This is a genomic window from Streptococcus australis (assembly GCF_015553625.1).
Taxonomy (GTDB): domain Bacteria; phylum Bacillota; class Bacilli; order Lactobacillales; family Streptococcaceae; genus Streptococcus; species Streptococcus australis_B.
Window position 1 is genome coordinate 1 of sequence record NZ_JADNGY010000004.1, and the last position, 57671, is coordinate 57671.

A 57671-nucleotide genomic window follows, 5' to 3' on the forward strand; every position below is an offset into this window, starting at 1 on the left:
GAGCCCACTCAACCACTGCGTCTTGCTCGACAATCCAAAGACAATTGAGAGGCTAGGACTTTTGTCCCAGCCTCTTTGTTTTTTATAAAGTTTATAAGGTCTTTTCTGTCTCACGAACCACTAACAAATCGACTTTGGCATGGCGGAGGATGTATTCAGATGAAGATCCGACTAGTAAACGTTCAAAAGCATTGAGACCAGTTGCCCCAACCATGATGAGATCAACTCCTTCTTCTTCTGGTATATCAGTCGCTAAGAGGACTTTTGGATTCCCCATTTCAATCACCGAAGCAATGTTTTGGACTCCGGCTTCTTTTGCACGTTTGATATACCCTTCTAATAGTTCATTAGCTTCTGTTTGGAATCCTTCATACACCTCGGCATCAAAACTAGAGACACTTTGTAAGGCGCGTGTATCAACGACATGAGCGAGAGTAAGCTTTGATCCGTTTCGCAACGCAACATTGACCCCTTTCTCAAAAGCGAGTTCAGCTTCGCGAGATCCATCAACTGCAACCATGATGTTTTCGTATTTTTGAGACATGTTCCGTCCTCCTTTAATGCTTGAAAACGTGAAAAAAATGGAAGAACCCATTTATGTTACCTATAATTATATTTTAAACCTTTTACCATAGAAAGTAAAGGTCAAATCAGATATCTATAGGATTTCATTGAGAATGAAAGAGGTTGCTCAGTTGTACTCCAGATTAACTAGTGGTATAATGGAAGCAGTTTGATAAAGTGAGGAAAAAATCATGAAAGAATACAATAAGTCCGTCAAGCTAGAACACGTTGCTTACGATATTCGTGGTCCAGTCTTAGAAGAAGCGATGCGCATGCGGGCCAACGGGGAGAAAATCCTTCGCTTAAATACAGGAAATCCGGCTGAATTTGGGTTCACGGCTCCCGACGAAGTCATTCATGATTTGATTATGAATGCTCGGGATAGTGAAGGGTATTCGGATTCAAAAGGAATTTTTTCTGCCCGTAAGGCTATTATGCAGTATAGCCAATTGAAAAAGATCCCGAATGTTGAGATTGATGATATCTATATCGGAAATGGTGTCAGTGAGTTGATCGTGATGTCCATGCAAGGCTTGCTGGATAATGGCGATGAAGTACTTGTGCCAATGCCAGACTATCCTCTTTGGACAGCAGCGGTCAGCCTAGCAGGTGGAAATGCAGTACACTATGTCTGTGATGAAGAGGCTGAGTGGTATCCTGATATTGATGATATCAAGTCGAAAATCACTTCAAACACCAAGGCTATCGTCGTGATTAACCCAAATAACCCGACCGGAGCTCTCTATCCAGATGAGATTTTGTTGGAAATTGTCGAAATTGCTCGTCAACATGGTTTGATTATCTTTGCAGATGAAATTTATGATCGCTTGGTCATGGATGGTGCCAAACACACAGCCATTGCTAGTCTCGCGCCAGATTTGTTCTGTGTCAGCATGAACGGTTTGTCCAAATCACACCGCATAGCGGGCTTCCGTGTGGGCTGGATGGTCTTGTCTGGACCCAAACACCACGTGAAGGGCTATATCGAAGGTTTGAATATGCTCTCCAATATGCGTCTGTGTTCAAACGTCTTGGCCCAACAAGTGGTCCAGACTTCTTTGGGAGGCTACCAGTCAGTGGACGAACTCTTGCTTCCAGGCGGTCGAATCTACGAGCAACGGAACTTTATCTACAAGGCTATCAATGATATTCCAGGACTCTCAGCTGTCAAACCAAAAGCTGGTCTCTATATCTTCCCTAAGATTGATCGTGAAATGTACCGAGTGGATGATGATGAGCAGTTTGTCTTGAATTTCTTAAAACAAGAAAAGGTTCTCTTGGTTCACGGACGTGGATTCAACTGGAAAGAGCCGGATCATTTCCGGATTGTTTACCTTCCTCGAGTAGAAGAATTGGCTCAAATTCAAGAGAAGATGACTCGTTTCTTAAAACAATACAAACGATAAGTGTAAGAGAAATCGCTAATAGGCGGTTTCTTTTTTTTGAATGAATCCAGCGAATATTTTGTTACATAAGGCTAATTTTTCTGAATTGAATAGAATTGTAGAAAAAATAAATAATTTTCAGATAATTTGATTGAAATTCCCTCACTTATATGATATACTTTAGCTGACTATATGCGAGGTTTATTATGGCTAAATTATTAGAAAAAACGAGAAAAATTACATCTATCTTGAAGCGTTCTGAAGAACAGTTGCAAGATGAAATGCCTTATAATGCAATTGCCCGTCAACTGGCTGATATCATTCATTGTAACGCTTGTATTATTAATAGCAAGGGAACTCTTCTAGGTTATTTCATGCGCTACAAAACCAATAATGACCGGGTTGAGGCTTTTTTTGACAATAAAAAATTACCTGAAGATTATGCGAAAGCGGCCAGTTTAGTCTATGATACAGAGGCGAATTTAGATGTAGATCACGATTTAAGTATCTTTCCAGTAGAGACAAAGTCTGATTTTCCTGATGGGTTGACAACGATTGCTCCCATCCATGTATCTGGGATTCGTTTGGGGTCTTTGATTATTTGGCGCAATGATAAGGAATTTGCGGATGATGATTTGATTTTGGTTGAGATTGCTAGTACCGTAGTTGGAATTCAAATGTTGAACTTCCAACGAGAGGAAGATGAGAAAAATATTCGTCGCCGGACTGCGGTCAATATGGCTGTCAATACCTTGTCCTATTCAGAATTGCGGGCAGTTTCCGCTATCCTTAGTGAATTGAAGGGAAATGAAGGGCAGTTAACTGCTTCCGTGATTGCGGATCGGATTGGTATTACCCGCTCTGTGATTGTTAATGCACTGCGGAAACTGGAGTCAGCCGGTATTATTGAAAGCCGCTCTCTTGGGATGAAGGGAACCTACCTCAAAGTCTTGATCCCAGATATTTTTGAAGAAATAAAGAAAAGAGACTACTAATGACTAAAGCGTTAATTTCGATTGACTACACCGTTGATTTTGTAGCGGATGAAGGTAAGCTAACGGCAGGAGCTCCTGCACAAGCTATTTCTGAGAGCATTGCCCAGGTGACCCAGCTAGCCTTTGACCAAGGGGCCTATGTCTTTTTTGCGATTGATGCTCATGAAGTAGACGATCCCTTTCATCCAGAAAGCAAGCTCTTCCCACCTCATAATATCATTGGGACTAGTGGACGGGATTTGTATGGTCCCTTAGCTGATTTTTATCGGGAGCACAAAGCGGATCCGCGTGTTTTTTGGATGGACAAGCGTCATTATTCTGCTTTTTCAGGAACTGACTTGGATATCCGCCTCCGAGAACGTGGCGTAGATACGGTTATTTTGACGGGAGTCTTAACGGACATTTGTGTCCTTCATACAGCAGTAGATGCCTATAATCTGGGCTATCAGATCGAAGTAGTCGCGCCTGCAGTGGCGTCGCTCACTCCTGAAAATCACCAGTTTGCTTTAAATCATTTCAAACATGTTTTGGGAGCAAAAGTGGTGAATGAACAATTAGAAGAATTGTAAGATTAGAGTTCGAGGAGAATGGCCTAATGCCTAGCCTTCCTCGGACTCTATTTTCTTGCCAAACTACCGCATAAATACTAAAAATATGGTAAAATAGAGGGTATTGAAAAATCATCATTTCACGAAAGGAAGCAAGATGAAAATTACGCAAGAAGAGGTAACCCACGTTGCCAATCTTTCAAAATTGAAATTCTCTCCAGAAGAGACAGCTGAGTTTGCGACAACCTTGTCTAAGATTGTCGACATGGTGGAATTGTTGGAAGAAGTGGACACAACCGGCGTTGCCCCAACAACGACTATGGCGGATCGTAAGACCGTATTGCGTCCGGATGTTGCTGAAAAAGGGACAAACCGTGACCGCTTGTTTAAAAATGTACCTGAAAAAGATAATTACTACATCAAGGTACCAGCTATCCTAGAAGATGGAGGAGATGCCTAATGTCATTCAACCATAAAACCATTGAAGAGTTGCACGACCTCCTTATCTCTAAGGAAATTTCAGCAACGGAATTGACACAAGCGACGCTTGATGATATCAAGGCGCGTGAAGAAGCAGTCAATGCCTTTGTAACGGTGGCCGAAGAAGCTGCCCTTGCGCAAGCCAAGGCCATTGATGAAAAAGGAATCGATGCAGACAACCTCCTGTCAGGGATTCCACTCGCTGTCAAAGACAATATCTCAACAGATGGCATCTTGACTACTGCGGCATCAAAAATGCTCTACAACTACGAGCCAATCTTTGATGCGACAGCTGTTGCCAATGCCAAAGCCAAAGATATGATTGTCATCGGGAAGACCAACATGGATGAATTTGCCATGGGTGGATCTGGAGAAACTTCTTACTATGGACCAACCAAGAATGCTTGGGACCACAGCAAGGTGCCTGGTGGATCTTCTAGTGGTTCAGCAGCTTCTGTCGCTTCAGGGCAAGTCCGTTTGTCCCTTGGTTCAGATACAGGTGGTTCTATCCGTCAACCGGCTGCCTTCAACGGGATTGTTGGTCTCAAACCAACTTATGGAACGGTTTCCCGTTTTGGTCTCATTGCCTTTGGTAGCTCACTCGACCAAATTGGACCATTTGCACCAACTGTCAAGGAAAATGCCCTCTTGCTCAATGTCATTGCCAGTGAAGATGCTAAGGATTCAACTTCAGCGCCAGTGCGCGTAGCAGACTTTACTTCTAAGATTGGTCAAGACATCAAAGGCATGAAGATTGCCCTTCCAAAGGAATACCTCGGTGAAGGGATCGACCCAGAAGTCAAAGAAACTATCCTTAATGCGGCCAAACACTTTGAAAAATTGGGAGCAACTGTCGAAGAAGTTAGCCTTCCACACTCTAAATATGGGGTTGCCGTTTACTACATCATCGCTTCATCTGAAGCTTCTTCAAACTTGCAACGTTTCGATGGGATTCGCTATGGTTTCCGTGCGGAAGATGCTAAAAACTTGGATGATATCTACGTGAACACTCGTAGTCAAGGCTTTGGTGATGAGGTCAAACGCCGGATCATGCTTGGTACCTTTAGTTTGTCATCTGGTTACTACGATGCTTACTACAAGAAAGCTGGTCAAGTCCGTACCCTTATTATCCAAGACTTCGAAAAAGTCTTTGCGGATTACGACCTTATCCTTGGTCCAACAGCTCCAAGTGTAGCCTTTGATTTGGATTCGCTCAACCATGACCCGGTTGCCATGTACTTGGCGGACCTCTTGACTATTCCAGTCAACTTGGCAGGTCTCCCAGGGATTTCGATTCCTGCAGGTTTTGCTCAAGGTCTTCCAGTTGGTTTGCAGTTGATCGGTCCTAAGTATTCTGAAGAAACCATCTACCAAGCTGCAGCTGCCTTTGAAGCAACGACGGATTACCACAAGCAACAACCCCTTATTTTCGGAGGTGACAATTAATGAACTTTGAAACAGTCATCGGACTTGAAGTCCACGTTGAATTGAATACAAACTCAAAAATTTTCTCACCAACCTCTGCCCACTTTGGGAACGAGCAAAATGCCAATACCAATGTGATCGACTGGTCTTTCCCAGGGGTGCTTCCTGTCTTGAACAAGGGTGTTGTGGATGCTGGTATCAAGGCTGCTTTGGCGCTGAATATGGATATCCATCAGCATATGCACTTTGACCGTAAGAACTACTTCTACCCTGATAATCCAAAGGCCTACCAAATTTCGCAATTTGACGAGCCGATCGGTTATAACGGTTGGATTGAAGTACAATTAGAAGACGGCTCAACTAAGAAAATCGGGATTGAACGGGCCCACTTGGAAGAAGATGCCGGTAAGAACACCCACGGAACAGACGGCTTCTCTTATGTAGACCTTAACCGTCAAGGGGTGCCATTGATCGAAATCGTTTCTGAAGCAGATATGCGTTCTCCAGAAGAAGCCTACGCTTATTTGACAGCTTTGAAAGAAGTCATCCAATACACAGGTATTTCAGACGTCAAGATGGAAGAAGGATCGATGCGGGTCGATGCCAACATTTCCCTTCGCCCATACGGTCAAGAGGAATTTGGTACCAAGACGGAGTTGAAAAACTTGAACTCTTTCTCAAACGTCCGTAAAGGTCTTGAATACGAAGTTGAGCGTCAAGCGAAAATCTTGCGTTCAGGTGGTGTCATTCGCCAAGAAACACGTCGTTATGATGAAGCTAACAAGAGCACGATTCTTATGCGTGTCAAAGAAGGAGCAGCGGATTACCGTTACTTCCCAGAACCAGACCTACCATTGTTTGAAATCTCAGATGAGTGGATCGAGGAAATGCGTACGGAGTTGCCAGAGTTTCCAAAAGACCGTCGTTCTCGCTACGTGGCAGAGCTTGGCTTGTCTGACTATGATGCTAACCAATTGACAGCGACGAAAGTCACTTCTGACTTCTTTGAAGCAGCCGTAGCCCTTGGTGGCGATGCCAAACAAGTGTCTAACTGGCTCCAAGGGGAAGTGGCACAATTCTTGAATGCAGAAGGCAAAACGCTGGAAGAAATCCAATTGACACCAGAAAATTTGGTCGAAATGATTGCTATCATCGAAGATGGAACCATTTCTTCTAAGATTGCCAAGAAAGTCTTTGTTCACTTGGCGAAAAACGGTGGTGGCGCACGTGAATACGTTGAAAAAGCTGGTTTGGTACAGATTTCAGATCCTGAAGTCTTGATCCCAATCATCCACCAAGTCTTTGCAGACAATGAAGCAGCCGTAGCTGACTTCAAGTCAGGGAAGCGGAATGCGGACAAGGCCTTCACCGGCTTCCTCATGAAAGCAACTAAAGGCCAAGCCAACCCACAAGTAGCCCTTAAGTTACTTGCCCAAGAATTGGCGAAGTTGAAAGAAGAGTAATAGAGAAAAAAACCAGCCGAGAGGTTGGTTTTTACTATCCATAAAATTGTGTTAGAATAGGAAAGATCATTACATATCAACTGGCATTAGGAGGAGTTACATGAACAAATTTTTAAGAGTCTTATTTGTCCTGGTTATCATCGCCATGTCTGGAGCGATTGTCTTCCAGTTGTTCTTTCCATCTTATATGGGAAGTCATTCGGGATATGGTGTTTCTATCGGTTGGCAACGGGAGATTGGGATTTGGAATGTGGCAGTTCTTGTGATTCTCATTGCTGTTAATCTCAAATATGATTGGTTTTATCTTCGTACGGTTTTATTGGCCTTGATCATTGGTGGGCTTGGGATTGGGACCAATCATTTATTTGCTTATCTCAACTATCATTTGCCAGTAAATGCTATTGGAGCTTTTGAAAATTATCTTCTTGTTCTGGGATGGATTGTCGGTTGGAAATTAGAGTCATCTCGGGCCGATAATTAAGATATTAACCGTCTGTTTCTTCTTGACAAAGTTTGTGAAAGGGTTTACAATATGGTTGTCGGGTTTCCTGAAAGGGAATTGCAATTCATGGAAAAATAGGAGAATTATATGGAAACAATGAAAGCTGCTCGCTGGCATGGCAAGAAGGACGTTCGTATCGAAGAAGTAGAAGTCCCTAAAGTACAACCTCATCAAGTAAAGGTTGCGGTCAAATTCACAGGAATCTGTGGGACAGACTTGCATGAATACTTGGATGGGCCAATCTTTATTCCAACAGAGGAGCATGTTTATTCTGGTCAAAAAGCACCCGTTACCCTCGGTCACGAGTTTGCTGGAGAAATTGTTGAGGTTGGAAGCGATGTGACTCGTGTTAAAGTCGGTGATCGTGTGACGATTGAACCAATTTTGGCAAAACACAACTTAATTTGTGACTACAACCTTGATCCAAACTTGAACTTCGTCGGTCTTGCGGCAGATGGTGGGTTTGCTAAATACTGTGTCCTAGATGGAGATTTAGTCCATGTGATTCCAGATAGCTTGAGTTATGAGCAAGCAGCACTTACAGAACCTGCTGCTGTGGCTGTTTATGCAGTTCGTCAATCTGCTTTGAAAACAGGGGATACAGCTGTTATCTTTGGTTTAGGTCCAATCGGTCTCTTGATCGTGGAAGCCCTTCGTGCAGCAGGAGCATCAAAAATCTATGCAGTTGAATTGTCTCCTGAACGTCAAGCAAAAGCAGAAGAGCTAGGTGCCATTGTAGTTCGTCCAGAAGAAGGTGAATCAATCGTGGAAGCCATCCATCGCTTGACGGATGGTGGAGCGGATGTGTCTTATGAAGTAACAGGGGTTCCTGTTGTTCTTGGACAAGCTCTTGCAGCAGTTCATAAGGCTGGTGAGTGTATGGTTGTTTCTATTTGGGAACGCGAAGCAAGCATCAATCCAAATGAATTTGCCATTCAAGAAAAGACTCTTAAAGGGATTATCGCTTATCGCCACATCTTCCCTAAAGTATTGGAATTGATGGAACAAGGCTATTTTTCTGCTGAAAAATTGGTGACCAAGAAAATTAAATTGGAAAATATCGTTGAAGAAGGATTTGTTGAATTAACACAAGACAAGGCCCAAATTAAGATTTTAGTTGAGCCATAATCTACCATACTTTTAGAATATAACCAGTCCATTTGGACTGGTTTTTTTAATGAGGGAGAACAATAGAAAAAGGTAGTATAAATTACGAAAACGCTTGCATAAATAATTTTAACATGCTATACTGGTTGAACACTAATCATTTTAAGGAGACATTTATGAAACAGAAACCTTCTGTGACAGGCGATAAACAAGTCGTCTATGCGATTCGTCGATTGAAAAATGGTGTTGGTTCGGTTGCGATTGCGACAAGTTTAGCCTTATTAACGGCCTTTGCTAGTCCGGTCAGTGCGGATGAAGCCATCAACACCCCTGCACAAGCCTCAGAAGTGGTGACAAGCCCTTCTAATGAAGAGGTGAGTTCTTCATCTGATGTGAAACAAGCTACGAAGACTGAGACAAGTGAAACCCCAAAAGTGGCGGATGAAAGTGTCACAGCGCCTAAAAATGTAAGCGCAGTCACTGAAGAGGTGGTAGCTCCTAAGTCTGAGAAGGCAGAGGAACCGATTGCTGATCAGACTATTCGGATTCACGTGAAAAAGCTACCGGAAGAAAACAAGGAAACGCAAGGCCTTTGGACCTGGGATGATGTTGAAAAACCATCGGAAAACTGGCCGACAGGTGCCCAATCCTTTAAGGATGCAAAGACAGATGACTACGGCTATTATCTAGATGTTAAGCTAAAAAATGAGCAGGCTAAGAAGATTAGCTTCCTCATCAACAATGTTAAAGGGGACAATATCACTGGGGACAAGTCAATTGAATTGCTCTCCCCAAAAATGAATGAAGCTTGGTTGGACGACAAATTTAAAGTCTATTCTTATCAACCTCAAGCAGAGGGAACTGTCCGAGTAAATTACTACCGGACAGATGGCAACTATGACAAAAAATCTCTCTGGTATTGGGGAGATGTAAAGAATCCGAGCAGTGCCGCCTGGCCAGATGGGACAGATTTTACAGCGACAGGGAAATACGGTCGTTACATCGATATCCCCCTAAAGGAAGCTGCAAAAGAATTTGGTTTCTTATTATTGGACGAGAGCAAGTCTGGAGACGATGTGAAGATTCGACAAGAAGATTATAAATTTACTGATTTAAAGAACCATAGCCAGATATTCTTACGGGATGATGATCCGACCGTTTACACCAACCCATACTATGTCAACGATATCCGTATGACGGGGGCTCAACATGTCGGTAAAGAAAAAATTGAAGCCAGCTTCTCGACCTTGGCTGGAGCACAGAAAGAGGAGTTGCTCAAGCGGACCAAGATCACGGATGCTCAGGGCAATCCTGTCACCATCTCGGACCTGCTTTTAGATGAGAAAGGCAAGAAAGTAACCTATACGGGGGATTTCTCACAAGTTGATCAGTCCTATACCGTTCAATACGATAATGACCGCTTTACGACCAAAATGAACTGGCGCCTCAAGGATGAAGCCTATAGCTATGATGGGACTCTTGGAGCTCATCTTCATGAAGCTGGGAAAAAAGTGGATCTCACCCTCTGGTCACCAAGTGCGGACAAAGTATCTGTTGTCGTCTATGATAAGAAGGATTCTGAAAAACTAGTTGGCCGTGTGGCTCTGGAAAAAGGGGAGCGAGGCACTTGGAAGCAGACTCTTTCAGGTGATTCAGGACTGGGAATCCAAGATTATACCGGCTATTTCTACCAGTATGAAATTGAACGCCAAGGGAAAACCTTCACAGTCCTTGATCCTTATGCCAAATCGTTGGCAGCTTGGAACAGTGAATTGGCCAAGACAGATGATGTCCATAAGGTAGCAAAAGCAGCCTTTGTTGATCCAAGTAGATTAGGTCCGAGTGACTTAACCTATGCGTCCATTCCAAACTTTAAGAAACGGGAAGATGCTATCATCTATGAAGCCCATGTCCGAGATTTCACTTCTGATCCGGCTTTGGCATCAGAGCTTAAGAGTCAATTTGGGACCTTTGCCTCCTTTGTTGAAAAATTGGATTACCTCAAAGACCTTGGTGTAACGCACATTCAACTCTTACCAGTTCTATCTTATTACCACGTCAATGAATTAAAAAACAACGAGCGCTTGTTAGAGTATGCCTCAAGCAATAGCAACTACAACTGGGGATATGATCCACAGAACTACTTTGCCTTGACAGGTATGTACTCAACCGATCCAAGCAATCCTCAAAAACGAATTGAAGAATTCAAGAATTTGGTCAATGAAATTCATAAGCGAGGAATGGGAGTGGTCCTAGACGTTGTCTATAACCATACAGCGAATGTCGACATCTTTGAAGATATCGAGCCAAATTACTACCATTTCATGGATGCGGATGGGACGCCTCGGACGAGCTTTGGTGGTGGACGCTTGGGTACAACCCACTACATGTCCAAACGGGTCTTGGTCGATTCGATCAAGTATTTAGTGGATACTTACAAGGTAGACGGTTTCCGATTTGATATGATGGGGGACCATGATGCGGCCTCTATCGAAGAAGCCTACAAGGCAGCCCGGGCTCTAAACCCTAATCTGATCATGTTGGGAGAAGGCTGGGTGACCTATGCAGGTGATGAAAACAGTCCTGTACAACCAGCAGACCAATCCTGGATGAAGAAAACAGACACGGTTGCAGTATTCTCAGATGATGTTCGAAACAATCTAAAATCGGGCTATCCAAATGAGGGACAACCAGCCTTTATCACCAATGGAAAACGGAAGATTGCAACTATCTTTAAGAATCTCATCGCACAACCAACCAACTTTGAGGCAGATAGTCCCGGTGATGTTATCCAATACATTGCAGCCCACGATAATTTGACCCTCTTTGATATTATCGCTCAGTCTATCAAGAAAGATCCTAGCATTCCAGCTAATAATGCAGAGATCCATCGTCGCTTGCGTCTCGGAAATCTGCTTGTCTTGACAGCTCAAGGCACACCTTTCCTTCATTCTGGTCAAGAATATGGTCGGACTAAGCAGTTCAAGGATCCAGCTTACCGCACGCCAGTTTCTGATGACAAGGTTCCAAACAAATCTCATTTGTTGGTAGATGAAAATGGAAAACCATTTGACTACCCTTACTTTATCCATGATTCCTATGACTCAAGTGATGCCGTCAACCACTTTGATTGGGAAAAAGCAACCAATGAAGCCCTCTATCCAGAGAATACGCGCTCTCGCGCCTTCACCAAAGGATTGATTGCCCTTCGTAAGTCGACTGATGCCTTCCGCATGGATAACATGGATGAAGTGAAGAGCCGCGTCAAGCTCTTGACGATTCCAGGTGAGAATGGAGTGGAAGAAGAGGATCAGGTGATTGGCTACCAAATCACTGCCAGCAATGGAGAAGTATACTTGGTATTGGTCAATGCCGATACCAAGGCGCGTAACTTTGCTCTAGGAACTGACCTAGCACGCTTTAGAAATGCGGATGTTCTAGTGGATGGGGAACGTGCAGGTGTGATCAATTTGAGTGATCCAAAGGGAATTTCTTGGACAGAAACAGGACTTCGACTCGATGCATTGACAGCAACTATCTTGCGCTTGTCTACTAAGGAAGAAGTTGAAAATCCTGTTCTCCCGGATCGTCCTGAATACCATACGCCGGTATCTCCATCTCCAAAGAAAGTCCTTCCTTCGCAAACTGCTCAACCGACGCCACAGCTTCTTGCTCAAAAGAAAGAAAATACAGAGGTTCAAGCTTTAGCTCCTCATCATGACTCCGTGTCAGTTGAAAATGGAGAAGAAGCAAGTCCAGCCCGCGCGCTTCCTCAAACAGGAGAAGCGAGCTCCAACCTCACCAGCTTGGCCGGGCTTCTACTTTTAGGTAGTCTCGGATTAGGGATGGCTAAGAAAGGGAGAAAAGAAGACTAATCTCTTCTAGATAGGCCCTTAAAAATACTTTTTAAATCCTACAGTAAATCAGCCCATTTGGGCTGATTTTTGTGTTACAATTAGGATGTAAAAAAAATCTGTGGAGGCAACATGTCTACAACTCTAAAAGGGACTCTGATTACTTTAATAGCGGGGATTGCTTGGGGACTATCCGGAGTCAGTGGGCAATATTTAATGGTTCACGGATTTTCGGCTATTGGCTTAACAAATCTTCGTTTACTTTTTTCTGGCATTGTCCTTATTATTCTTTCCTGCCTTGCAGATAAGGAGAAGTTTTTGGCCTTTGTCAAAGATAAATCTTCCTACCTTCCGCTCCTTAATTTTGCCTTTTTAGGATTGTTATTGACTCAGCTAACCTATTTAGAGGCGATTGCAGAATCCAATGCTGGGACAGCCACTGTGTTACAGTATCTCTGTCCAGTGGGTATTTTGGCTTATACCTGTGTCAAGGATAGAGTGGCCCCTACACTAGCAGAAGTGGTTTCGATGCTTCTAGCGATTGGTGGCACATTCTTAATAGCAACACACGGTCAAGTCAACCATCTGGCCATTAATCCCAAAGGTTTGGCTTGGGGAGTGGTGTCAGCCTTTGCCTATGCCCTCTATATCATTTTACCTCTTAAATTGATTCAAAAATGGGGAAGTATGCTGGTAATTGGAGTTGGGATGGCCATTCCAGGAATCTTGATGCTCCCTTTTAGCGGTCTTCTTTCTTCTTCTGGAAACTACAGATTGGATACCTGGATGGCTCTTTTTGGTTTGGTGGTCATTGGGACGATTTTTGCCTATACAGCCTTTCTGAAAGGGACCTCTCTGGTAGGGGCTGTTAAAGGAAGCTTGCTGGCATCCTTTGAGCCGATTTCGGCGGTTTTCTTTGCCTTTGTCATTATGAAGGAACATTTCTTTATCATTGATTTTTTGGGGATGGGCATGATTCTGTTAGCAGTCCTCCTCATCACCCTAAAAGACTTCATTATTCAAAAGGAAAAAGGGATTCTATAAATAAAAGAGGCTGGGACAGAAGTCCTAGCCTCTCAATTGTCTTTGGATTGTAGAGCAAGACGCAGTGGTTGAGTGGGCTCTACTACGCTGATTTCATCAGCTTTTACAGCCCTACTCAACTGTGCGGAGGTGGGACGACGAAATCGAATTCTTACGAATTACCGATTTCTGTCCCACTCTCTTTTTACATCATTTGCCAGAAATAGTCGATGATATAGGTGAGACCGTAGGTGTAGATGACCAAAGTAATCGGCTTGCACAAAATAATAATCGTCATATAGCGTTTGAAGGTCATATTGGTCAAACCAGCTAACATGCAGAGAAAGTCTGCAGGGCTGATGGGCCAGATCATCATGAAGATGAAGAAGCGATCGAATCGTTTGCCTTCATTGAGCCAGTTAATATACTTGTCGTAAGTCTTCTGACTGACCATAGACTGGACAAACTTAGGCCCGTACATTCTTGCGAGCTGGAAGATAATGGCACAGCCAATGACAATTCCAATGTAGTTATAAACGGTCCCAACGATGTGGCCATAGATAAAGACACCAGCGACAGATGTTAGAGCGCCGGGGATAATAGGGACCACTGTTTGAAGGATCTGAAGAAGGATAAAGAGAGGAGGTCCAAAGATGCCTGCTTGGAGAATAAAGGCCGACAAGGTTTCCTTGGATTGGAGGATACCAGCAAAGTAGGCCCAGATACAGAAAGCAAGGGTTGCAAGGGCTCCAATGATGGAGGACCAATTGATGATTTTTTGGAGGAGAGGAGAAACCTCCCTCAATTTTTTTTCTTTTGCTATCATAACGATTCCATGTATTTTTTCTTCTACTATATCATGTTTTTGATAGTTTGTAACGATTTTGTCTATTTTAGAGAACAAACCAACAGATGCTTTTTCCAATAGGGGCGATGAAGCAAGTGCAAAATACGTCCAATTATGCTACAATGAAGAGAATATAAAAAATGGAGAACAACGTGTCAATCGAAAATTACAAACCAGATTTTGCGGTGGAAGCGGCCTACGATCTCACCGTTGCAGACTTGAAAAAAGAGGGCATCAAGGCGGTCCTTGTGGATTTGGATAATACCTTGATTGCTTGGAATAATCCGGATGGAACTCCTGAAATGCGTCAGTGGTTGCATGACCTTCGTGATGGCGGGATTCGGGTCATCGTGGTGTCCAATAATAGTCCTAAACGGGTCAAACGTGCGGTTGAGAAATTTGATATTGACTATGAAGCTTGGTCACTCAAGCCCTTTACCTTTGGGATTGATCGGGCTCTCAAGCGTTTCCACTATGAGAAAAATGAAGTGGTCATGGTGGGGGATCAACTAATGACCGATATTCGGGCTGCTCATCGGGCGGGCATTCGTTCGATTTTGGTTAAGCCTTTGGTCAAGCATGATTCCATCAAGACCCAGATCAACCGAGCGCGTGAACGCCGTGTGATGAAGCAAATGGCCGAAAAATATGGTCCGATTGTATACAAAAAAGGAATTTAAGAATGGAAGAATTATTCTGTATTGGCTGTGGAGCGCCCATTCAGACAGAAAACAAAGAGGGACTAGGCTATACTCCCCAATCAGCTCTTGAAAAGGGATTGGAAACAGGCGAAGTTTATTGCCAACGCTGTTTCCGTCTCCGTCACTACAATGAAATTACAGATGTGCATCTGACAGATGATGATTTCCTAAAATTGCTTCACGAAGTAGGAGATAGTGATGCCCTCGTGGTCAATGTAGTGGATATTTTTGACTTTAATGGCTCCGTCATTCCTGGATTGCCTCGTTTTGTAGCAGGAAATGATGTTCTCTTGGTCGGAAATAAAAAGGATATCCTGCCCAAGTCTGTCAAGGACAACAAGGTGACCCATTGGTTGATGGAGCGAGCCCACGAAGAAGGGATGCGTCCTGTTGATGTGGTCCTCACCTCTGCCCAAAACAAGAGTGCCATTAAGGACTTGATGGAAAAGATTGAGCAGCATCGCAAAGGCCGTGATGTCTATGTGGTGGGTGTGACCAACGTAGGGAAATCGACCCTCATCAATGCGATTATCCAAGAAATCACTGGGGATAAGGATATTATTACAACTTCTCGCTTCCCAGGAACGACACTGGACAAGATCGAAATCCCACTGGACGATGGATCCTACATCTACGATACACCGGGGATTATCCATCGCCACCAGATGGCTCACTACTTGACCGCTAAAAACCTCAAGTATGTCAGTCCTAAAAAGGAAATCAAACCCAAGACCTACCAGCTCAATCCAGAGCAAACCCTCTTCTTAGGTGGTTTGGGACGCTTTGACTTTATCAAGGGAGAAAAGCAAGGTTTTACAGCCTTCTTTGACAACGAACTCAAGCTTCACAGAACCAAACTCGAAGGAGCGACGGCTTTTTATGATAAGCATGTCGGTGGCTTGTTAACACCTCCTAATGGTAAGGAAAAAGAAGACTTCCCACCATTGGTTTCTCATGAGTTTACCATCAAGGACAAGACGGACCTCGTCATCTCTGGACTTGGCTGGATCCGTGTCAATGGAGAAGCCAAAGTAGCCGTCTGGGCACCAGAAGGCGTCGCCGTCGTATCACGCAAAGCTATTATTTAAAAACTTGGAACAAATTGGAATTGAAGAGCGAACCAAGTGAGCTCATAAATAGATCGTTATTGCCGTGGTGTAGTTGCCAATCGATCGATTGGCAAGGGCAAAATTGAGACCAAGGCTCAATTTTGAGGTGAGGAAATCCATTTTTCAAAGATGATATCTTTGAAAAATTAGTTCCGGCCGTCCCCACCACTTAAAATAACGATCAAGAAAAAGGAAGTAAAAAACATGACATTAACATCCAAACAACGGGCTTTCCTCAATAGCCAAGCCCACAGCCTCAAACCCATTATCCAAATTGGGAAAAACGGGCTCAATGATCAAATCAAAACCAGTGTTCGCCAGGCACTAGACGCTCGCGAACTCATCAAGGTGACCCTTCTTCAAAATACGGATGAGAATATCCATGAAGTAGCGGAAATCTTAGAAGAAGAAATCGGTGTGGATACGGTTCAAAAAATTGGACGCATCCTGATTTTGTACAAACAATCAAGCAAAAAAGAAAACCGGAAGATTTCAGTCAAAGTAAAAGAGATCTAAGAGAAACAGGAGAGCAGGTATATGGCCATTGAACTATTAACCCCCTTTACCAAGGTGGAGTTAGAGCCAGAGATTAAAGACAAGAAACGCAAACAGGTGGGAATCCTCGGAGGGAATTTTAATCCTGTCCATAATGCCCATCTCGTAGTTGCAGACCAGGTCCGCCAACAATTGGGCTTGGATAAGGTCCTTCTCATGCCAGAATATGAGCCTCCGCATGTGGATAAAAAAGAAACCATTGATGAGCGTCATCGCCTGAAAATGTTAGAACTAGCCATCGAAGGGATTGAAGGACTAGAAATCGAGACGATTGAGCTCGAGCGTGAAGGGATTTCTTATACTTACGATACGATGAAGTTGCTCAATGAGCGAGACCCGGATACAGACTATTACTTTATCATTGGAGCTGATATGGTGGACTACCTGCCAAAATGGTATCGGATTGACGAGTTAGTGGAGATAGTCCAGTTTGTTGGTGTTCAACGTCCCCGTTACAAGGCGGGAACCTCTTACCCAGTGATTTGGGTCGATGTTCCCTTGATGGATATCTCTTCTAGCATGGTGCGAGATTTTATCGCTCAAGGTCGGACGCCCAACTTTATGTTGCCAAAACCAGTCTTGGACTACATCAAGAAAGAAGGATTGTATCAATGACCTATGAAAACTATCTCGGCTTTTCTCGTGAGGTCTTGCTTGAAAAGATGAGTCAAATCCTGCCAGAAAAGCGGCTAACCCACTGTTTGGGAGTTGAGAAGGCCGCTCGTGACTTGGCCAAACGCTATGGGGCAGATGAAGAGCAGGCTGGCCTAGCAGGTTTGTTGCATGACTATGCCAAGAAATTATCGGATCAGGAATTTTTAGACTTGATCGATCGTTATGAGCTGGATCCAGCATTAAAAAACTGGGGCAACAATGTCTGGCATGGGATGGTCGGGATTTACAAGATCCAGGAAGATTTAGGACTGACAGATCCAGCCATTCTTCGCAGTATTGAGATTCATACAGTGGGGAGTGGGCAGATGTCAACCTTAGACAAGATTGTCTATGTGGCAGATTATATTGAGCACAACCGGGCCTTTCCAGGGGTGGAGCAAGCACGGGACATCGCCCAAGTCTCCTTGGATCGTGCGGTGGCCTATGAAACAGCTCGTACAGTCGAACACCTGGCTCACCAAGGATTGCCCATTTATCCCCAAACCCTTGAAACCTACAACGCCTTTGTGAAATATTTGAAAGAGGACTAAATGAAAGAAAAAGAATTACTTGAACTTGTTGTTAAAGCTGCCGATGAAAAACGTGCAGAAGATATTGTAGCTTTGGATGTTCAAAGCTTGACCAGTGTGACAGACTACTTTGTTATCGCGAGCTCTATGAATAGTCGTCAGTTGGAAGCTATCGCAGAAAATATTCGTGAGAAGGTTGTTGAAGCTGGCTTTAATGCTAGCCATGTAGAAGGGAATTCAGCTGGAGGTTGGGTCCTTCTTGACCTAGGTGGTGTAGTGGTCCATGTCTTTTCAGAAGAAATGCGCGCTCATTATAACCTAGAAAAGCTCTGGCATGAAGCAAGTGCTGTCGATCTTTCAGCAGCCCTAGCATAAGCAGGTAAACTCAGTTGGTGACAACTGGGTTTTGTTGGTTAAATTGAAATTCTATGGAAAGAAAGGATGGGGCCTCGTGTTTGGTTAGGTTGGTAACGGAACACGAGCTAAAAGCTGTGAGAAACAGAGTAACTTTCTTGGTGTCTGATGATACGTCGGAAAGCTTTCTATTTTCTCTATGTCTTTAACGCTCTTTGTATCATGATTATGGCGACTTATGAAACCTTTGCGGCTGTCTATGATGCCGTTATGGATGACAGGCTGTATGATTTGTGGACGGATTTTTCCCTCCGCCATCTCCCAAAGACAAAAGATAAGAAAAAATTACTGGAATTGGCGTGTGGGACAGGGATTCAGTCTGTCCGCTTTTCCCAAGCTGGTTTTGATGTGACAGGGTTTGACCTGAGTTCTGATATGCTGAAAATCGCTGAGAAAAGAGCGGCTTCAGCCAAGCAAAAGATTGATTTTATCGAGGGCAATATGCTGGACTTGTCGCAAGCAGGTAGCTACGACTTTGTGACCTGCTATTCCGATTCCATCTGCTACATGCAAGACGAAGTAGAAGTGGGAGATGTCTTCAAAGAAGTCTATAATGCTCTTAATGAAGATGGTGTTTTTATCTTTGATGTCCATTCGACCTACCAGACTGATGAGGTTTTTCCAGGCTATTCTTACCATGAAAATGCGGAAGATTTTGCCATGCTCTGGGATACCTACGAGGATGAAGCCCCTCATTCGATTGTCCATGAGCTGACCTTCTTCGTCCAAGAAGAGGATGGCTCCTTTAGTCGCCATGATGAAGTCCATGAGGAGCGCACCTATGAAGTCTTGACCTATGATATCTTATTGGAGCAGGCTGGCTTTAAATCTTTCAAATTGTACGCAGACTTTGAAGATAAGGAGCCGACAAAGACCAGCAAACGATGGTTCTTCGTGGCACAGAAGTAGGACAGTATGACAGTTACAGGTATTATTGCAGAATTTAATCCCTTTCACAATGGGCACAAGTACCTGCTGAAACAGGCAGAGGGGCTGAAGATTGTGGCTATGTCCGGGAATTTTGTCCAACGTGGTGAGCCTGCCATTGTAGACAAGTGGACGCGAGCCCAGATGGCTTTGGAAAATGGAGCGGACCTGGTGGTCGAGCTCCCCTTTCTCGTGGCTGTTCAGTCAGCTGACCATTTTGCCAAGGGCGCGGTGGAGATCTTGTCCCGTCTGGGAATTGATCAATTGACCTTTGGGACAGAAGAAGTCTTGGATTACCAAGCGATTGCGACAGTTTACTCTGAGAAAAAAAGAGAAATGGAAGCTTTCCTACGAAGTCTTCCAGAAGATTTATCCTATCCACAAAAGACCCAAAAGATGTGGGAAACCTTTGCTGGAGTGGAGTTTACAGGGGCTACTCCCAACCATATCTTGGGCTTGGCTTATGCCAAGGCTTGTGCTGGGAAGGCGATTGCGCTTAAGCCCATCCAACGGCAGGGAGCGGGCTACCATTCAGAAGAAAAAGAAGTGGCCTATGCTTCTGCTACGAGTCTTCGCCTTAACAAGGAAGATCAGGACTTTGTTGACAAATTTATGCCCAATAGCCAACTCTTTCAGTCGGCTCCGCAGGTGACTTGGGAAGATTATTTTCAACTGCTCAATTATCAAATCCTAACCCATCCGGATCTGACACAGATATTTCAGGTCAATGAAGAACTGGCCAATCGGATAAAGGATGCCATTCGAAGCGCGAGCTCTGTGGAAGACTTGGTTAACCAGGTGGCGACCAAGCGCTATACCAAGGCGCGTGTGCGCCGCATTTTGACTTATATCTTAGTAGGTGCGAGAGAAGAAATCTTGCCGACCGCTATCCATGTCTTGGGCTTTACTGAAAAAGGCCAAGCCCACCTCAAGTCACTAAAAGGTCAAGTGAACGTTGTGACGCGGATTGGTAAGGAACCTTGGGATGCCCTGAGTCAGCAAGCAGACCAAGTCTATCAATTGGGCCATCCCCAACTACCGGAACAAACCTGGGGCCGGGTGCCGGTGAGAGTGGAAGAATAAACAGTTTACTTGAGGGTGGGGATTTTTTGATAGCTGATATAGAATTATCAAGTTCTCTGCTGGAAGAAAGTTCCCATAAAATCCCCCGCTAAAAATAGAAAATTCTAGTCTAAGTTAGGCGATTTGTGATATAATGTTAAAGATTGAAAATAATATGAACCAAACACAAGGAGAATCCTCATGGGACGTAAATGGGCAAATATTGTAGCCAAGAAAACTGCCAAAGATGGTGCCAACTCAAAAGTATATGCCAAATTTGGTGTTGAGATCTATGTAGCCGCTAAAAAAGGTGAACCAGATCCAGAATTGAATACTGCTTTGAAATTCGTTATCGACCGTGCTAAACAAGCGCAAGTGCCAAAACACGTGATTGATAAAGCGATCGATAAGGCAAAAGGAAACACGGACGAAACCTTTACAGAAGGACGTTACGAAGGGTTCGGACCAAATGGTTCTATGTTGATCGTTGATACCTTGACGTCAAACGTTAACCGTACAGCTGCCAATGTCCGTGCGGCTTTTGGTAAAAATGGTGGGAACATGGGAGCTTCTGGTTCTGTATCTTACCTCTTTGACAACAAGGGTGTCATCGTCTTTGCTGGTGACGATGCGGATGCTATCTTTGAGCTTTTGCTCGAGGCAGATGTGGATGTAGACGATGTCGAAGCAGAAGAAGGAACCATCACTGTTTACACAGCTCCAACTGACCTTCACAAGGCTATCGTTGCATTGCGTGAATCAGGTATCGAAGAATTCCAAGTGACTGAATTGGAGATGATTCCTCAGTCAGAAGTAGAGTTGTCAGGTGAAGACTTGGAAACCTTTGAAAAACTCTACAGTGTTCTTGAAGACGACGAAGATGTTCAAAAAATCTACACCAACGTAGATGGATTCTAATAGAAATAGACCTTTGAAGATGATTTCTTCAAAGGTTTTTTTCTTGTGCTTCGGCTTTTTAGGAAAGGTGGGAGAGGTCATGAAAATAATGATATAGTCCCTAGCTATAACTGAGAGAAAAAAATAGGAATTAGACGAATAGAGATCACAGTGATAGAATAGAACTATGCTAGAAAGGGGACGAGAAATGGTTTCATTTTCCTATGAACATCTAGTGCCCATTCGGCATTATGTGCATCAGCATCCAGAATTGTCTGGACAAGAATACCAAACCACAGCTTATCTCAAAGCCTATTTGGAAAAGCTTGGTGTACGCATTTTAAACAGTGGATTAAAAACAGGCTTGATTGCTGAAATTGGGCAGGGTAAACCTATCATTGCCCTTCGCGCAGATATTGATGCCCTTCCAATTCAGGAGAACACGGGTCTCGACTATCAAAGTCAAAACCCTGGTGTCATGCATGCCTGTGGTCATGACTTCCACCAGGTGAGCCTCTTAGGGGCTGCAGAAGTCCTAAAAGGTATGGAAGCGGACTTAAAGGGAACGATTCGCTTCATCTTTCAGCCAGCTGAGGAGACTTCTGAGGGAGCATCTGCTGTATTAGCGACCGGACTCCTAGAAGATGTAGAGGCTATCCTTGGCTTTCATAATATGCCGTCTTTGCCTGCGGGTCAGTTGGCCTTGCGCCCAGGAGCTATGATGGCAGGGGTTGAAAAATTTAAGGTGACTGTCACTGGGGTGAGCAGTCATGCTGCCAGGCCGGATCTCGGTTTGGACACTGTTGTAGCAATCACTAGTATGGTCCAGCAGTTGCAGACCTTGGTCTCTCGCACGGTTTCGCCATTTGAGACAGCCGTTCTATCTGTGACCCATATCGAAGCTGGTTCAACCTGGAATGTTCTACCAAAGTCTGGTTATTTTGAAGGAACTATTCGAACCTTTAATCCAGATCTCCAGAAACGCCTAAAAGCGGATTTCATTCGCGTGATTGAGCAAATCTCCAATAGTACAGGAGTCATGGTCCAGTTTGAATGGGGCAAGACGCCCCCGGTCACCTATAATGATAAGGCCTTGGCTAAAAAAGTCTTTCGCTGGTCTAAGTCTTTTGCAGAAGTTGTAGAGGCTCAGCCATCGACAGCGGGTGAAGATTTCGCCTTTTATCAGGAGAAAATCCCAGGGGTTTTTGCTTTTATTGGATCGAATGGTGCACCGGATGCACCGGATCTCCACCATGATAGCATGGTCATAGATGATGCTGCTTTTGCAGTATCGGTTCCCTATTACGTAGAAAATGCCCTCGCTTTGCTGGAAAAATTTTCAACCAAATGAGACGTGATAGATAAAACCTATCACCTCCATAAAGAAAATATAATACCCAAGAGTTAGGAATTTTGATATGATGGAAAAAGCTGTTTTTTTACAGAGGAATAAACAATTTTAGTGAAAAGGAGAACAAATGAAATTGAATAAATTCATCAAATATGTTGGTTTGAGTCTTGTGGGCTTGGCGGCAGTTGGGACTTTGGTAGCTTGCTCATCAAAGTCATCAAGTCAATCAAGTGGAAAACGGACCATTGAAGTCGCAACGGTTGGAACAACCAAACCCTTCACTTATGATAAGGATGGTGAATTGACGGGTTATGAAATCGAAGTCATGCGTGAAATCTTCAAAGGATCAGAAAAATATGAAGTCAACTTTAATAAGACAGAGTGGTCTTCAATCTTTGCGGGCTTAGACGGTGATCGTTACCAAATCGGTGTCAGCAACCTTAGCTACGATGAAAAACGTGCGGAAAAATACTTGTATCCAAATCCTTACGCAAAGAACCCAGTGGTCTTAGTGGTTAAAAAAGGATCAGGTATCAAGTCATTAGATGATATCGGTGGCAAGTCTACAGAGGTCATCCAAGGAACTTCTACAGCGAAACAGTTGGAAGCCTACAATAAAGAACATAAGGATAATCCAACAGAACTCAAATATACAGAGGGCACCATCCAATCCATTCTGGCTAATTTGAGCGATGGCCGTTCAGATTATAAGATTTTTGAACGTTTGACAGTTGAGGCCATCATCAAGGACCAAGGCTTGGATAACTTGGAGGTCATCGAACTACCAAGCGATAAACAACCATACGTATACCCAATCCTTGCTAAAGGTGAGAAAGAATTGGAAACCTTCGTCAACAAACGGATCAAAGAATTGTACGAAGATGGGACACTGGAAAAATTGTCTAAGAAGTACTTCGGTGGAACTTTCCTTCCAGAAGCTTCTGATATTAAATAAGGTTATTTAAAAACATCATAAGGAGAAAAGAATATGAAATTAACAAAACTTTTTGGAGTAGCAGCTCTTGCTACCGTTGCAACATTTGCTTTAGCAGCATGTGGTTCTTCAAAATCATCTAAATCATCTGATAAAGATGGTGTGACAACTGTTAAAGTTGGGGTGATGAACTTAAGTGATACAGAAGAAGCTCGTTGGAAAGAAGTGCAAAAGAACTTAGATGATGCAAAAGCAAACATCAAATTGGAATTCACTCAGTTTACAGACTACTCACAACCAAACCAAGCTGTTCGTGATGGAGATGTGGATATCAACGCTTTCCAACATTACAACTACCTTGAAAACTGGAACAAAGAAAACAGCGCAGATCTAGTTTCTGTAGCAGATACTTATATTGCGCCAATCCGTCTTTACTCTGGTACAAAAGATGGAAAGAACAAATACACAGATGTGAAAGACATTCCTGAAAAAGGTACCATTGCAGTACCAAACGACCCAACAAACGAAAGCCGTGCCTTGTATGTATTGGAATCAGCTGGTTTGATCAAGTTGGATACAAAAGATGGGGAATTGGCTACCATCAGCAACATCAAAGACAATCCAAAGAACTTGACAATTTCTGAGTTGGACGCTTCTCAAACAGCTTCTTCACTTCCATCAGTTGATGCAGCAATCATCAATAACACTTTTGTTCGTGAAGCAGGTATTGATTACAAGAAAGCTCTCTTTGTAGAAAAAGCAAACAGCAATTCTAAACAATGGTACAACTTGATTGCAGCTAAGAAAGATTGGAAATCATCTGATAAAGCAAAAGCAATCGAAGCTATTATTAAAGCTTACCATACTGACAACGTGAAGAAAGTGATTGAAGAATCTTCAGACGGTATGGACCAACCAGTTTGGTAATCAAGAGGATGAATAGAGAGGTGGAGAAGATTTTCTCTACCTCTTATCGTGTATAGTAGGAGGAAATGATGTCGAATCCAAGAGAGACAGAACAAATACGCAAATTTGAAAACGATGAGGTCGCTCAGCATTATTTTGAAGTCCTAAGAACTCTCATCTCCAAGCGCTCCATCTTTGCCCAGCAGATTGGTCTAAAAGAAGTGGCAACCTACTTGGGAGAAATCTTCACAGCTGCAGGGGCTAAGGTAACTGTTGATGACAGTTATACAGCGCCATTTGTTATTGCTAAATTTGTTTCACCCAATCCGGATGCGAAGACCATCATTTTCTACAACCATTACGATACAGTTCCAGCAGATGGCGACCAGCCTTGGACAAGTGATCCCTTCACGCTTTCGGTCCATTATGGGACCATGTATGGTCGAGGGGTAGATGACGACAAGGGGCATATTACCGCACGCTTGACGGCTATTCGAAAATATATCCGTGAGAATGGTGACCTTCCGGTTAACATTACCTTTATCATCGAAGGAGCAGAAGAATCTGCCTCAACAGATCTGGACAAGTATCTAGCTAAGCACAAAAAACACTTGCGTGGGGCAGACCTCTTAGTCTGGGAACAAGGGACCCGTAACCAACAAGGGGAACTGGAAATCTCAGGTGGAAACAAGGGGATTGTTACCTTTGACATGGTGGTCAAAAGTGCAGATGTGGATATCCATTCCAGCTATGGTGGGGTGGTGGAGTCAGCATCCTGGTATCTGCTCAATGCTTTGTCCAGCCTTCGAGATAAAGACGGTCGCATCTTGGTGGATGGCCTCTATGATTTGATTGAGGAGCCTAACGAGCGGGAATTGGCCTTGATTGACCGTTATGCCAATAAGACAGCAAACGATGTGACTGAGATTTACAATCTCCAATTGCCTATCTTGAAAGAGGAACGCAGTGAGTTCTTGAAACGATTTTATTTTGAACCAGCCATGAACATTGAAGGCTTGGGGACAGGCTATCAGGGTCAAGGAGTCAAAACCATTCTACCTGCAGAAGCTCGAGCCAAGATGGAAGTTCGGTTGGTGCCTGGCTTGGAACCCAAACAAGTCTTAGAATTGATTCGTGCTCAGTTGGATAAAAATGGCTTTGAGAAGATTGATCTCGTCTATACACTAGGGGAAATGAGTTATCGGAGCGATATGAGTGCGCCTTCCATTCTCAATGTCATTGATCTGGCCAAACGCTTTTATCCAGAAGGGGTCTGTGTCCTTCCAACAACTGCAGGCACTGGTCCCATGCATACGGTCTTTGAGGCCTTGCAAGTTCCTATGGCTGCCTTTGGAATCGGAAATGCCAATAGTCGAGATCATGGTGGGGATGAGAATGTGAAAATTGCTGACTACTATACCCATATTGAATTAATTAAGGAGTTAATCACAAGTTATGAGTAAAGAAATTATCAAATTGGACCATATCGATGTTACCTTTCATCAGAAAAAACGGGAAATTGTAGCCGTGAAGGATGTGACCATTCATATCAATGAAGGGGATATTTACGGGATTGTTGGTTATTCTGGAGCAGGGAAATCAACTCTTGTACGGGTCATCAATCTCTTGCAAGTACCGTCAGCAGGTACTATCACTGTAGATGGCGATGTCATCTATCAAGACCAGGTGACGTTGAATGCTGCGGCTTTACGCCAAAAACGTCGGGACATTGGTATGATTTTCCAACATTTCAATCTAATGGCCCAAATGACCGCTGCTGAAAACGTGGCTTTTGCCCTCAAACATTCAGACTTATCTAAAGAGCAAAAGGCTGAAAAAGTAGCCAAGTTGTTGGAACTAGTTGGTCTGTCAGATCGGGCGGACAACTATCCTGCTCAATTGTCAGGTGGACAAAAACAACGGGTGGCGATTGCGCGTGCGCTCGCCAACGATCCAAAGATTTTGATTTCTGACGAATCAACATCCGCCCTAGATCCAAAAACGACCAAACAAATCCTTGCTCTTCTGCAAGAGCTGAATCAGAAGTTGGGCTTGACAGTGGTCTTGATTACCCATGAAATGCAGATCGTTAAAGACATTGCCAATCGAGTGGCTGTCATGCAAAATGGTGAATTGATTGAAGAAGGCTCTGTTTTAGACATCTTCTCTAATCCTAAGAACGAATTGACACAAGACTTCATCACAACTGCAACAGGAATCGAGGAAGCTATGGTGAAAATCAACCAGCAACAAATTGTTAAGAAATTGCCAGCTGATTCTGTTTTAGCCCATTTGAAATATTCTGGTTCGGTGACAGACACAGCGATTATCAACGATATTTATAAACAGTACCAAGTGTCTGCTAATATTCTACACGGAAACATTGAAATTTTGGATCATACCCCTGTTGGTGAGTTGGTTGTTATCCTTACTGGGGAAGCAGCGAATCTAACTGCAGCACAGCGGGATCTACAAGCAGCAGGTGTTTCTGTGCGTGTCTTAAAAGAAGGGAGTAATGCATGATTGACTTTATTCAAACCTATCTACCAAATGTTTACCGGATGGGCTGGAGTGGCCAAGCTGGATGGGGAACAGCGATTTATCTGACCCTTTACATGACCTTTATCTCTTTTGTGATTGGTGGTTTATTGGGACTCATTGCAGGATTATTATTAGTCTTGACAGCACCTGGTGGGATTATCGAGAATAAATTGGTTTTCCATATCTTGGATAAAATCACGTCCATCTTCCGTGCCATTCCTTTTATCATCTTGCTAGCCTTGATCAATCCCTTTACTCGTATGATTGTCGGAACTGGGATTGGTCCTACGGCGGCCTTAGTTCCCCTATCTTTAGCTGTCTTTCCTTTCTTTGCCCGCCAAGTTCAAGTCGTTTTATCTGAGCTTGACCGTGGTGTGATTGAAGCAGCTCAAGCTAGTGGGGCAACCTTTTGGGATATTGTTGGTGTCTACCTTCGTGAAGGACTTCCTGATTTGATTCGTGTCACAACCGTGACCCTCATTTCCTTGGTTGGTGAAACAGCCATGGCGGGTGCGATTGGAGCAGGTGGTCTCGGAAACGTGGCTATTTCATATGGTTACCAACGCTTTAATAATGACGTTACCTTGCTAGCAACCTTCTTGATTCTGCTGTTGATTTTCTTTATTCAATTTATTGGTGATTTCTTAACCAAAAAAATTAGTCACCGATGAGGACGGGTAAGGTAAATAAAAATGATACAGAAACATCAGTTTAAGCAGGTTGCAGCCTTTGCAGGCTTGTATTTTCTTGCCATTGGATTAGGCGTCCTACTGGGAAGTCTGGTTGACAATCGAGGAAACATGTTTTATGCTCCAGCCTTCTCCGCCCTAGTTGGTGGAGGGATCTATCGAGTCTATGTTGAAAAAATTCAACGAACAGGAGCCATTCTAGTAGTCGCTCTTGTGATTGGTTCTTTTTTCCTTTTCACCCGTCATGGAGCTGGAGCCTTTCTTCCTGCTGTTGTTGGAGGTCTTTTGGCCGAATTGGTCGCAGCCCGTGGACACTACCAGTCGAAGTTAGGCAATGCCTTGTCTTTCCTCCTCTTTTCCTTTACGACGACAGGGCCCATTCTGATGATGTGGATCCAACCGGCTAGTTACCGTGCTTCTTTACAAGCACGTGGGAAAACGATGGATTATATTGAACGTGTTATGGTACCGTCGAATATGGAGACAGTAAGCTGGTTTTTATTGACCCTTCTTCTTGGAGCTCTACTAGGTTATCTTCTTGGACAATTGGTCTATCAAAAGCTAGATAGAAAATAACATGATGGAGAAGAAATATGCACAATAATTTACTAGTCCTTCAGTCAGACTTTGGTCTGGTAGATGGGGCTGTCTCTGCTATGATCGGGGTTGCTTTAGAGGAATCACCAACCCTCAAGATACACCACTTGACCCATGACATTACCCCTTATAATATCTTTGAAGGAAGTTACCGCCTCTTTCAAACGGTGGATTACTGGCCAGAAGGAACAACCTTTGTCTCTGTCGTTGATCCAGGTGTCGGCTCTAAACGAAAGAGCGTTGTAGCCAAAACAGCGAAGAATCAATACATTGTCACTCCGGATAATGGAACCCTATCTTTCATCAAGAAACATGTAGGGATTGTTGCTATCCGTGAGATTTCAGAGGTCAAAAACCGTCGGGCCAATACAGAGTTTTCTTATACCTTCCACGGGCGTGATGTCTATGCCTATACAGGAGCTAAGTTGGCCAGTGGGCATATCAGCTTTGAGGAAGTGGGGCCAGAGCTCAGTGTTGAACATATTGTAGAAATTCCTGTGGTGGAGACTGTTATAGAGGACAATCTTGTCAAAGGAGCCGTTGACATCTTGGATGTGCGCTTTGGTTCTCTTTGGACCTCGATTACTCGGGAAGAGTTTAATCATTTGGAACCCGCATTTGGGGAACGCTTTGAAGTAACCATTTATAACAATGACATGCTGGTTTACCAAAACCAAGTGACCTATGGTAAGTCCTTCGCCGATGTGCGGATTGGACAGCCAATCCTTTATATCAATTCCCTCTACCGTGTTGGTCTTGCCATCAACCAGGGATCCTTTGCCAAGGCCTATAATGTAGGAGTTGGGGCTTCTTGGCATATTGAAATTAGAAAAATGGAAAATTAATAGGAGATAAAAAATGAAACAAAAACAAGCTTTTTCAATTAAGGATGTTGTAGCTATTGGGGTTGGAGCAGCCCTCTTTGTCGTGATTGCAATGATTCCAATTCCGGCACCTGCTCCAAATACAAATATTCAGTTGCAATACGCTCTTCAAGCCCTCTTTAGTGTGATTTTTGGTCCGATTGTTGGTTTCTTGATGGGCTTAATCGGTCATGCTATTAAAGATGCCATGACCTATGGCCTCTGGTGGACTTGGATTATTTCTAGTGGCTTGTTTGGTCTCTTTGTTGGTTTGTTCCGCAAACAAATCGGTAACCTCAAAGGAGAAGTGACCAAGAAAGAATTGATCGTCTTTAACGTTGTTCAAGTCATTGCCAACTTGCTTATTTGGGGATTGATTGCACCGATTGGAGATGTGATGATCTACAAAGAAAGTGCTAACAAGGTCTTTCTTCAGGGAGTTGTAGCAGGTTCTGTTAATGCTTTGACAGTTGCTATTGCAGGTTCTCTTCTCTTGATTGCCTATGCCCGTACCCAAACAAAAGATGGAAGTTTATCTAAAGATTAATAGAAAATAAGAAAAAAAGCCTGGGAATCCAGGCTTTTTTTGTGTATCGAAAATATTTTTTACAAAATGTAAGATATATATTGCAAAATAGAAAATATAGTGTATAATATAGCTATAAAAACAAGAAAGGAAAAGCATGTGGCGAAAAATCTCAAATTAAAAATGGCCCGGGTCGAGCATGATATGACCCAGGGGGATCTTGCAGATGCCATCGGAGTGACGCGCCAGACCATTGGCTTGATCGAGGCAGGGAAATACAATCCGACCCTCAGCCTCTGCCTGGCAATTTGTAAGGCCTTGGATAAGACACTGGATCAACTGTTCTGGGAGTAACAGTTTTTAACAATAGAAAGAGGAATCATATGAAACAAAAGAAAGAACCAATTGTAAAAGATGAACGGACCATGCTGATTGATGGAAAAATTGCAGGGGAACTTGTTCTTGGAATGACCTGCTTTATTGCAGTATCCGCCTTTGTGAAGGCTAGTATCCTGGACTTGGACCTACTAGCCTATATGCCAGAGCTCATTCTCTTGATTGCCATAGGAGCTTATGCCCTTGTCAGAAGGATTAGTTCTGGGATTGATGTTCGAGATATGTTAGACAAAGACAGCTGGTTCAGTCGCATTGGCTCAGGTATCTTATTTGCCCTATTCGTGATCGCAACGGATGTGATTGGAAAGCGGGAAACGATGAGCTTTATGCTTAGTCCTAAGTATCTGCTCAAAATCGTCCTTGCCATTTTAGTCTTTGCCCTTCTGACTTATTTGTTAGAAAAACCACTCGCCTTCATTAATCGGAAAAAACAGAAGAAGATCGAGGCAGAGTTAGAGGAGGAATAGATGAGATTACACTTAATGAACAAACAAATCATAGATGAACGAGAAGAAGGACTCGCCAATAAGGCTGGTGCTGAAACAGCTGGATTTCTGTTTCTTGCCTTAACCGTTTTTAGTGTGGGGTCTATATTTACTTCTCAGGTCGGTCTAAGTCCAATCATGGTAGTGAGCTTACTCATTGTCTCAGGAATTTATTATGCTGTTCGTTGTCAACGATTGGGCGTACGGTTTATCAGCTATAGCTACCTAAATCTAACAGGTGTTATAGTAGTGACCTGTATTCTTTCCTTATTCATCTGGACTCAGAATTATCAATTAAATCAAACCATCTATCAGTCTAATCCCTTCCATTCAAAATTCTTGCTAGTCCTTCCCATCACCTTTCTCCTGAATCTTCCGATTGTATGGGGGATGAATTTCCTTGTGATGCTCCTTGCAAAAGTAGAGAAGAAACGCTATGAAGACTATCTGGACCAGTTGGAGATGGAAGAGTAAGCGGAGAAACTCTAAGATCATTTATATTGTTAAAACTGGGATAAGCTAGATTCTTCTCTCTCATAGATTTTGAAATCTGTTTATTTGTAAAAAATGAGCTATAATATAAGAAATTGAATATAAGCAAAATGAGGTTGTGGATGAAAAATTTAGGCTTAGTTTTTAAAACAATGAGAAAATCAAGAAAGCTATCATTAGCTGAGGCTACAGGGGGACTTTTTTCAATTTCAATGCTATCAAGATTTGAGAATGGCCAAGCGGAGATGTCTGCCGAAAAATTGAGAGAATGCCTAGAAAATATCTATTTGCAAATGGGAGAATTTGAATTTATGGTTTCTGAATTTCAACCCTCTGAGATTGAAGAGCTGCATTGGAAGTTGACAAAATATCGTTCCCCCCTTCAAAAGCAAGCGCTAGAGGTGCTACTAGCCGAACAGAAACAGAAATTTTTAACTAGTTCAAAAAAACAGTTTTACAGATTAAATACAATATGGATTAAAGCTGTATTATCAGCATCAATTGAGGATTATGAAGTTCCAAAGGAAGATATTGATTTTTTAACAAATTACTTATTTTCTACTGAAATTTGGGCACGCTATGAATTACTTCTATTTTCAGAAACAGCTCATTTATTTGACAGTCAATTATACCTTTCCTATTGTCAAGAAATGCTAAAACGATCTTCGTTCTTTCGGCATAATAATCTAAATGACAATTTGATTCATACGATGTTAGTAAATGGACTTTTTCATGCAACTAAGGAACACAATTTTTTAGAAAGTACACTATTTGAACATTTACTTTCAGAACATTTTGCAGATACACGAGATGCATTTATGAGAATAATGGAGAAGATAGCTAGGGGGTATCATCAATTAGAAGAAGGTAATAGTAGAGGTAAACAAGAAATTGAACAAGGAATTTTAATATTTGAACAATTAGGATATCTTGAACAAGTTAATTATTTTAAAGAAGTTTTTAAAGACAAGTTATAAAATTGCTTATATTCAAAAAAGATGCGAAGGCATCTTTTTTTGATAGTCTAATAACAAAGGTATTAGAAAGGAGATCGCATATGACTGCATTTGTTGAAAAATTACGCAAATTGCCGATTCATTTATTTATCAATGCTTCATTTTACCTTTATTGTGAAAAAATTGACCTCGAGGACTTTTATCCCGTTTGGAGACGATATCTGGAGGTGGTAGAATGAATCTTGTGAAAGAAAATCGATTTATTAGATATTCTATGATCGCAAATTTTTTTAACCAATTCGGTTCCTCCTTATATAATATTGTTTTCATTATATATGTAGCAACGACATTTCATTCTAAGTTATACATTAGTGTTGCAAATATGATTATTATGGTGCCCATATGTTTTCAACTTTGGATTGCACAAAAAGCAGATGAGACAGAATTTAAATCCAAATGGATCATTCGTATCGGATGGATTCAAGGTTGTTTCTTCTTCGTAATAGCGTTTCTAACTGGAAAGGTATCACTTTTTGCTTTTTCGATGATTTGTTTTTTAAATATCATATCGGATTGTTTATCTTGTTATCAAAGTTGTCTCTATACTCCAATTTTTAGTCATCAAGTCCATGAAGAGCAATTGCTTGAGGCTTATTCCTTGAATAATATTATAGGTTATATTTGTGCAATTGGAGGACAAACTACTGGAGTTTGGATATTAAATGCGACGCATCAACAATTTAAAGTAATAGCCATGTTAAATGCGATCAGTTTTATCATATCCTCTCTTATTTTTTGGTCCATAAAAGATGACTTAAGACACGGACAAGCCTTGAAATCTTCCGAAACTACATTTCTTAACAAAATAAAAGCAACTTACCAATTGGCTATTCAAACATTTAATGAGAATGAAAAAGTATCTTTTAGATGGATGTTTGTTTGTATTGTTCTAATGAATGTATTGAGTACAGCAATATCTCCGATTTTATTGATTTACTATTTAGATCATTCACTTTTTAGGTTTTCCTATGGAGAGAGTATATTAGTATTACAGATCGTTGGACTAGTATTTGGAATTCTAGGAAATCTTCATCCAGAGGGATACTTTGCTCAAAAATCCTTAGTTTCAATCTTAAAAATGAGTACGGTAGTTCTTGTAGTTACAGGTTTAATTGGAATATTAAATTTACCGTCTATTTTTATTATTCTTTTAAGTGGAGGAGATGCCTTCTTAACAGGAAAATTTAATCCGAAATTAAGTGCATTTTGGGCAAAAAGTATTCCAGAATATCAATTAGCTCAGGTACGAACGCTTATTTCCACCGTAGTAATGGCTTCAATTCCTTTAGGTACAGTAATCTTTTCAGTGTTAGCATCCTATTCAGTAAAGCTGAGCTGGTTTGTATTTTTTGGAGTATCAATGGGAGTATTGATTTCAATTGTGGCATATAAAGGCAAAGAAGTTGATTAGTATTCGGTACTTAGCTTTTTTCGGTCAAATAAATTGCATTCGTTTTCTTGGGAGAGTATACTGGTATAGTTGAATGAAAAATTCTGATAATTTAATCTTAGAAAAGAGAATCTTATGGCAAAACCTATTCGTGTCTTACTTTACTATAAATATGTTCCCATCGAAAACGCAGAACAATTTGCGGCAGACCACTTGGCTTTCTGTAAGTCGATTGGCCTCAAAGGGCGTATCCTAGTCGCTGACGAAGGGATTAACGGAACTGTTTCTGGCGACTACGAAACGACGCAAAAGTACATGGACTATGTTCACAGCCTTCCAGGTATGGAAGACCTCTGGTTCAAGATGGATGAGGAAGAAGAGCAAGCTTTCAAGAAGATGTTTGTTCGCTACAAAAAAGAAATCGTTCACCTTGGGTTAGAGGATGAAAACTTTGATGAGGACATCAACCCCCTTGAAACAACAGGTGCTTACTTGTCTCCAAAAGAGTTTAAAGAAGCTCTTCTAGACGAAGATACCGTTGTCCTTGATACTCGTAACGACTACGAGTACGACCTTGGACACTTCCGTGGGGCTATCCGTCCAGATATTCGCAACTTCCGCGAGTTGCCACAATGGGTTCGTGATAACAAAGAAAAATTCATGGACAAACGGGTTGTAGTATACTGTACGGGTGGTGTCCGCTGTGAGAAATTCTCAGGCTGGATGGTCCGTGAAGGCTACAAAGATGTCGGCCAATTGCATGGTGGTATCGCAACTTACGGAAAAGATCCAGAAGTTCAAGGAGAACTGTGGGATGGGAAGATGTACGTCTTTGACGAGCGCATTGCGGTTGATGTTAACCATGTCGATCCAAGCGTTGTCGGAAAAGACTGGTTCGATGGTACGCCTTGCGAACGCTATGTCAACTGTGGAAATCCTTTCTGTAACCGTCGGATTTTGATTTCAGAAGAAAACGAAGACAAGTACCTCCGTGGTTGCTCACACGAGTGCCGTGTTCACCCACGCAATCGTTATGTTGAAGAACACAAGATGTCACAAGCAGAAGTTAGCGAGCGTTTGGCAGTTATCGGTGAGACGCTTGATGGAGAACCTGCATAAGGTAAAAACAGCCCTTTGGCTGTTTTTTTATATGGAAAATCATGAAAATTTGTGCTATAATTTGGTAAGCGATTACATAAAGGAGAAAACAAATGTCAGTTGTGTTTTCAATTCGAAATAAAAAGAGTATGTTTGGCTATCAAAAAGTGATGCCGGCTAAAGATGTATTAAATTTGGTGGAGGGAGTGCTTACCTACAGTTTTGAGGAAGCCATGCTTAGTCGCTCTCTCAAAGATTTTCCAGCTATGATGTGTATCCGCTATGGAAAGAGCTGTTTGCCAATCATCCTTCGCTATCTGGATCAAGAGCATGCTTATCAGTTCATCCTTGCAGATTTTGCAACCCTTGAAGATTGGCGACTCATCTTAGAATGGCTCAGTGCCCTAGCTCGCCAGTTGGGAAATGAGATTCACGATAATTTGGGGACCAGCTATGATGCAGATTCTATTTTCTCTTTTGACTATGAAACCTATTTGTTGAAGAATTTACAGAATTTAGAAAAAGAACCAGACCTTCATCAATACCAGCTTCAGGGATTTGCTCATCCTGTTATCTTGGATCGTGAGCTCCTACGTCAAATCTTAGACTCTCCTCAACCTTTAGAGGAGTTCAGTCAAGTGGTTAAAAAGGTACAATACAGCTCTGCTTTCTTTAGTCAAGTCCGTTTCTACCGTCAGAACGAAACGGGAGACATCATTGGCAGTTACAGTCTAACAGAAGACACGGATACGGTTTTGCCACGTGTGCCTTTTGTGCCTGCAGAGTTTGTAGAGAAGGTCAATATGGATGAGGTCATCGACTGGAAAGTGAACTTAGTAGAAATCACTGGGAATCCCGATATGCCAGAGAGTTATAAGCCGGTGGCAGCTGTGAATTTAGAAGCTCTACTGGATGCTTTGGACTCAAGTGAATTTGAATTATTGGATGCCAATCAAATTGAAATCAAAAAATTGTCCAAGGAACGCTTGTTGCAATTGGCCCAACTCGAATAAAAAAAGTTCTCAATTCTGAGAACTTTTTTTGTTAGTTTGATTCGTGTGGCAAGATCAAGTTGAGGATGATTCCTGTCATAGCTGAGAGAGCTGTTCCTGCCAGGGTCACTGGACCGAGTTTCAGTGTTGCTCCACCAAGTCCAAGAACCAACATGGCACTTGCAATAATTAGGTTGCGCATCAAGCTGAAGTCAACACGTTCTTTGATTAAGACTTTCAAACCGTTACTTGCGATCACCCCGTAGAGAAGGATGGACATCCCACCGAGAACAGAGTTTGGAATGGTAGAAATGAGAGCAGTAAATTTACCAAAGAAGCTCAAAGAAAGAGCGATCAAGGCAGCATTTCGGATAACGGAAACAGAAGCAATACGAGTCATCCCAATCACTCCTGTATTTTCTCCATAAGTGGTATTAGCTGGACCACCAAGAAAGGCCGATACAGAAGTTGCAATTCCGTCACCAAGAAGGGTACGGTGAAGTCCCGGTTGTTTCAAGAATTGACGGCCACAGATTTGGCTAAGTACTGTATGGTCACCGATATGTTCTGAAATCGTTACGATAGCGATTGGCAAGATGGCGATGGTTTCAGGACCAAAATACAAGTTGTATTGTTTGAAGGCACCACCTGTGTTGAAAGGAAGATAGAAGCCAGGAATCTCAAACCAGTTAGCCTTGAGGACTGGTTTGAAGTCAACCAAGCCCAAGCAGACTGCGAAGACATAGCCACCGATAATGGCAAAGAGGAAAGGAATTATTTTGAAGAAGCCTTTTCCTTTGGTGTTGATGAAGGCAGCGATCAGGAAGGTCACGACAGCGACAAGGGCATTTTTCCAGTCTCCCCCTTCGACAAAACCGGCGTTCTTAACAGCTGATCCTGCAAGCCCTAAACCAATGACGATGATCATAGGTCCAATAACAACGGCAGGAAGCAATTTGTCAATCCAGCGAGTGCCAGCAACTTTAACCCCTGCAGCAACAAGCACGTAGATCAGACCAGTCAGAATAACCCCAGTTTGTGCTGCATCGACTTTTCCGCCCATTTCCTTCATCGCCAAAGCCATAGCGGTGATAAAGGCGAATGAAGAGCCGAGGTAAACAGGGACTTTAAAGCCGGTACAAGTCATATAAATCAGTGTCCCAACCCCTGATGCAAAGAGGGCAACGGATACGGGCATGCCCAAGATGAGTGGTACCAGGATGGTTGCCCCAAACATGGCGAAAACGTGTTGGAAACTTAATAAGATTCCTTTTAGGGGTGCCGGACTTTGGTCGACATCCAGGAGCAAATCAACAGTTGATTCTTCTTTCATAATAACCTCACTTTTGGGCACCAAAAAAGAGCCCATGAATATTTTTGCATAGCAAGGGCCTCAGATTATTCATATTCTGTGTCTTTGTCACCTCACAGGATGACATTAAAAACCTTTGCTTCTATGAAGTATAGCAGAAAAAAAATATTTTGTAAATATTTTTTTCCCGAGCCCGAAAACGAGAAAGCGAGGCTCGTTTTGTAAACGAATTTTTCCCAAGCCAAGAAACGAGAGAGCGAGGGAGGGTTAGTAAGAGTGACATGATTGTATCAGGCAAGAGGTCGACAATTGACGTAGTGATTGAGTGATCCCTCTTCATTTTCTTTTGGAAGAAAATTGTATTGTTTCCTACCACAAAAGGCGAACAAGTGGGGCTTCTTGCTCCTTTGTTAGAAGGAAAGAAGCCGGTTTTGTGGTATAATAGAGGACTAGAAGTAGAATAAATGAAAGAGGAGCAAGAGATGCTGTTAGAAGAATTTGATGCCAATCGACAGGCGATTATCAATCCACAAGACCTGCACGGTCCAATTGAAGGATTTCCTAAAGTAGCCATCTCTTGCTTTTCAAGAGTGACCTTTGCGCGCTTGCTTGAGAATTACAATCATGAGGTGATCACAAGAACCTCCATGGCTAACTTTGAAGTCATTGTCTATGGGATTACGATTGGAGACCAACAGATTGCGGTCTTCAATGCACCAGTTGGGGCTGCTTCCTGTGTAGGGATTATAGAGGATTTGATTCAATTTGGGATGGAAAAACTGGTGCTCTTTGGGACCTGTGGGGTTTTAGATCGAGATATCGAAGCGACCTCCATTATCATTCCAACGGCTGCTCTTCGAGACGAGGGGACCAGCTATCACTATCTTCCGGCTAGTGATGAAGTGGAAGTAAATAAGGAAAGCCTTCCTCTCTTCCAAGCCTTTCTGGACAGCCATAGGGTTTCTTATCAGTCAGGAAAAGTGTGGACGACAGATGCTCCCTATCGAGAAACCATCGACAAGATGAAGCGTCGAAAGGAAGCAGGAGCCATCTGTGTCGATATGGAATGTTCGGCAGTGGCGGCCTTAGCAACTTTTCGAGATTTTGCTCTCTGCCATTTCTTCTATGCGGCGGATCACCTCTCGGAAGAAAAATGGGATATCCGAACCTTATCCAGTCATGAGGACTTAGATGGTAAGGATCGAATCGCAGAGTTGGCAATGCAATTTGCGCTCTTATGGGAAAAGGCAAACTAAATGAAAGAAGCAATCATTGAATTGAAGGATTTTTCCTTCCAGTATAAGGCCCAGTCTGAGCCAACCTTAAAAGGGATTAACCTGACCATTTATGAGGGAGAAAAGGTCCTGATAGTGGGACCATCTGGCTCTGGCAAGTCAACGATAGGCCAGTGCTTAAATGGGATTATTCCCAATATCTATAAAGGAACTAGTAGTGGGCAATTCCTTATTCGGGGGAAAGAAGCCTTTGATCTCAGTATTTATGAGAAGTCTCACTTGGTCAGTACGGTCTTGCAGGATACGGATGGTCAGTTTATCGGTCTTAGTGTTGCAGAAGACTTAGCTTTTGCCCTTGAAAACGATATGGTCGAGCTGGAAAGCATGAAATCTCGGGTTCATACCTGGGCGGAGCGCTTAGACTTGAGTAAGCTCTTGGACCATCGGCCTCAAGATTTATCCGGTGGGCAAAAACAGCGTGTCAGCTTGGCAGGTGTCCTGATCGATGAAAGTCCGATCCTGCTCTTTGATGAGCCACTGGCTAATTTAGATCCCAAGTCGGGTCAGGATATCATTGATCTGATCGATCAGATTCATGAAGAGCAGGGAACGACAACCATTATCATTGAGCACCGTTTGGAGGATGTGCTCTACCGTCCTATCGATCGGGTCATCTTGATTAATCAAGGGCAAGTCCTCTTTAATGGGCGACCAGATGAGTTGTTGAGAACCACTTTACTAGCTGAAAATGGGATTCGGGAACCCCTCTATTTAACAACCCTTCGCCAGTTAGGGCAGGATATCAGCAAACTACCGAATTTGGACAAGGTGGAAAAAATACCACTTGAAGATTTATCAGTGGAAATTCCAACTCCAAATTTTGAAAAAAGTGCAGAGGTTGAAGTAATTTTAGAGCTTGGTCATTTGAACTTTGCCTATCGAGAAGGCCAGCCTATTCTAAAAGATCTTTCCTTGACTATTCCAAAAGGCCAACGGTTGGCGATTGTCGGAAAAAATGGGGCTGGAAAATCTACCCTTGCTAAGGCGATTTGCGGCTTTATCCAGACGGAAGGAACTTATTTCTCAAAGGGTGAGGATATCAAGGGTGATAGTGTCAAGGAGCGGGCAGAGCGAGTAGGTTATGTCCTGCAAAATCCCAATCAGATGATTTCATCGACCATGGTTTTTGATGAGGTGGCCCTCGGTCTTCACTTGAGAAATGTCCCAGAGGACCAGATTGAAAGTCGTGTCCATCAAGCCTTGAAAACCTGTGGTCTCTATGAGTTTCGTAAGTGGCCGATTTCTGCCTTGTCTTATGGTCAGAAAAAGCGGGTAACCATTGCTTCGATTTTAGTACTGGGGCCTGAGGTTTTGGTACTGGATGAACCGACGGCAGGCCAGGATCAACGAAACTATACAGAAATTATGGATTTCCTTGATGAACTCCAGCAAAAGGGGCATACCATTGTCATGATTACCCATGATATGCAACTGATGCTGGATTATTCCGATCGAGCGATCGTGGTGACGGATGGGCAAATTTTGGCAGATTTGACGCCGGCAGAGCTCTTGACCCAACCAGAAATTTTAAGACGGGCTAATTTGAAAGAAACGTCTATTTTCGCCTTGGCAAATCGACTTGGTGTCGATCCGCTTGCCTTGACCCAGTTTTATATGAATCAGAAGGGGGTAGGTCATGAATAATCGCTTAGTCGGCTACCATGCTGGAACCAGCTTTCTGCATCGCCTCTCAGGCGCTAGCAAACTCCTATTTTTATTGTTGGTATCATTAGCGGCCATGTTGAGTTACGATACCCGCCTGTTATTGGTCATTGGTCTAGGTGCCCTCGCCTTATTTGCGACCTCAGGCATTCGTTTGAAAGACATTTCTTTTATTCTTAGTTTTGCCCTGGTCTTTGCTATTCTCAATGTCTTGATGGTCTATCTTTTTGCCCCTCAATATGGGGTAGAGATCTATGGAGCAAAAACAGTTCTTCTAGATGGTTTAGGGGCATATAGCATCACAGCTCAAGAGTTGTTTTATCTTTTCAACCTAGCTTTGAAGTATGTGTGTACCATTCCTCTGGCTCTTATTTTCCTAATGACCACCCATCCTAGTCAATTTGCTTCTAGTCTTAATCAGATTGGGGTGTCCTACAAGATTGCTTATTCAGTGAGCTTGACCCTGCGCTATATTCCAGATGTGCAGGAGGAATACCAGATTATCAAGCTCTCCCAAGAAGCAAGAGGGTTGGAATTGTCCAAAAAGGCCAACTTTGTCCAGCGGGTGAAGGGAAATCTTCAGATGATTTCTCCCTTGATTTTTAGTTCTCTGGAGCGGATTGAAACGATTTCTACAGCCATGGAACTGCGTCGCTTTGGGAAAAATAAAAAACGGACTTGGTACACCTATCAGGAGATGACGACTCGTGATCGTCTGATTATCCTAGGGTCCGCTCTGATGGTAGTCTTGAGTTTGGTCTTGATTTGGGTGAACCAAGGTCGATTCTATAATCCTTGGAGGTAAGAAAATGGCAGAAACAATTTTAGTAACAGGAGCTTCAGCTGGCTTTGGTCAAGCTATTTGTCAACGCTTAGTTGCCGATGGTCATCGAGTGATTGGTGCGGCTAGACGCATTGAAAAATTACAGGCCCTTCACGAAGAGTTGGGAGAAGCCTTTTATCCTCTTCAAATGGATGTAACAGATCTCACTCAGGTGGATCAGGCACTTGCCAGTTTACCAAAAGCTTGGGAGCAGATTGATGTCTTGGTTAATAATGCTGGCTTGGCCCTAGGCCTCGCTCCAGCTCAGAAAGCAGAGATTGCAGATTGGTTGACCATGATCCAAACCAATATCATCGGTCTGACCTATTTGACCCGGCAAATCCTCCCCCAGATGGTGGAAAGAAATGATGGGTATGTCATCAATATGGGGTCGACTGCTGGGACGGTTCCCTACCCAGGGGCCAATGTTTATGGTGCTTCCAAGGCCTTCGTTAAACAGTTCTCTTTAAACCTACGTGCCGACCTGGCTGGAAAACAAATTCGGGTGACCAATATTGAACCAGGTCTCTGTGAAGGGACCGAGTTCTCATCGGTTCGCTTTAAAGGGGATGAAAAACGGGTAGAAGCTCTCTATCGAGACGCTCATGCTATTCAACCTGAAGATATAGCCAATACGGTGTCTTGGCTCATTCAACAACCCAAGCATGTCAATGTCAATCGGATTGAAATCATGCCAGTTTCCCAAACCTTTGGCCCTCAACCGGTCTATCGGGGTGACTAGTTTTACTAACCAGCTCTATCTCGTGCTGGTTATTTTTCCATGTTGAGGATAGAAAATAGGAGGAGAATATCCATGTCAAAAGCCTTAGTGATTGGATCCACTGTTTGTGATATTATGGTTTATCTTGATCGTCTACCAAGTAGGGAAGGGGACGCCCATATCCATGAGCAGACTTGGTCTCTTGGAGGGTGTGCCTTTAATGTCGTCTCCGTACTTCATGCTTTAGGTCAAAAGGTTGACTTCATCTCGCCAGTGGGGACGGGTGTCTACGGGGATTTTGTTAAGGCAGAACTAGAAAAGTTAGGTATCCAAACCCCTATTTTAGTAACAGGAGCGAATGGTTGTTGCTATTGTTTCATTGAGTCGGATGGAGAACGAACCTTTTTATCAGATCATGGAGTGGAATATGGTTTTCAGAAGGAATGGCTGCAGTCTCTGGAGCAGGAAAGCTATGATTCTATTTATCTCTGTGGCCTTGAAGTAGAAGAGCCGACCGGGATGGAACTCATTCAAGCTGTGTCAAAACTCGAAGGCCAAGTTATCTTTGCGCCAGGGCCTCGCGGTCTCTTGATTCCCAAGGACCGACTGGAAGCAATTTATGATCTCCAACCCATCCTCCACCTCAATGAGCTAGAAGCTAAGGCTTTTTCAGAATGTGAAGAGATTGCTGAAGCAGTTAAGATCCTTTACCAGAGAACAGGGCAGTTAGTCATCGTCACTTTAGGAGAAAAAGGAGCAATCGCATACGATGGTAGGTGGTATGAGGCTATCGGATTTCCGACAGAAGTTCTTGATACCGTAGGAGCAGGAGACAGTCATTTGGGAGCCTTTTTAGCAGCATCCTTGCAAGGGGTAGATGTAGAGGATGCCTTAAGCTTTGCTAACCGTTTAGCAAGCAAGGTTGTGGCGACTAGGGGAGTTCATTTAGAGCGCCATCACTACCATGCCCTAGAGCAAGAGTTGAACCAATTGGTCCAGTCAAAAGAGAGTGGGACAGAAATCGGTAATTCGTAAGAATTCGATTTCGTCGTCCCACCTCCGCACAGTTGAGTAGGGCTGTAAAAGCTGATGAAATCAGCGTAGTAGAGCCCACTCAACCACTGCGTCTTGCTCGACAATCCAAAGACAATTGAGAGGCTAGGACTTTTGTCCCAGCCTCTTCTTTTGAGTTGATCTTATAATGGTCGCTTATTAGGCATGCCAGCTTTTCTTGGATATTTATTAGGAGTTTCTTTTTTCTTCTCCACAACAGTGATGTAACGTGGATCCCCGTTTGGCAATTCATACTGTAGATTGTCTTCAACCTTACTAAAGAGCAGGTTGAGGGCATTTTTGGCTTCTTCCAACTCTTCTGGAGCATTGCTAGCCTTGAGAGCGAGTAGCCGTCCCCCTACTTTCAGGTAAGGGATGGTCAGCTCAGAGAGGACCTGCATGCGGGCAACGGCGCGGGCAGTTACGATATCAAATTGGGCACGAAAAGCCTTGTCTTGCGCAAAGTCCTCCGCACGTCCATGGTAGAAATGAACTCCGCTCAAGCCCAACTCTTCAGCCAGCAAGTGGAGAAAATTGATCCGCTTATTGAGGGAATCAATAATGGTTACATCTAGCTCAGGGAATAGGATCTTCATTGGTAGACTCGGAAAGCCAGCACCCGCGCCGATATCCAAGAGACGGATGGGTTGGTTTTCGATCAAACCTTGTAAAATGGGTGCGATAGAATCATAAAAATGCTTGAGATAGACTTCGTCTTTTTCGGTGATGGCAGTGAGATTAATCTTTTCATTCCATTCAACGAGGAGCTCGAAATAGCGTTCGTATTGCTCTTTTTGACGATCAGTTAATGGAAAGCCGAGTTCGGCTAAACGGACATAAAATTCTTCTGGTTTCATGCTATTATTTTACCACAAAATAAGGGAAATTTGATATACTGGTAGAAAGAAATGAAAGGAATTCAATAAAATGATTTGGATTATTCTTGGGATCATTGTGGTCCTTGTGTTGATTGTAGTAGGAGTTTACAACGGTTTGGTGAAAAGCCGGATGCAAACTCGTGAAGCATGGAGTCAAATTGACGTGCAATTGAAACGTCGGAATGACTTGATTCCAAACTTGATCGAAACCGTTAAAGGCTATGCTAAGTACGAAGGAGATACACTAGCAAAAGTGACTCAACTTCGCCAACAAGTAGCGCAAGCTTCTTCACCTGCAGAAGCAATGGCGGCCAGTGATGCTCTTTCCCGTCAAGTAGCCGGCATCTTTGCGGTGGCTGAAAATTACCCAGACTTGAAAGCTAACACTAACTTCATGCAGTTGCAAGAAGAATTGACCAACACAGAAAACAAAATTTCTTATGCTCGTCAATTGTACAACAGTGTAACAAGCAACTACAATGTCAAGTTGGAAACTTTCCCAACAAACGTGATTGCTGGAATGTTTGGCTTCAAACAAGCCGAATTCCTTCAAGTACCTGAAGAAGAAAAAGCAGTACCAAAGGTGGACTTTAGCGGATTAGGAGACTAATATGCTCTTTGACCAAATTGCAAGCAATAAAAGGAGAACCTGGATTCTCCTTATTGCTTTTTTCATACTCTTAGCTCTCATCGGAGCAGCCGTTGGCTACCTCTGGTTAGGCTCCTCCCTTGGTGGCGTCATCCTAGCTTTGATTATTGGTGGAATTTATGCCTTTAGCATGATTTTTCAATCCACCGAAGTTGTCATGCGGATGAATGGGGCGCGTGAGGTAACGGAAGAGCAAGCTCCTCAGCTCTACCATATTGTACAAGATATGGCTATGGTAGCCCAGATCCCCATGCCTCGGGTCTATATTGTGGATGATCCTTCGATGAATGCATTTGCGACAGGATCTAATCCTCAAAATGCAGCTGTTGCAGCGACAACAGGACTTCTAGCTGTGATGAACCGTGAGGAATTGGAGGGAGTCATCGGACACGAAGTCAGCCATATTCGCAATTACGATATTCGCATCTCGACGATTGCAGTTGCCCTTGCTAGTGCCATCACCATGCTTTCTAGCATTGGTGGCCGGATGATGTGGTGGGGCGGTGGCCGTAGCCGGGACGATGATCGAGAAGGTAGCGGTGGTTTGGAGATTGTTATGTTGATCCTTTCCCTGCTTGCCATCGTTTTAGCACCATTAGCAGCGACCTTGGTCCAGTTAGCCATTTCTCGTCAACGGGAGTTCCTAGCAGACGCTTCAAGTGTTGAATTGACGCGGAATCCTCAAGGGATGATCAATGCTTTGTTAAAACTAGACAATAGCGAACCCATGCAACGACATGTCGATGATGCGAGCAGTGCTCTTTTTATCAACGATCCAAAAAAAGAATCCGGTTTGCAAAAACTCTTTTATACCCACCCACCTATTGCTGAGCGGGTGGCTCGCCTAAGAAAAATGTAAAAAATCCACCAAACGGTGGATTTTTTATTTGGTTGTTAAGAGGAGGGTAGTGAAACCAAGGATGGCAAAGATCCCCCAAGCTAGGGGAAGGCTCCAGATAGCTAGACTAGAAAAGAGAGCTGTCCCAAGTGGCATGGCAAAGCTGACCATCAGTCCCAAAAAGCTAGAGGTAGAAGCTAATTTTTCAGCGGGTAATTTGCTCATTAAAAGACTGGAAACTTTTGGGTTGATTTTTGCTACAAGATAACCAAGGAAAGTGATGAGTAGAAGGGAAAGAATGTCCCAGTGTACCAGGATATTTGTGAGCCCAAGCATGGTCAGCCCACCTGCGATCCAAAGGAGGATATGGTGGAGTGATTGCTTGGAAAAATGATCGTGGGGTGTCAAACTAGCCCAGACCATGCTTAAAATAGTCACTGCCTCTAAGATCAAGAGGGATTGGCTAAAGCTCAACTGAAAGAAGGGAGAGTGAAGCAGTTGCAAATTGTAGATACCTGAGATGGATCCCCCAAGGGCATTGATGAGAACCAATGAGAAGAGCAACTTGCCAAAGTGGTGAACCTCCTCATCTGCAAAAATACTTTTGGCGTTCTGGTACATCTCTTGGCAATCGTGTACCAAAGATTTCTTACTTTTGGGCTCAATGACGGGAGCATGTGTCAGCTGCTTTTTTCTCATCAGAAGACAAGTAGAAGACAGGAGAAAAGTCACGGCATTGATCGAAGCGACCATAGCAAAATTTTGATGGCTGATAGCTAGCAGCCAAACTCCTAGAGCTTGTCCAGAAATCGAACAGACCATGCTAAGCAGTTGGTTGAAGGAATAGGCCTCCATCAAATCCTCGCTAGGGATGTTCTTCTGCATAATGGGGAGTTGCAAGCCTCCGCGATAATCACTCAAACAATCTGAAACAATGTTTAAAAAGCAAACAATCGAAAAGGCTAGGTAACCCGGAATCTTGGTCATGAGAGCAATAAGGATGAAGAGGATGGCTTGAAGATAGCCAATGCGGATCAACCAGTTAGCTTTTTTCTTCGTGCGGTCAGCCTTCATCCCGACAAAAATGGTAAAGAGGCTAGGAATAAATACAATGAGATTAGCAATTCCAACTGCTAGGCTCGGCTGTGGCATGCTGGCAGCAAAGACCACAAAGACCAGATTGTAGATGGCAGCACCAAGGGTATTCAAAAAGCGAGAAAGACTAAGTAAGGCAAAAATTTTATTACGAGCTAAGAGTTTCATGAGCCTTCCTCCTTCACGTGATCAGTTGCTAGGACTTGTTTGATGGATCGAAAGATCTGTTTGAAGAGGTCCATTTTCTCCTCTTCAGAGAGGGCTAGTTCCTGATCCTTCAGGTAGACGCTGGTATGCTTGAGAAACAAATGAAGTAAGTATCTTTTTAGTTTGATCATCATGGAAGGGGCCTTCTTTCTTTGATTGATGATCCTATTGTAGACCTCAAAAACAAGAAAAACAAAATGTTGCATATTTTCAACAAAAAGAGGCTGAGACAAAAGTCCTAGCCTCTCAATTATCTTTGGATTGTCGAGCAAGACGCAGTGGTTGAGTGGGCTCTACTACGCTGATTTCATCAGCTTTTACAGCCCTACTCAACTGTGCGGAGATGGGACGACGAAATCGAATTCTAACGAATTACCGATTTCTGTCCCACTCTCTTTTCAGGATTCCTTGATCAGTTCTTGCAGGCCCTGTTTGTAGTAGTTGGCACTGTCCTTACAATCCAGAATAGAGAGAACCTGGATGGCCTGCTCCATCTTTTCAAGACCAGCTTCTTTTTCACCCTTCCGATAAAGAAATTCTCCTTTGGCGTAGAGATAAACCGTCCGAAGGTAGGCTTCGTTCTCAGAGTAAAAGTGGTTGTTAATCAGGTGATCAAAATAGGTTGCATCTTCAAATTCATTTGAATTAATGGCCAGAAAAAAGCCATTAAGGAAAATAGAATTGATGGCAGGACGAGAGGAATCTAGGAGAAGCTTGAAATCCTCACGTTGGACCAACTCCACTGTGTATTGTCGATAGAGCTGACTAGAGAAAAGAGGAGAGGTCAGTGAAAATAGGCTTAACTCAAAATTTCCCCAGACCATGACAGAGAAGAGGTAGTCATAGAGGAAATCTAGTTCCTCTTGGCTAGCAGCCAACTCTACCTCAGGATAGTTGCCAAGCATTTGGGCCTTGAGAATAATGCTGGCTAAGAAGTCTTCTTTTTTGTGATCTTTCTGATAGGCTAGTTGGTAGCTTTGGTACAAGGCTTGGTCGTGTTCCAAGCTCATGTTTTCATAGTGCTCTTTCAACAATTTGGGAATAAAGGAGTGCTGATCGATACCAGCTAGATGGGAAAACTCACTGAGGCTGGTTTTGATCTGTTGAAGGGCCTGAAAAAACCGTTGCGTCGTCAGGTCATTTTCCCCTCTTTCAAATCGAGATAACATGGAGCGCGAAAATTCGCCACCCGTAGCCTCCTCTAAAGAGATGTGGCGACTTTCACGTATTTGCCGAAAAACTGCTCCGATTTCTTTCATGAATTCTCCTCTATCTAACATTGCTCAATGCCCTAGCAAGTGAACCTCTTTTGTCCAAGAGATGGTGGGACCCTTGTGTACAACACCAATTTGCCTAGTCTCTGTATCTTTTTTCATGATTATAACAAATTTTTGAGGAGACATCTTGGTTGAAGGGACAGCTTCATGATATACTAGTAGTATCTAGAAGATTTGAGGACAAAAGAATGAACTTATTTACACAAGAAATCCGTAAAAATCCTGAAGGACTAGCATTTAATCAAGAGTTGGATTTGTTAAAGGATCTGCAAAAGCGCAATCCAGAAATTCTTGATTTGAAGAATGTGACAGCGACAGGGGGAGTAGCCTATGATACAGGTCTTTATGTCTTGGATTACCAGTTGACCTACACCATCGTTTTGGCCTCTAGCCGAAGCATGGAGCCTGTTGAGATTCAAGAGAGCTATCCTGTAACAGAGGTATTTGCGGAGGATGTACAGTCAGAGGCAGATATCGAAGCTCTTGAGGAAGACTTGATCCTTCCAATCGAAGGTGGGAAGATTGACCTGAGTGAGAGTGTAGCGGATAATATTCTGCTCAATATTCCTCTCAAGGTTCTCACTCCAGAAGAGGAGGCTGGTCAAGGCTTTATCGAGGGCAATGATTGGAAAATCCTATCCGAAGAAGAATACCAAGCTGCTCAAGTGATCAAGAAAGAAGAAAACAGTCCTTTCGCTGGTCTAAATGGCTTGTTTGACGAAGAATAAGCTAGAGATTACATTTGATAAATTTAGACATAAATACAGGCCTTTTCTTTGAGGAAAGGCCTTCTTTTGATATACTAGGATTAATAAACAACAGAGGGTAGACCTCTAAAAAGGAGAAAAAGTATGGATACTTTATTTATTCCAGGCTGGTTGATTACCGGCCTAATAGTCGCAGTTATTATTTTGATTTTGCTTGTTAAAGGTTATGTGAACGCTAAACCCAACGAAGTCGTGGTCATTACAGGTCTTCGGAAACAACGTCACTTGCGTGGGAAAGCTGGCTTTATGATTCCCTTTGTCGAACAACGCTCTTATCTTGATATTGAGCAATTCTCGACAGATGTTCGGACGTCAGAAGCAGTCCCAACACTGGACTTCATTAACGTCCGTGCCGATGCAGCTGTTAAATTAAAAATTGGTACAACCGATGAAATGATTGCCCGGGCTGCAGAAAACTTCTTGAACTGGAATACGACAGATATTTCCAATTCTGTCCAAGATGTCTTGGAAGGAAACTTGCGGGAAGTGATCGGTCAGATGGAGCTCCGTAAGATGGTCAATGACCGTCAAGAGTTTGCTTCAAAAGTGCAGGACAACGTAGCACCAGACTTGGCCAAAATGGGTCTGGAAGTCATCGCTTTTACGGTTCAATCCTTCTCTGATGAAGGGGGAGTCATCGATAACCTCGGGATTGAAAATGTTGAAACCATCAAGAAAGATGCCTTGATTGCCAAAGCCAAAGCGGAACGCGAACGCAAGGAAGTCGAAGCAGAACAAGATAAATTGGCCAACGACAAACGCGTCGCTGCTGATCTTGAAATCGCGCAAAAACAAAACGAATTAAAACTCAAACAAGCAGCCCTCAAGCAAGAAGCAGATATTGCCCAAGCAAAAGCAGATGCCGCTAAAGGGATTGAGGCAGAAGTGCAACGTCGTGAACAAGAGCGCGTGGCAGCCGAAGCCAATATCATGAAACAGGAAAAAGAAGCGGAAGTCAAAGAGCGCGAAGTTAAGGTTCGTGAGCAAGAATTGGATGCCAACATCCGCAAACAAGCTGAAGCTGAAAAATATGCGCGTCAACAAGCTGCAGAAGCAGAATTGATCGAACGCCAACGCAAGGCGGAAGCAGAACTCTTCGAAACACAAAAAGAAGCAGAAGCTCGGAAAGCCCAAGCCGAAGCTGAGAAATTCGCCCAATTGCAAGAGGCCGAAGCTATTGAAGCCAAAGGTCGCGCCGAGGCCGAAGCCATTCGCTTGAAACTGGAAGCGGAAGCCAAAGGTTTGGACCAAAAGGCCGAAGCAATGAAGAAAATGCAAGAAGCAGCCATTACTGAAATGGTCGTTGATAAGTTGCCTGAAATTGCGCGTGCTGTCGCTGAGCCATTGACCAAGGTGGATAAGATCACCATGTATGGTGAAGGAAACGCCTCTAAGATGGTGGGTGATATCATGCAAAGTATCGATCAAGTCTCTCAAGGAGCTGGATTTGATATCCGTCAATTACTAGCAGGAGCTCTTGGGGTCAATATGACGGTCAACAAACTCAAAGAAGGAGAACAACCGGTCATTGAAGCGGATGAATTAGCTTCAAAAGAAGATTAATGCCATTCATAAGTAAGTGTCTGAGAACTGTTTCTCGGGCACTTTTGTTTTTAAGATCAAATGACTTGTATGATCTTCTCTCTCTTGGAGAAGTGGGAAGCTATTTTCTACTTTCATTTGATGTCAAAAAATGGTAGAATATAGGCAAACTATAAAGAGGAGTGTCACATGACTAAAGCAAACTTTGGTGTTGTTGGTATGGCCGTAATGGGTCGTAACCTTGCCCTTAATATTGAATCTCGTGGATACACAGTTGCTATCTATAACCGTAGTAAAGAAAAAACAGAAGATGTTGTTGCTTGCCATCCTGAAAAGAACTTTGTGCCAAGCTATGATATCGAAAGCTTTGTAAACTCAATTGAAAAACCACGTCGTATCATGCTTATGGTTCAAGCAGGACCTGGTACAGATGCAACCATCCAAGCCCTTCTTCCACACTTGGATAAAGGCGATATCTTGATTGACGGAGGAAACACTTTCTACAAAGATACTATCCGTCGTAATGAAGAGTTGGCCAACTCTGGTATCAACTTTATCGGTACTGGTGTCTCTGGTGGTGAAAAAGGTGCCCTTGAAGGTCCTTCTATCATGCCTGGTGGACAAAAAGAAGCGTATGAATTGGTAGCAGACGTTCTTGAAGAAATCTCTGCCAAAGCACCAGAAGATGGCAAACCATGTGTGACTTACATCGGTCCTGATGGAGCTGGTCACTACGTGAAAATGGTCCACAACGGTATCGAGTATGGGGACATGCAATTGATCGCAGAAAGCTATGATTTGATGCAACACTTGCTTGGACTTTCAGCTCAAGATATGGCTGAAATCTTCACTGAGTGGAACAAGGGCGAATTGGACAGCTACTTGATCGAAATCACGGCTGACATCCTTGGACGTAAAGATGATGAAGGTCAAGATGGCCCAATCGTAGACTACATCTTGGATGCCGCAGGAAACAAGGGAACTGGTAAATGGACTAGCCAATCAGCGCTTGACCTTGGTGTGCCATTGTCACTCATTACGGAGTCAGTATTTGCCCGTTACATCTCTACATACAAAGAAGAACGTGTACACGCTAGCAAGGTGCTTCCAAAACCAGCTGCTTTCAAATTTGAAGGTGATAAGGCTGAGTTGATCGAAAAGATCCGTCAAGCCCTTTACTTCTCAAAAATCATTTCATACGCACAAGGTTTTGCACAATTGCGTGTTGCATCTAAAGAAAACAACTGGAACTTGCCATTTGCAGACATCGCTTCTATCTGGCGTGATGGCTGTATCATCCGTTCTCGTTTCTTGCAAAAGATCACGGATGCATACAACCGTGATGCAGACCTTGCTAACCTTCTTTTGGATGAGTACTTCTTGGATGTCACTGCTAAGTATCAACAATCTGTTCGTGATATCGTAGCTCTTGCTGTTCAAGCTGGTGTGCCAGTCCCAACCTTCTCAGCAGCTATCACTTACTTTGATAGCTACCGTTCAGCGGATCTTCCAGCGAACTTGATCCAGGCACAACGTGACTACTTCGGTGCTCACACATACCAACGTAAGGATAAAGAAGGTACCTTCCACTATTCTTGGTACGACGAAAAATAATTGTAGGTTATGACAAAGCGGATATTACTAGTAGAAAATGAAAAGAATTTAGCGCGCTTTATTGATTTAGAACTTCAGAAAGCAGGCTATGTAGTTGATTTGGTAGAACAAGGGGAACTCGCCTTGAAACTCCTGCAGGCTACAGAATATGATTTAATTCTTCTCAATTACGAACTAGAAGATATGAGTGGGGAAGAGTTTGCCCAGCGTCTGAGCCAGATTCGTCCTGCAGCAGTCTTGATTGTCTTGGATAGTCGTGAGAAAATTTCAGAGCATATGGAGAGTATCCAACGATTTGCAGTATCTTATGTCATCAAACCATTCGTGATCAGTGATTTGGTTGAGAAAATCATCGCTATTTTTAGAGGTCGTGATTTTATTGACCAACATTGTAATCAGATGAAAGCTCCTACTTCCTATCGAAATTTGCGTATTGATGTCGAGAATCATATGGTGTATCGGGGAGAAGAAGTGATTGACCTGACACGTCGAGAATATGACCTGTTAGCGACTTTGATGGGAAGCAAACATGTCCTTAGTCGGGAGCAACTCTTAGAGCGGGTGTGGAAATATGAGAGTACAGCAGAAACCAATATCGTTGATGTCTATATTCGCTATCTTCGTGGGAAAATAGATCTTCCAGGACAAAAGAGCTATATCAAAACTGTCCGAGGTGTCGGCTACCAAATGCAAGAATAACAACAATCCCTTTGATGAGAAATCTCAAAGGGATTTTTTTGTTTGTCAAAAAGGAAGAAAGAAAAATTTTTTAAAAAAATTTTTTTAAAATCTTGTGAAAGAAGCAAACGTTTGCCTGGATTACAGTATTTCCAAGGCCTTTGTATATAATGTTTGTGAATTAAAAATTTACATGTAAGGGCTTTACAAAAAGAAAAAAAGTGGTATAATAGTAAGTGAAATATGCAAACGTTTTCTCGTATTGCGGGCATTTCAATTTTATAAGGAGGTCGAATGATGAATAAACAATCATTCAAAAGTCTATTAAGCTTTGAATTTTGGCAAAAATTCGGTAAAGCGTTGATGGTGGTCATTGCAGTTATGCCGGCGGCAGGTCTGATGATCAGTCTTGGTAAAACCATTGCAATGATTAATCCAGAACTTGGTTTCTTGGTAACTACCGGTGGTGTTCTTGAACAGATCGGTTGGGGGGTTATCGGAAACCTCCACATCCTCTTTGCTCTCGCTATCGGTGGTAGCTGGGCGAAAGAACGTGCGGGTGGGGCCTTTGCAGCAGGTCTATCCTTTATCCTGATTAACCGGATCACTGGTGTGATGTTCGGTGTAACAGGAGATATGCTGAAAGATCCAGAAGCGAAGGTGAAAACACTTCTTGGTGGATCTATCAAGGTTGCTGATTACTTCACGAGTGTGTTAGAATCACCTGCCTTGAATATGGGAGTTTTCGTTGGGATTATTGCCGGTTTTGTAGGGGCAACAGCCTTTAACAAATACTACAACTACCGCAAGTTACCAGATGCCCTATCATTCTTTAACGGGAAACGCTTTGTTCCATTTGTCGTTATCCTTCGTTCTGCAATTGTGGCTCTTATCTTGTCATTCTTATGGCCAGTAGTCCAAACAGGAATTAACAACTTTGGTATTTGGATTGCTAACTCAAAAGAGACTGCTCCAATCTTAGCACCATTTGCTTTCGGTACCTTGGAACGTCTCTTGCTTCCATTTGGTCTTCACCACATGTTGACTATCCCAATCAACTATACTCAATTGGGTGGTACTTATGAAGTGTTAACTGGTGCAGCAAAAGGCACTCAAGTATTTGGTCAAGATCCACTTTGGTTGGCTTGGATTACAGACTTAGGAAATACAAAAGTTTCTGACCCTGCTACTTACCAACACTTGTTGGATACTGTCACACCTGCTCGTTTCAAAGTGGGACAAATGATCGGTTCATTCGGTATCTTGATGGGGGTTGCCCTTGCCATTTACCGTAATGTAGACCCTGATAAGAAACACAAATACAAAGGGATGATGATTGCGACTGCTCTTGCAACCTTCCTCACAGGGGTTACAGAACCAATCGAGTACATGTTTATGTTCGTAGCAATGCCTCTTTACCTCGTTTATGCAGTGGTACAAGGTGCAGCCTTCGCGATGGCAGATATCGTCAATCTCCGTGTCCATTCATTTGGATCAATTGAGTTCTTGACTCGTACACCAATGACCATTAAAGCTGGTATTGGTATGGATATCATTAATTTCATCTGGGTAACTGTACTTTTTGCAGTGATCATGTACTTCATTGCAAACTTCATGATCCAGAAATTTAACTACGCAACTCCTGGACGTAATGGAAACTACGAACAAGCTGAGGGTGGTGCAGAAGAGTCTGAAACTTCAGGTTCAAGTAAAGTGGCTGCTGCTTCTCAAGCGGTTAACATCATTAACCTTCTTGGTGGTCGTGCCAATATCGTCGATGTAGATGCATGTATGACTCGTCTTCGTGTTACTGTTAAAGACGAAACTAAAGTCGGAACAGAAGAACAATGGAAGGCTGAAGGAGCAATGGGACTTGTCATGAAAGGACAAGGTGTCCAAGCGATTTACGGTCCAAAAGCGGACGTCTTGAAATCAGATATCCAAGATTTGTTAGACTCAGGTGAAGTGATTCCTGAAACTCTTCCAAGTCAAAAGACAGCGGTTCAACAAGCAGAAGTTGCCTTTAAAGGGGTGACGGAAGAAGTTCACTCAGTTGCTGAAGGACAAGTCATTGAATTAGAAAAAGTTCAAGATCCAGTCTTCTCACAAAAAATGATGGGTGACGGATTTGCAGTTGAACCAGCAAATGGTCAGATTGTTTCACCAGTAGCTGGTAAGGTGACAAGCGTCTTCCCTACCAAACATGCGCTTGGTTTGGTAACAGAATCTGGTCTTGAAGTCCTCGTTCATATCGGTCTTGATACTGTAAGTTTGGAAGGTAAACCTTTCACAGTGAAGGTAGAAGAAGGCCAAACAGTGGCAGCGGGAGACCTATTGGTAGAAGCAGATTTGGATGCTATTCGTGAAGCTGGACGTGCAACTTCAACAGTTGTAGTCTTCACAAATGGTGCAGCAATTAAATCTGTTACTCTTACACAAACTGGTCAACTTCCAGCAGATGCTGTGGTTGCTAAGGTTGAATTATAATCTATGAGAGTTATTCCTTGTATCTATTGGATACAGGGAATTCTCTATTAGGAGAGTAGGATCATGAAATTTTTAACTTTAAACACTCATAGTTGGATGGAAGAAAATCCCCAACAAAAATTTGAGGACTTATTAAAAGACATTCTTGAAAAGCAATACGACTTGATTTGTTTCCAAGAAATTAATCAGACCATCGAAAGTCCAGTTGTTCCTGTTAATGACTTGTACCATCCAACTCCTTCTTCGGAGCCGATCCATCAGGATCACTATGTTCGTTGTTTAGTTGAAAAATTAGAAGAAGAAGGATTGAGCTACCACTGGACCTGGGCTTATAACCATATCGGCTATGACCGTTATCATGAAGGTGTGGCGATTCTATCGCGTACCCCAATCCAGGCAAGCGAACTCTTGGTTTCAGATGTGAATGATCCAACAGATTATCATACACGACGGATTGCCATTGCAGAAACCCAAGTTGATGGGAAAGACATTGCTGTTGCCAGTGTTCACCTCTCTTGGTGGGACAAAGGCTTCCAGCAAGAGTGGGCGCGTTTAGAAGAACGCTTTAGCCAATTGCAAAAGCCTTTGATTTTAGCTGGGGACTTTAATAATCCAGCTGGGCAAGAAGGTTATGAAGCCATTTTAGCGAGCCCGCTAGCTCTTCAAGATAGCTTTATTGAAGCTCGCCAGACCAAGGGGACTTACACTGTAGGTCCTGGAATTGATGGATGGGATGATAATCAAGTACCCTTGCGGATTGATTATATTTTCACCTCAAAAGAATGGGTTATCGAACGGCTAGAAGTTGTGTTTGATGGTTCTAGTCAGCCTCTCGTCAGCGACCATTATGGTTTGTCAGCTGACTTGTATTTACCATAATATTCAAATCCCTATCCCTCCAGGAGGCTAGGGATTTTCTTTATTTCCCTTGCTTTCACTTTAGCCCTAAATATGATAGAATAAAGTATTAAGAAACGATAAGGAGGGTGTCCATGCGGTGTCCAAAATGTGGCGGAAATAAGTCTAGTGTTGTAGATAGTCGCCAGGCAGAAGATGGAAAAACGATTCGTAGAAGAAGAGAATGTGATGAATGTCATCATCGCTTCACCACTTATGAACGAGTAGAAGAGCGGACTCTTGTTGTGGTGAAAAAAGATGGCACCCGGGAACAGTTTTCTAGAGATAAAATATTTAATGGGATTATTCGATCTGCTCAGAAACGTCCCGTGTCGAGTGACGAAATTGAGGAAATTGTGGGGCGAATCGAACAAAAGATTCGTAGTCAGAGTGAAAATGAGATCCAGAGTGACTATATCGGATCACTTGTCATGGACGAGTTAGCAGAATTGGACGAAATTACCTATGTTCGATTTGCGAGTGTCTATCGTAGTTTCAAGGATGTTGGTGAATTGGAAAGTCTCTTAAAGCAGATTACCAAAGGAACGAAGAAGAAAAAGGAAAAATAGATGAAGCCCAATACTTCATTTTCTTTCTTGAAGAATAATTATTTAGCGCCTACAGGAGCCTCTTTCACGCATCTGTATGGACCAATATTAGGTGTTCAAGCAAGTCAATTATATACTTTTCTGCTGAGTCTCTATGATCAGGGGAAAGAAAAACGGCTGATTGCTGTTGTTTTAAATCATTTGGATCTAGGTTTCGCTCATTTTCTCGAAAGTCTAGACCGTTTGATTGCCATGAATTTACTAGAGGTTTTTGAGACAGATGAAGGAATTCAGTTCCGATTTTTGGCTCCGCTAGAAGCAGATCAATTTTTCGCGAATATCGCTTATCAGAAGTTGCTGGAGAAAAAAATAGGAGAAGCAGCAGTTCGTGACTTGCTTCCTGAAAAACCAGAGGGAGAGAAACGGAAGGTGAACTTTGCCTCTATTTTTGGGATTGATGGTGTTTCGACCCCTCAGAGGAAAGTATCTTCCTTCAGTTTAGAGCACTTTAAACAATTAATGGTACGGGATGGCCTTCGTTTTGAGAACGAACAAGAGGACCTCTTAGTTCTTTATGCCATCACCGAAGAGAAGAATTGGACTTGGTACGAGACCTATCTGTTGGCCAAGGAGACAGCGGTTAATTTGGTCATTTCGACCAAACGGATGAGACAAAAACTGACCCAAGAGCCACAAGAAAAAGGTAAGGATGAGTTCACTCCGCAGGAAAGGGCCATTATCCGGGAAGCTAAAAATAAGACCAGTCGTCAATTTTTAGCAGGAATAAAAAAAGCGCGTAAGGCTGTTGTGACCCAATCAGAACGCCAAGTAATTTCTGACTTGGCCCGTTTAGGCCTGTTAGATGAAGTTATAAATGTGATCTTGTTGTTTACCTTTAACAAGGTTGCTTCCGCCAATCTCAATGAAAAGTATGCCTTAAAAGTTGGAAATGACTTTGCTTATGAGGGGATAAAGACGGCTGAGGAGGCCGTTCTGAAGATCCGCCAGCGCCAAGACTCCCATTTACAAAAAGCAAAAGAGAAAGTAGCTAAGAGTGGGTCAGCGACAGGAAAGACCAATGTTCCGAAGTGGAGTCAGCCTAACTATACCAATCAGACTAGCCAAGAAGAACAGGCTAATCTGGAACAACAAAAACGAGCCTTGCTCGAGAAATTAAATCAAGGAGGGGAGTAAATGGAGAGCGTAGGGAAAACCATGTCCCAGATGAATCGATCACAGCAGTTCAATTATGAAGAATTGGTAGCTCAAATTCTCGCCGAACCTGAGATTGCAACCTTTATTCAAAAGGAGGGTTTATCGGATGTAGAAATCCGTCGTAGCATTTCCAAATTTAACCAATACATCAGTGAGCGCAATCGCTTTGTCCTTGGGGATGCAGATTATATTGCAAGAGGGTATAAGCCTGTTTTAGTCATGAATGAAGGTTATGCGGATGTTTCCTATGAGGAGACACCTGAATTAATCGAGGCACAAAAACAAGCCGCTATCAATAGACGCTTGCAGCTGATCAACTTACCAAGCACCTTGAAGGAAGCTTCCTTAGCGAAAGTCGACTTGGATGATCGTGGGCGTTTTGGAGCCTTTGAAGAGTTGGCCAATTTTGTTGCTTCCTATCCTCAAGCTCGTAAAGGGATTTTTCTATATGGAGATTTTGGAGTTGGGAAAAGCTATATGATGGCAGCTCTTGCTCATGACTTGTCTGAAAAACGTCAGGCTTCCTCCACCATTCTACATTTCCCAAGCTTTGTCATCGATGTCAAAAATGCCATTAATACAGGTCAGGTTAAAGAGATGTTGGATCAGGTCAAGAAGGCTGAAATTTTGATTCTTGATGATATTGGGGCAGAGCAAATGTCGCCTTGGGTCCGGGATGAAGTCTTGCAAGTGATTTTGCAACATCGGATGCAGGAGATTCTTCCAACCTTCTTTACTTCGAATTTCAACTTTGAAGATTTGGAACGTCATTTTGCTACATCTCGGAATGGAGAT

At 43.0% G+C, this 57671-nt stretch carries 58 protein-coding genes and 2 pseudogenes (1 of these 60 running past the window's edge); 53 read left to right on the forward strand and 7 right to left on the reverse strand.

The features are described 5' to 3' along the window. Positions 1–91: 91 nt before the first annotated feature. A complete protein-coding gene (locus tag I2D56_RS04165) occupies positions 92–544 on the reverse strand; it encodes a universal stress protein (protein WP_048716469.1) in 453 nt (150 codons plus the stop codon). 211 nt (positions 545–755) lie between these two features. Between I2D56_RS04165 and I2D56_RS04170 the strand changes: the two genes are divergently transcribed. The 10 genes from I2D56_RS04170 (at position 756) to I2D56_RS04215 (ending at position 13367) form a co-directional block, all read left to right on the forward strand. Next, complete coding sequence (locus tag I2D56_RS04170) at positions 756–1970, forward strand: pyridoxal phosphate-dependent aminotransferase (RefSeq protein ID WP_023024219.1); 1215 nt, start codon at positions 756–758, stop codon at positions 1968–1970. 185 nt (positions 1971–2155) lie between these two features. Beyond that, positions 2156–2944, forward strand: coding sequence for a GTP-sensing pleiotropic transcriptional regulator CodY (gene codY, locus I2D56_RS04175; protein WP_048691732.1), 789 nt, complete (start codon positions 2156–2158; stop codon positions 2942–2944). Then, positions 2944–3513: a cysteine hydrolase family protein gene (locus I2D56_RS04180; protein WP_048716471.1), complete on the forward strand. Its 570-nt coding sequence runs from the start codon at positions 2944–2946 to the stop codon at positions 3511–3513. The genes codY and I2D56_RS04180 overlap by 1 nt, the downstream gene beginning before the upstream one ends. A 136-nt stretch (positions 3514–3649) precedes the next feature. Next, positions 3650–3952: an Asp-tRNA(Asn)/Glu-tRNA(Gln) amidotransferase subunit GatC gene (gene gatC / locus I2D56_RS04185; RefSeq protein WP_048716473.1), complete on the forward strand. Its 303-nt coding sequence runs from the start codon at positions 3650–3652 to the stop codon at positions 3950–3952. Next, complete coding sequence (gene gatA / locus I2D56_RS04190; protein ID WP_195348042.1) at positions 3952–5418, forward strand: Asp-tRNA(Asn)/Glu-tRNA(Gln) amidotransferase subunit GatA; 1467 nt, start codon at positions 3952–3954, stop codon at positions 5416–5418. The genes gatC and gatA overlap by 1 nt, the downstream gene beginning before the upstream one ends. Beyond that, positions 5418–6860 carry an Asp-tRNA(Asn)/Glu-tRNA(Gln) amidotransferase subunit GatB gene (gatB, locus tag I2D56_RS04195; protein WP_154853633.1) on the forward strand — a complete coding sequence of 481 codons (1443 nt, stop codon included), beginning with the start codon at positions 5418–5420 and terminating at the stop codon, positions 6858–6860. The genes gatA and gatB overlap by 1 nt, the downstream gene beginning before the upstream one ends. A gap of 100 nt (positions 6861–6960) precedes the next feature. Beyond that, positions 6961–7341: a hypothetical protein gene (locus I2D56_RS04200; protein WP_195348043.1), complete on the forward strand. Its 381-nt coding sequence runs from the start codon at positions 6961–6963 to the stop codon at positions 7339–7341. A gap of 108 nt (positions 7342–7449) precedes the next feature. Continuing rightward, the gene (locus I2D56_RS04205; RefSeq protein ID WP_195348044.1) at positions 7450–8490 is read left to right on the forward strand and encodes a 2,3-butanediol dehydrogenase; all 1041 of its coding nucleotides are present in this window, start codon (positions 7450–7452) and stop codon (positions 8488–8490) included. A gap of 155 nt (positions 8491–8645) precedes the next feature. Next, a complete protein-coding gene (locus I2D56_RS04210) occupies positions 8646–12344 on the forward strand; it encodes a pullulanase (protein WP_195348045.1) in 3699 nt (1232 codons plus the stop codon). Between the two features lie 111 nt (positions 12345–12455). Then, complete coding sequence (locus I2D56_RS04215; protein WP_120701676.1) at positions 12456–13367, forward strand: DMT family transporter; 912 nt, start codon at positions 12456–12458, stop codon at positions 13365–13367. Positions 13368–13551: 184 nt separating this feature from the next. Here the strand turns inward: I2D56_RS04215 and I2D56_RS04220 are convergent, their stop codons facing one another. Continuing rightward, on the reverse strand, positions 13552–14172 hold the full coding sequence (locus I2D56_RS04220; RefSeq protein WP_023024202.1) for a TVP38/TMEM64 family protein: 621 nt from the start codon (positions 14170–14172) through the stop codon (positions 13552–13554). A gap of 173 nt (positions 14173–14345) precedes the next feature. Between I2D56_RS04220 and I2D56_RS04225 the strand changes: the two genes are divergently transcribed. From I2D56_RS04225 to I2D56_RS04350, 26 genes are all read left to right on the forward strand, one after another. Then, positions 14346–14873, forward strand: coding sequence for a YqeG family HAD IIIA-type phosphatase (locus I2D56_RS04225; RefSeq protein ID WP_123159640.1), 528 nt, complete (start codon positions 14346–14348; stop codon positions 14871–14873). A gap of 2 nt (positions 14874–14875) precedes the next feature. Then, a complete protein-coding gene (yqeH, locus tag I2D56_RS04230) occupies positions 14876–15982 on the forward strand; it encodes a ribosome biogenesis GTPase YqeH (protein WP_195348046.1) in 1107 nt (368 codons plus the stop codon). Between the two features lie 225 nt (positions 15983–16207). After that, complete coding sequence (yhbY, locus tag I2D56_RS04235; protein WP_006595720.1) at positions 16208–16519, forward strand: ribosome assembly RNA-binding protein YhbY; 312 nt, start codon at positions 16208–16210, stop codon at positions 16517–16519. A 21-nt stretch (positions 16520–16540) separates the two neighbouring features. Further along, positions 16541–17173, forward strand: a complete 633-nt coding sequence (locus I2D56_RS04240) for a nicotinate-nucleotide adenylyltransferase (RefSeq protein WP_195348047.1) — start codon at positions 16541–16543, stop codon at positions 17171–17173. Further along, the gene (gene yqeK, locus I2D56_RS04245) at positions 17170–17763 is read left to right on the forward strand and encodes a bis(5'-nucleosyl)-tetraphosphatase (symmetrical) YqeK (protein ID WP_195348048.1); all 594 of its coding nucleotides are present in this window, start codon (positions 17170–17172) and stop codon (positions 17761–17763) included. The genes I2D56_RS04240 and yqeK overlap by 4 nt, the downstream gene beginning before the upstream one ends. After that, positions 17764–18117 carry a ribosome silencing factor gene (gene rsfS / locus I2D56_RS04250; RefSeq protein ID WP_120701680.1) on the forward strand — a complete coding sequence of 118 codons (354 nt, stop codon included), beginning with the start codon at positions 17764–17766 and terminating at the stop codon, positions 18115–18117. Between the two features lie 207 nt (positions 18118–18324). Next, positions 18325–19065, forward strand: a complete 741-nt coding sequence (locus I2D56_RS04255; RefSeq protein ID WP_324250351.1) for a class I SAM-dependent methyltransferase — start codon at positions 18325–18327, stop codon at positions 19063–19065. 6 nt (positions 19066–19071) lie between these two features. Continuing rightward, positions 19072–20166 carry a nucleotidyltransferase gene (locus tag I2D56_RS04260; protein WP_195348049.1) on the forward strand — a complete coding sequence of 365 codons (1095 nt, stop codon included), beginning with the start codon at positions 19072–19074 and terminating at the stop codon, positions 20164–20166. Between the two features lie 180 nt (positions 20167–20346). After that, positions 20347–21063: a YebC/PmpR family DNA-binding transcriptional regulator gene (locus I2D56_RS04265; protein WP_006146163.1), complete on the forward strand. Its 717-nt coding sequence runs from the start codon at positions 20347–20349 to the stop codon at positions 21061–21063. Positions 21064–21250: 187 nt separating this feature from the next. Continuing rightward, positions 21251–22393, forward strand: a complete 1143-nt coding sequence (locus I2D56_RS04270; protein ID WP_042361209.1) for an amidohydrolase — start codon at positions 21251–21253, stop codon at positions 22391–22393. 127 nt (positions 22394–22520) lie between these two features. Next, positions 22521–23348, forward strand: a complete 828-nt coding sequence (locus I2D56_RS04275; RefSeq protein WP_023024188.1) for an amino acid ABC transporter substrate-binding protein — start codon at positions 22521–22523, stop codon at positions 23346–23348. Positions 23349–23381: 33 nt separating this feature from the next. Further along, positions 23382–24254 (forward strand): MetQ/NlpA family ABC transporter substrate-binding protein, encoded by an 873-nt coding sequence (locus tag I2D56_RS04280; protein WP_023024186.1) that lies wholly within the window; start codon positions 23382–23384, stop codon positions 24252–24254. Between the two features lie 68 nt (positions 24255–24322). Continuing rightward, a complete protein-coding gene (locus tag I2D56_RS04285) occupies positions 24323–25696 on the forward strand; it encodes a M20/M25/M40 family metallo-hydrolase (RefSeq protein WP_117744608.1) in 1374 nt (457 codons plus the stop codon). Then, positions 25689–26756, forward strand: a complete 1068-nt coding sequence (locus tag I2D56_RS04290; protein ID WP_195348050.1) for a methionine ABC transporter ATP-binding protein — start codon at positions 25689–25691, stop codon at positions 26754–26756. The genes I2D56_RS04285 and I2D56_RS04290 overlap by 8 nt, the downstream gene beginning before the upstream one ends. Next, a complete protein-coding gene (locus I2D56_RS04295) occupies positions 26753–27445 on the forward strand; it encodes a methionine ABC transporter permease (RefSeq protein WP_006595735.1) in 693 nt (230 codons plus the stop codon). Before I2D56_RS04290 ends, I2D56_RS04295 begins: the two co-directional genes overlap by 4 nt. A 15-nt stretch (positions 27446–27460) precedes the next feature. Next, a complete protein-coding gene (locus I2D56_RS04300) occupies positions 27461–28039 on the forward strand; it encodes an MptD family putative ECF transporter S component (RefSeq protein WP_042507479.1) in 579 nt (192 codons plus the stop codon). A 17-nt stretch (positions 28040–28056) separates the two neighbouring features. Continuing rightward, positions 28057–28905, forward strand: coding sequence for an SAM hydrolase/SAM-dependent halogenase family protein (locus I2D56_RS04305; RefSeq protein ID WP_023024179.1), 849 nt, complete (start codon positions 28057–28059; stop codon positions 28903–28905). A gap of 13 nt (positions 28906–28918) precedes the next feature. Then, complete coding sequence (locus I2D56_RS04310) at positions 28919–29470, forward strand: ECF-type riboflavin transporter substrate-binding protein (protein ID WP_117744604.1); 552 nt, start codon at positions 28919–28921, stop codon at positions 29468–29470. 138 nt (positions 29471–29608) lie between these two features. Further along, complete coding sequence (locus I2D56_RS04315; protein ID WP_023027179.1) at positions 29609–29803, forward strand: helix-turn-helix transcriptional regulator; 195 nt, start codon at positions 29609–29611, stop codon at positions 29801–29803. A gap of 29 nt (positions 29804–29832) precedes the next feature. Next, positions 29833–30312: a DUF6773 family protein gene (locus tag I2D56_RS04320; protein ID WP_123159501.1), complete on the forward strand. Its 480-nt coding sequence runs from the start codon at positions 29833–29835 to the stop codon at positions 30310–30312. Further along, the gene (locus I2D56_RS04325; protein WP_123159500.1) at positions 30313–30804 is read left to right on the forward strand and encodes a DUF6773 family protein; all 492 of its coding nucleotides are present in this window, start codon (positions 30313–30315) and stop codon (positions 30802–30804) included. Positions 30805–30944: 140 nt separating this feature from the next. Next, positions 30945–31799: a helix-turn-helix domain-containing protein gene (locus I2D56_RS04330; protein WP_165851214.1), complete on the forward strand. Its 855-nt coding sequence runs from the start codon at positions 30945–30947 to the stop codon at positions 31797–31799. An 80-nt stretch (positions 31800–31879) separates the two neighbouring features. Continuing rightward, positions 31880–32017, forward strand: coding sequence for a hypothetical protein (locus I2D56_RS04335; protein WP_195348051.1), 138 nt, complete (start codon positions 31880–31882; stop codon positions 32015–32017). Beyond that, positions 32014–33249: a permease gene (locus I2D56_RS04340; protein ID WP_123159499.1), complete on the forward strand. Its 1236-nt coding sequence runs from the start codon at positions 32014–32016 to the stop codon at positions 33247–33249. Before I2D56_RS04335 ends, I2D56_RS04340 begins: the two co-directional genes overlap by 4 nt. A 114-nt stretch (positions 33250–33363) precedes the next feature. Further along, positions 33364–34347, forward strand: coding sequence for a rhodanese-related sulfurtransferase (locus tag I2D56_RS04345; RefSeq protein WP_195348052.1), 984 nt, complete (start codon positions 33364–33366; stop codon positions 34345–34347). A gap of 92 nt (positions 34348–34439) precedes the next feature. After that, positions 34440–35339, forward strand: a complete 900-nt coding sequence (locus tag I2D56_RS04350; RefSeq protein ID WP_195348053.1) for a DUF4299 family protein — start codon at positions 34440–34442, stop codon at positions 35337–35339. Positions 35340–35370: 31 nt separating this feature from the next. Here I2D56_RS04350 and I2D56_RS04355 read toward each other — a convergent pair whose 3' ends face one another. Beyond that, positions 35371–36651: a uracil-xanthine permease family protein gene (locus tag I2D56_RS04355; protein WP_195348054.1), complete on the reverse strand. Its 1281-nt coding sequence runs from the start codon at positions 36649–36651 to the stop codon at positions 35371–35373. A gap of 461 nt (positions 36652–37112) precedes the next feature. On the opposite strand from I2D56_RS04355, the gene I2D56_RS04360 reads away from it, so the two are divergent. The 6 genes and pseudogenes from I2D56_RS04360 (at position 37113) to I2D56_RS04380 (ending at position 42166) form a co-directional block, all read left to right on the forward strand. Further along, positions 37113–37886: a nucleoside phosphorylase gene (locus I2D56_RS04360; RefSeq protein WP_195348055.1), complete on the forward strand. Its 774-nt coding sequence runs from the start codon at positions 37113–37115 to the stop codon at positions 37884–37886. Further along, positions 37887–38738 (forward strand): annotated as a pseudogene (locus I2D56_RS09915) (DUF3744 domain-containing protein); the annotation flags it as partial. It lies immediately after the preceding gene. 27 nt (positions 38739–38765) lie between these two features. Then, positions 38766–39569: pseudogene (locus I2D56_RS09920) on the forward strand (energy-coupling factor ABC transporter ATP-binding protein); the annotation flags it as partial. Beyond that, positions 39562–40392 carry an energy-coupling factor transporter transmembrane component T family protein gene (locus I2D56_RS04370; protein ID WP_023027172.1) on the forward strand — a complete coding sequence of 277 codons (831 nt, stop codon included), beginning with the start codon at positions 39562–39564 and terminating at the stop codon, positions 40390–40392. The pseudogene I2D56_RS09920 and the gene I2D56_RS04370, both read left to right, overlap by 8 nt. 4 nt (positions 40393–40396) lie before the next feature. Next, on the forward strand, positions 40397–41152 hold the full coding sequence (locus tag I2D56_RS04375) for an SDR family oxidoreductase (RefSeq protein ID WP_123159493.1): 756 nt from the start codon (positions 40397–40399) through the stop codon (positions 41150–41152). 72 nt (positions 41153–41224) lie between these two features. Then, on the forward strand, positions 41225–42166 hold the full coding sequence (locus I2D56_RS04380) for a carbohydrate kinase family protein (protein ID WP_195348057.1): 942 nt from the start codon (positions 41225–41227) through the stop codon (positions 42164–42166). Between the two features lie 161 nt (positions 42167–42327). Here the strand turns inward: I2D56_RS04380 and rsmG are convergent, their stop codons facing one another. Further along, positions 42328–43041, reverse strand: coding sequence for a 16S rRNA (guanine(527)-N(7))-methyltransferase RsmG (rsmG, locus tag I2D56_RS04385; protein ID WP_195348058.1), 714 nt, complete (start codon positions 43039–43041; stop codon positions 42328–42330). 70 nt (positions 43042–43111) lie between these two features. On the opposite strand from rsmG, the gene I2D56_RS04390 reads away from it, so the two are divergent. Both I2D56_RS04390 and htpX read left to right on the forward strand, forming a co-directional pair. Beyond that, positions 43112–43672 carry a LemA family protein gene (locus I2D56_RS04390; protein WP_003017390.1) on the forward strand — a complete coding sequence of 187 codons (561 nt, stop codon included), beginning with the start codon at positions 43112–43114 and terminating at the stop codon, positions 43670–43672. Position 43673: 1 nt separating this feature from the next. Continuing rightward, a complete protein-coding gene (gene htpX, locus I2D56_RS04395) occupies positions 43674–44570 on the forward strand; it encodes a zinc metalloprotease HtpX (protein ID WP_003017370.1) in 897 nt (298 codons plus the stop codon). A gap of 24 nt (positions 44571–44594) precedes the next feature. Here the strand turns inward: htpX and I2D56_RS04400 are convergent, their stop codons facing one another. From I2D56_RS04400 to I2D56_RS04410, 3 genes are all read right to left on the reverse strand, one after another. After that, positions 44595–45812, reverse strand: a complete 1218-nt coding sequence (locus I2D56_RS04400) for an MFS transporter (RefSeq protein WP_195348059.1) — start codon at positions 45810–45812, stop codon at positions 44595–44597. Further along, complete coding sequence (locus tag I2D56_RS04405; protein WP_195348060.1) at positions 45809–45985, reverse strand: hypothetical protein; 177 nt, start codon at positions 45983–45985, stop codon at positions 45809–45811. The genes I2D56_RS04400 and I2D56_RS04405 overlap by 4 nt, the downstream gene beginning before the upstream one ends. Before the next feature lie 264 nt (positions 45986–46249). Further along, positions 46250–47110, reverse strand: a complete 861-nt coding sequence (locus tag I2D56_RS04410; RefSeq protein ID WP_129270168.1) for a helix-turn-helix domain-containing protein — start codon at positions 47108–47110, stop codon at positions 46250–46252. A gap of 206 nt (positions 47111–47316) precedes the next feature. Between I2D56_RS04410 and I2D56_RS04415 the strand changes: the two genes are divergently transcribed. The 9 genes from I2D56_RS04415 to dnaI all read left to right on the forward strand — a co-directional run. Continuing rightward, on the forward strand, positions 47317–47856 hold the full coding sequence (locus I2D56_RS04415) for a DUF177 domain-containing protein (protein WP_195348061.1): 540 nt from the start codon (positions 47317–47319) through the stop codon (positions 47854–47856). Positions 47857–47979: 123 nt separating this feature from the next. Then, on the forward strand, positions 47980–49458 hold the full coding sequence (locus I2D56_RS04420; RefSeq protein WP_123159489.1) for a flotillin family protein: 1479 nt from the start codon (positions 47980–47982) through the stop codon (positions 49456–49458). 168 nt (positions 49459–49626) lie between these two features. Further along, a complete protein-coding gene (gndA, locus tag I2D56_RS04425; protein ID WP_006151777.1) occupies positions 49627–51051 on the forward strand; it encodes an NADP-dependent phosphogluconate dehydrogenase in 1425 nt (474 codons plus the stop codon). Positions 51052–51060: 9 nt separating this feature from the next. After that, positions 51061–51750, forward strand: a complete 690-nt coding sequence (locus tag I2D56_RS04430) for a response regulator transcription factor (RefSeq protein WP_195348062.1) — start codon at positions 51061–51063, stop codon at positions 51748–51750. Between the two features lie 276 nt (positions 51751–52026). Next, a complete protein-coding gene (locus I2D56_RS04435) occupies positions 52027–54216 on the forward strand; it encodes a PTS transporter subunit IIBC (RefSeq protein ID WP_154854190.1) in 2190 nt (729 codons plus the stop codon). Positions 54217–54279: 63 nt separating this feature from the next. Further along, entirely contained in the window at positions 54280–55095 is an 816-nt protein-coding gene (locus I2D56_RS04440) for an endonuclease/exonuclease/phosphatase family protein (RefSeq protein WP_129822394.1), read from the forward strand. Between the two features lie 113 nt (positions 55096–55208). Then, positions 55209–55682 carry a transcriptional regulator NrdR gene (gene nrdR / locus I2D56_RS04445; protein ID WP_006595763.1) on the forward strand — a complete coding sequence of 158 codons (474 nt, stop codon included), beginning with the start codon at positions 55209–55211 and terminating at the stop codon, positions 55680–55682. Next, positions 55683–56855, forward strand: a complete 1173-nt coding sequence (locus I2D56_RS04450; protein ID WP_195213674.1) for a DnaD domain protein — start codon at positions 55683–55685, stop codon at positions 56853–56855. Then, positions 56856–57671, forward strand: partial view of a primosomal protein DnaI gene (gene dnaI / locus I2D56_RS04455; protein ID WP_023024133.1) — the 5' portion only. It continues 84 nt past the right edge of the window; only the first 816 of its 900 coding nucleotides appear in the window; it begins with the start codon at positions 56856–56858; the stop codon falls past the right edge of the window.

Excerpts from the sequence above, each read along its gene's own strand:
- I2D56_RS04390 (WP_003017390.1), top strand. The coding sequence starts at position 43,112 with ATGATTTGGATTATTCTTGGGATCATTGTGGTCCTTGTGTTGATTGTA.
- I2D56_RS04400 (WP_195348059.1), bottom strand. The coding sequence starts at position 45,812 with ATGAAACTCTTAGCTCGTAATAAAATTTTTGCCTTACTTAGTCTTTCT.
- I2D56_RS04325 (WP_123159500.1), top strand. The coding sequence starts at position 30,313 with ATGAGATTACACTTAATGAACAAACAAATCATAGATGAACGAGAAGAA.
- I2D56_RS04440 (WP_129822394.1), top strand. The coding sequence starts at position 54,280 with ATGAAATTTTTAACTTTAAACACTCATAGTTGGATGGAAGAAAATCCC.
- I2D56_RS04200 (WP_195348043.1), top strand. The coding sequence starts at position 6,961 with ATGAACAAATTTTTAAGAGTCTTATTTGTCCTGGTTATCATCGCCATG.
- codY (WP_048691732.1), top strand. The coding sequence starts at position 2,156 with ATGGCTAAATTATTAGAAAAAACGAGAAAAATTACATCTATCTTGAAG.
- I2D56_RS04370 (WP_023027172.1), top strand. The coding sequence starts at position 39,562 with ATGAATAATCGCTTAGTCGGCTACCATGCTGGAACCAGCTTTCTGCAT.
- rsmG (WP_195348058.1), bottom strand. The coding sequence starts at position 43,041 with ATGAAACCAGAAGAATTTTATGTCCGTTTAGCCGAACTCGGCTTTCCA.
- nrdR (WP_006595763.1), top strand. The coding sequence starts at position 55,209 with ATGCGGTGTCCAAAATGTGGCGGAAATAAGTCTAGTGTTGTAGATAGT.
- I2D56_RS04305 (WP_023024179.1), top strand. The coding sequence starts at position 28,057 with ATGCACAATAATTTACTAGTCCTTCAGTCAGACTTTGGTCTGGTAGAT.
- I2D56_RS04450 (WP_195213674.1), top strand. The coding sequence starts at position 55,683 with ATGAAGCCCAATACTTCATTTTCTTTCTTGAAGAATAATTATTTAGCG.
- yqeK (WP_195348048.1), top strand. The coding sequence starts at position 17,170 with ATGACCTATGAAAACTATCTCGGCTTTTCTCGTGAGGTCTTGCTTGAA.
- I2D56_RS04355 (WP_195348054.1), bottom strand. The coding sequence starts at position 36,651 with ATGAAAGAAGAATCAACTGTTGATTTGCTCCTGGATGTCGACCAAAGT.
- I2D56_RS04285 (WP_117744608.1), top strand. The coding sequence starts at position 24,323 with ATGTCGAATCCAAGAGAGACAGAACAAATACGCAAATTTGAAAACGAT.
- yqeH (WP_195348046.1), top strand. The coding sequence starts at position 14,876 with ATGGAAGAATTATTCTGTATTGGCTGTGGAGCGCCCATTCAGACAGAA.
- I2D56_RS04240 (WP_195348047.1), top strand. The coding sequence starts at position 16,541 with ATGGCCATTGAACTATTAACCCCCTTTACCAAGGTGGAGTTAGAGCCA.
- I2D56_RS04430 (WP_195348062.1), top strand. The coding sequence starts at position 51,061 with ATGACAAAGCGGATATTACTAGTAGAAAATGAAAAGAATTTAGCGCGC.
- yhbY (WP_006595720.1), top strand. The coding sequence starts at position 16,208 with ATGACATTAACATCCAAACAACGGGCTTTCCTCAATAGCCAAGCCCAC.
- I2D56_RS04165 (WP_048716469.1), bottom strand. The coding sequence starts at position 544 with ATGTCTCAAAAATACGAAAACATCATGGTTGCAGTTGATGGATCTCGC.
- I2D56_RS04290 (WP_195348050.1), top strand. The coding sequence starts at position 25,689 with ATGAGTAAAGAAATTATCAAATTGGACCATATCGATGTTACCTTTCAT.
- I2D56_RS04215 (WP_120701676.1), top strand. The coding sequence starts at position 12,456 with ATGTCTACAACTCTAAAAGGGACTCTGATTACTTTAATAGCGGGGATT.
- I2D56_RS04270 (WP_042361209.1), top strand. The coding sequence starts at position 21,251 with ATGGTTTCATTTTCCTATGAACATCTAGTGCCCATTCGGCATTATGTG.
- I2D56_RS04320 (WP_123159501.1), top strand. The coding sequence starts at position 29,833 with ATGAAACAAAAGAAAGAACCAATTGTAAAAGATGAACGGACCATGCTG.
- I2D56_RS04335 (WP_195348051.1), top strand. The coding sequence starts at position 31,880 with ATGACTGCATTTGTTGAAAAATTACGCAAATTGCCGATTCATTTATTT.
- I2D56_RS04170 (WP_023024219.1), top strand. The coding sequence starts at position 756 with ATGAAAGAATACAATAAGTCCGTCAAGCTAGAACACGTTGCTTACGAT.
- gatC (WP_048716473.1), top strand. The coding sequence starts at position 3,650 with ATGAAAATTACGCAAGAAGAGGTAACCCACGTTGCCAATCTTTCAAAA.
- I2D56_RS04280 (WP_023024186.1), top strand. The coding sequence starts at position 23,382 with ATGAAATTAACAAAACTTTTTGGAGTAGCAGCTCTTGCTACCGTTGCA.
- I2D56_RS04415 (WP_195348061.1), top strand. The coding sequence starts at position 47,317 with ATGAACTTATTTACACAAGAAATCCGTAAAAATCCTGAAGGACTAGCA.
- I2D56_RS04360 (WP_195348055.1), top strand. The coding sequence starts at position 37,113 with ATGCTGTTAGAAGAATTTGATGCCAATCGACAGGCGATTATCAATCCA.
- htpX (WP_003017370.1), top strand. The coding sequence starts at position 43,674 with ATGCTCTTTGACCAAATTGCAAGCAATAAAAGGAGAACCTGGATTCTC.
- I2D56_RS04410 (WP_129270168.1), bottom strand. The coding sequence starts at position 47,110 with ATGAAAGAAATCGGAGCAGTTTTTCGGCAAATACGTGAAAGTCGCCAC.
- I2D56_RS04310 (WP_117744604.1), top strand. The coding sequence starts at position 28,919 with ATGAAACAAAAACAAGCTTTTTCAATTAAGGATGTTGTAGCTATTGGG.
- I2D56_RS04405 (WP_195348060.1), bottom strand. The coding sequence starts at position 45,985 with ATGATGATCAAACTAAAAAGATACTTACTTCATTTGTTTCTCAAGCAT.
- I2D56_RS04220 (WP_023024202.1), bottom strand. The coding sequence starts at position 14,172 with ATGATAGCAAAAGAAAAAAAATTGAGGGAGGTTTCTCCTCTCCTCCAA.
- I2D56_RS04435 (WP_154854190.1), top strand. The coding sequence starts at position 52,027 with ATGAATAAACAATCATTCAAAAGTCTATTAAGCTTTGAATTTTGGCAA.
- I2D56_RS04375 (WP_123159493.1), top strand. The coding sequence starts at position 40,397 with ATGGCAGAAACAATTTTAGTAACAGGAGCTTCAGCTGGCTTTGGTCAA.
- I2D56_RS04420 (WP_123159489.1), top strand. The coding sequence starts at position 47,980 with ATGGATACTTTATTTATTCCAGGCTGGTTGATTACCGGCCTAATAGTC.
- I2D56_RS04180 (WP_048716471.1), top strand. The coding sequence starts at position 2,944 with ATGACTAAAGCGTTAATTTCGATTGACTACACCGTTGATTTTGTAGCG.
- gndA (WP_006151777.1), top strand. The coding sequence starts at position 49,627 with ATGACTAAAGCAAACTTTGGTGTTGTTGGTATGGCCGTAATGGGTCGT.
- I2D56_RS04380 (WP_195348057.1), top strand. The coding sequence starts at position 41,225 with ATGTCAAAAGCCTTAGTGATTGGATCCACTGTTTGTGATATTATGGTT.
- gatA (WP_195348042.1), top strand. The coding sequence starts at position 3,952 with ATGTCATTCAACCATAAAACCATTGAAGAGTTGCACGACCTCCTTATC.
- I2D56_RS04350 (WP_195348053.1), top strand. The coding sequence starts at position 34,440 with ATGTCAGTTGTGTTTTCAATTCGAAATAAAAAGAGTATGTTTGGCTAT.
- I2D56_RS04260 (WP_195348049.1), top strand. The coding sequence starts at position 19,072 with ATGACAGTTACAGGTATTATTGCAGAATTTAATCCCTTTCACAATGGG.
- I2D56_RS04340 (WP_123159499.1), top strand. The coding sequence starts at position 32,014 with ATGAATCTTGTGAAAGAAAATCGATTTATTAGATATTCTATGATCGCA.
- I2D56_RS04275 (WP_023024188.1), top strand. The coding sequence starts at position 22,521 with ATGAAATTGAATAAATTCATCAAATATGTTGGTTTGAGTCTTGTGGGC.
- I2D56_RS04265 (WP_006146163.1), top strand. The coding sequence starts at position 20,347 with ATGGGACGTAAATGGGCAAATATTGTAGCCAAGAAAACTGCCAAAGAT.
- gatB (WP_154853633.1), top strand. The coding sequence starts at position 5,418 with ATGAACTTTGAAACAGTCATCGGACTTGAAGTCCACGTTGAATTGAAT.
- I2D56_RS04255 (WP_324250351.1), top strand. The coding sequence starts at position 18,325 with ATGGCGACTTATGAAACCTTTGCGGCTGTCTATGATGCCGTTATGGAT.
- I2D56_RS04345 (WP_195348052.1), top strand. The coding sequence starts at position 33,364 with ATGGCAAAACCTATTCGTGTCTTACTTTACTATAAATATGTTCCCATC.
- rsfS (WP_120701680.1), top strand. The coding sequence starts at position 17,764 with ATGAAAGAAAAAGAATTACTTGAACTTGTTGTTAAAGCTGCCGATGAA.
- I2D56_RS04295 (WP_006595735.1), top strand. The coding sequence starts at position 26,753 with ATGATTGACTTTATTCAAACCTATCTACCAAATGTTTACCGGATGGGC.
- I2D56_RS04205 (WP_195348044.1), top strand. The coding sequence starts at position 7,450 with ATGGAAACAATGAAAGCTGCTCGCTGGCATGGCAAGAAGGACGTTCGT.
- I2D56_RS04210 (WP_195348045.1), top strand. The coding sequence starts at position 8,646 with ATGAAACAGAAACCTTCTGTGACAGGCGATAAACAAGTCGTCTATGCG.
- I2D56_RS04330 (WP_165851214.1), top strand. The coding sequence starts at position 30,945 with ATGAAAAATTTAGGCTTAGTTTTTAAAACAATGAGAAAATCAAGAAAG.